The following is a 57,009-nucleotide window of genomic DNA, read 5'->3' on the forward strand; positions in this document are numbered from 1 at the left end:
AGACCGCCGTCGTCTACGCCATTTGCTACTTCGCCTACCTGCAGTTCGAGGCGTACTTCATCTCGCCGCGCATCATGCAGAAGGCAGTGGCCGTGCCGGGCGCCGTGGCTGTCATCTCGGTGATCGCCGGCGGCAGCCTGCTGGGAGTTCTCGGCGCCCTGATCGCCATTCCTACCGCTGCGGCCATCATGCTCCTCGTGAAGGAAATCTTCATCGTCCGCCAGGACAAGCACTAGGGAGCGACCCCGCGGCCTCCGGCGCGCCGGAGGCCGCGGCGGACCTACGGTGCGGCCGAGGCCACGGGTCCGTCCCATTCCTCCGGCAGGCCCTCGGGACCTGCGCCGCGCTCGGTGACCTCGTCGACGATTTCGTTGAGCACCCGGGCGGCGTACTTCTCCCCCACCCACAGGTGCTTGGCGCCGTCGACCCCCACCACATCGGCCTGCGGCACCAGGCCGAAGCGGTCAGCGGCGGCAGCCGGCTGCAGGTAATCGTCATGTTCGGGAACCAGGACCTTGAGCGGCTTTCCGGCGGCAGCCCATTCCAGCAGGTGCGCGTCGGTGGCACGGTGCAGCGGGGGTGACAGCAGCACGGCACCTTCCACCAGTGATGCCACCGGCTCCGTCGCGCCGTACATGAGGGCCAGCTCCGTTCCGAACGACCAGCCAACCAGCCACCGGTTGGGCAGATTCCTCGAGGCTGCGAACCGGACGGCCGCCTCGACGTCGAGCCGTTCACCGATGCCCTCCTCGAAACGGCCGTCGCTGGTGCCGCGGGGCGAGCTGGTCCCCCTGGTGTTGAACCTGAGGACGGCGACGCCGGCGAGTGCCGGCAGCCGGTAGGAGGCCTTGCGGTACACATGCGAGTCCATGAACCCGCCGTGGGTGGGCAGCGGATGCAGCGTGATGAGCGTGGCGGTGATATCGCCCGATTCCGGGACGGCCAGTTCGCCGACGAGGACGTGGCCATCCTCCGTGTGTATTTCCACATTTTCCCGGCGGGCCGGGAGAACTGTTGAAGCCCGGATGGCGGTTGCTTCGGAAGGCTGGCTGAATACGAACGACGCCGGGTCAAAAGTCATGACTAACAGCTTAGCGATAGCGGTACGTGCGTGACGTCCAGCAGTTGGAGTGCCAGTGACGGCGCTCGGCAAGGCCCGCCGCCGCGCCGAACAGGTGGTCCTCGGCCCAGACCACCAGGTGCTCCACACCGGGCAGGACCGCAGTTGAGCAGCCCGGGCAGATGTAGGCCTTTTCGGCACGTTTGGCCGTCATGGTGCGGACCATCCACTCGCCGTCGGGAGCGCTTTCACGCCGCGCTATCCCCGAGCGGGCGCGCTCCAGGTCGAGCTCCGGCACGGGGCCCGCGGCATGCTTGCGGCTGGCCTGTCCCAGCTTTCCGGACGCGGCACGGCGGGGGCGGTTGGAACGGGGCATGCCTCCATTCTGCCCCAGCCCGCGGCGCCCTGCTGTTCCTGAACTGTCGCTGCGCTGTTCCCGCCGCCGGCCCAGACGGTAGTGTTTACCGGGTGCGTTTAGTCATAGCCCGTTGTTCTGTTGATTATGTCGGCCGCCTCAAGGCCCATCTCCCCCTCGCCACCAGGCTGCTGCTGGTCAAGGCGGACGGGTCCGTGCTGGTCCACTCCGACGGCGGTTCCTACAAGCCGCTGAACTGGATGAGCCCGCCGGCCACCCTCCGCGTCTCCACTCCCGACGAAGTGGACCTGGAGCTGGGCGTCACCGAGCAGTGGACTGTCCAGTCCGCCAAGACCGATGACCGGCTCATCATCAACATCCACGAGCAGCTGCACGATACCTCCCATGAACTGGGCCAGGATCCGGGCCTCATCAAGGACGGCGTCGAGGCTGACCTGCAGCGGCTGCTGGCGGATCAGATCGAGCGGCTCGGCACCGGGTTTTCCCTGATCCGGCGCGAGTATTTCACCGCCATCGGTCCGGTGGACATCCTGGCCAGGGACGCCGACGGCGCCACGGTGGCGATTGAGCTTAAAAGGCGCGGCGACATCGACGGCGTCGAGCAGCTGACCCGCTACCTTGAGCTGCTCAACCGGGACCCGCTGCTTGCCCCCGTCCGCGGCATCTTCGCCGCGCAGCAGATCAAGCCGCAGGCCAAAGTCCTGGCGAATGATCGAGGCATTGACTGCGTCACCCTCGACTACGACGCCATGCGCGGCGTTGACGACAGCGAATCCCGGCTCTTCTAACGCGCCCTCCTAAATGGGCGGTCTGTCAATAGCCGTGCACAGTGCCATGGCGAAGGGGTTCATGAGGGCTTTACGCAAAATTTATCGAATTCCCCCTTTTGCCCGTTGACCTGAAGCAGACCACGTGAAATTCTTATATGAGTCTTTGTGTAGGTGTTTTTCATGCTCGCAAGACATGTTGCGAGCGCGAAGCTTCGTCAGCTAGTGTCCGGTTCCACCGGGCGGCAAGCCAGGATTCTTCTCGCGGAGTGACCAAGTGCGGCACGAAGTGTGCCGGACTTAAGCAAGTTCCATAATGAGGAGAAATAAATGGCACAGGGAACCGTCAAGTGGTTCAACGCTGAAAAGGGCTTCGGCTTCATTACCCCGGACGACTCCGATGGTGATGTCTTCGTTCACTACTCGGAGATCCAGACCGGCGGGTTCAAGACCCTCGACGAGAACCAGCGCGTTCAGTTCGAGATCGGTCAGGGCGCCAAGGGCCCCCAGGCTACCGGTGTAACGCTGGTCTAATCCCCCGTCGGATTGCCGCCAGCCGGTGGCGTCTTGCGAATCAATGATCCTCGGCATTCGTGCCGGGGATCATTTTTTAAGCATTTTCCGTCGGCTAATTGACGCTTTGTTGCTTGTCACAAATATTTTCGGAATCTGAAATCATCGGGCCGATAAACTTCACGCCGCTTTACGGAATTAACGGACCATCGTCCTGAGCAGCCGGGCGCTTTGCCGGACGGAAAGGCCCGGCAGGTAGGCGCGGCTCAGGGCCCGGCCAATGGCAGGCAGCTGCAGGGGGTCCTGGTAATAGAGGTAGAGCGTGCGGTAATCAGGCTTGAACCGTGATTTGAAGGTGGCCAGCGAGCGGAAGCCATACACCGGCTCAAGTGCCCGCCCCACCACATCAAGGATCGCAGTGAGGGCCTCCGGCTCCCGCCCCGGCTCCGGCCCGGACTCCTGGTCCTGTGGCGCGTCGGCCGTCTCCTCCGGTTCCTTGGCCAGAGGTGAGCCGGAGAGGGAAATTACTTCAACGGAGTTTCGCAGCTCAAGCACCGCGGAGGCAATCAGGAACTCCATGACTCCGGGTAATCCGTCTTCCCGCCGGCGCATGAAATCGAGCGTCCAGCTCACCACGCGTCCCTGCTCGAATACCGGCAGCCAGCTGGTGACGCCATGCACCAGGCCGTCGGTGTCAACGGCGAGGCAGCACAGGACGTCGTCGTCCATCAGTTCGTCCATGCCGCCAAGCGTAAATCCCATCTCCGGAACGGATTTCTGCGCAGCCCACTCTTCGGATACCTCCAGGAGTTGGGCGCGCAGCGCCGCAGGAAACCCGCTGTAGCGTCCCCAGACGGCCGTCACGCCGGTCTTTCGCGCACGGTTCAGCGCAGTGCGGACGTTTTGCCACTCCTTGCCTTTGAATTCGAGCTCCCTGACGGCCAATCGCGTCTCCTGCGCCACTGCCACCCTGCTGAATCCCCGGGATTGCAGCATGGGCCACAGTTGCTCGGTGCAGGAATAGAAGCACGGAACCAGCGCGTGCTCGGCGCAGTACTGAATGAATCCGGCAGCGGCTTCCTCACGCAGCGCCGGGTCACCGAAGGGACCGCCCAGCGTCAGGGCAACGCTGCCATGCTGCTGATAGGCCACACCAGCGTCCCCGGAGGCTGTGAACCAGTATTTGTTCGGTTCCCAGAGCGCCATCCAGGACAGCGAGTCGCCGCCACGGCGCACCAGCCGGCGCGCCACATCCCGCTCCTCAACACCCGCGCCGGCACCGTGGTTCCGCCCCAGCAACACCACCCACACACCGGCCAGGGCGACCGCCCAGAACGCGATGCCGGAATAGGCAAACAGGAAAGCCTCCACCGACTGCCGGTCCTGGAAGACCCGGCTGTAGAGGCTGGGGATGGGAACCGGCAGATATTGGCGTGCCAGCTCGGCCGCAAGCCCCGACAGGCCGCCGTCCCGCTCCATCCCGCCGGCTCCCAGCCACGCGATGGTGTAGGTTCCGGCGAGGGCAAGCCAGGTTCCTGCCAGCACGCGGGTCAGGTTGCGCCGTCCCCTTGCCGATGTTTCCACGCGGAACTGGCGCCGGTTGGCCCACAGCAGCACCATAAGGAGCAGCGGAACGGCCACGAGCGGGAGCACGTGGACGAATCCTGAGCCCATGACAGCCGTGTGGGGCCGTGACGGGTAGTGGGGTATCCGGGCAAACAGCGTGAGGTACACGGCAGACAACGCCGTGACGGCCAGCTGGACTCCGATGGTGATCCGCCAGGCGAGCCTGCGGCCGCGCCGCAGGCCGTCCGCACAGATCAGCAGGAGCAGGACGGGCACCACGGCAAGCGCAAGGCCCAGCGGCCCGGCAAACCCCGTCCGGCCGATTTCCAGGCAGCTCACGTCCACGGTGCCGCCGCAGTTCTGCTCCAGCTGGCTCAGGGTGGGCAACGGGTTAAGGACTACGTCACGCAGCAGCGCCAGCGGCCCCGTGGGGCTGCGGACCGCGGCGGTCAGGATGGGGCCGACGGCGAAAATTCCCACGATCAGGGCCAGCAGGTTACGCGTCTCGCGGCCGGTGGAGCGGTGCCGGTGGAGGGTTCCGTGGTCGCTCTGGATCCACCACCCGGCAGCGAGCCCAGCCAGGGCACCCAGGAACCCGACGACCGTCTCCGGATGCCCCACATAGAGGACAAGGAGCAGCGACGCTGACACAATGCCCGTGCGAAGGCGCCGTTGCCACAGGGTGGGCGCGAGGCCGCTGGCCCCCAGCACCGCAGCCAGCACGGCGGCGTAGGGGCCAATGAGCCGGGCGTCCACCATGAGGCCCATCCATCCGTCCCCGGCGAAGCGGGCGAGCTGGGTGAACAGCAGGAACAGCGAGACGGCCGCGAACTGTCCGCCGAAGAAAAACGCCGCTGTGCGCAGCGAGCCCAGCCTGCGCTCGGCCAGGCCCAGGAACAGCAGGATCATTACTGAGGCCGTGAGGTACGCCGCCGGGTTCGTGGCGAAGAAGAGCGAGGTAAACATCGACCACCAGCGCCCGTCCTTCAGGGCGGCCGCGTGCACCGAGGCAACGTCTAGGAGTGTTTCCGGAGGCCCGGAGAGGAAGCTGCTGGTTGCCGCACCCGTGCCAAGGAACAGGCCAAGGACAACCAAGGTAAACGGCACGGCCTTGAAATGTTCCTGCGTGCGGCGCCATAGCCGAAGCGCAACGCCAGCCCACCTGACGCCTCCGTCGGGCACGGAGCCCCTCCTGTCGATCACTTGAAGATCGTCCCGTCGTTTGTTCATGGCACGATCCCCCACCGTGATGCCATGAAATCCAGGGCGGCTGGAAGGCCCTTGGACGCGGCCTCCCAGGAATGGCCGGTGTTGGCCACCGGCTGGGCCTGAACGGCGAAGCCTGCCCGCCGGGCCGCTGCGGAAAGCTCATCCATATAGGCAAGGAATTCCGGGTCCTTTGAGCCCGCGGCGAAAAATACCGAGTGACCCTCAAACCGGGTTTTTTGCATGATGTTCAGGGGTGTCTGCGCCTCAAAGGCTGCCACATCGCCGCCGAACGCTGCGTCGATGGTTTTCTGCCGCTCCTTAGCCAGCGCCGGTTCCCGTTCACTCGAGAAAGCAAGGACCGCGGCGTAGGTATCGGGATGCCGGGTTCCCATCTGCAGCGCACAGGTGGCCCCAAAGGAGAATCCGCCTGCAGCCCACTGCCGGTGGTCCCGGTCGACGTCGAGGGTCTGCTCGATCCAGCGGGGCACATCCCGGGCAAGAAATGTGTCAGCCTTCGCAATGCGGCTGTCCATGCAGAGTGTGTTGGCCGACGCGGTACCGTTGGGATCCACCACTACCACCACCGGCGCCACGCCGTTGTGGTCCGCTGCGAAGCGGTCCATCCGGCTGCGCAAGGCCCCGCCTGTGAGCCAGTCGGACGGCCCGCCGGGCTGGCCGGAAAAGAGGACAAGGACGGGAAGCGCCGGTCGCGGTGTGGCCTGGTAGGCGGGCGGCAGGTAGATGTAGGCTTCCCTGCTGCTGAAGCCCGAAGCAGTGCCCGGGATTTCCGCTTTTCGTACGACGCCGTCTGCGGGCATTCCCTCCGGCGCCCGCCACGCGGCCAGGGCGGTCGGGGCGGCAGCCGCGGGGTGGCGTTCCAAATCGGTTTCCAGCAGCTGGATCCTTGCCACGGCGGTGCCCATGACGTCGCTGACCGTGTGGTTGAGGCCGAAGTAGGCGTTGATCTGGACGGCGCCTAGCAGCACGACCCCCAGGATGGCGGCCACGGCGGCGCCCCTCCCCCGCCACGCAGGCCGGTCCGACGGCGGAGCGGGGCCCGCAGGCGGAGAAGTGCGTCGGAGACCCCACAGACGGAGTACCCCCAGGAAAAGGGCGAAGACCATCGCCACAAACCACGCGAGCACTTCGCGCGGGAGACTCTCGGGCAGGGTCGAAAATACGTAGATCAGCAGCCAGTGCACCGCGGCGACCACGCCGGCGGCCAGCAGGAGGGCAGCGCAGGCGCTGAGGAGCCAGCGGCGTCCGCGGGCCCACAGCAGCCAGGCGAATCCGGCGGCACCGGCGGCCCAGGCGACCCAGAGTACGGGTCCATCGGTCAGATGGACGTCAGCGACAAAGTCCACCGGCGTTAACGCCAGGTGCCCACACCGATGACCGGCCCGGCTTCCAGCCACGAAGACAGTCCGGTGTAGGCGTCGAACTTCATTGCCAGCAGGACGTCCTGGCCTTCGTAGTGAAGTTCCACGATGACCGAGTCCGGCTGGACCTTGACGAGCTCCGCCTCCGTGGGCTGGCGGCGCCCCACGAGCTCCAGCGAGCTGCGGCGGAAAGTGTACTTGGGCCGGACACTGAGCGAGAGCAGCTTGAACCACTCAAGGTCGTTGTCCTGATAACGACAAACCCCCATCTGCCAGCTTTTTCCAGCCGTGCAAATGGAGGCGTCCACTGTGCCCAGGGCACGCCGCAGGTTAAAGCGGCGTACCCCGGACAGGCACAGTGCAAAAATCAGCAACGCAAAGACGGTTGCCAATGCGATGAACGGAAAACCAGGATCGTTCATCAAGGTCGTGCTAGCGGATCCCCGCAGTAGCTGCTTCACCCATTTGGGCGTTGTCAGCGACAATGACCACCCTGTTGTTGTCGACGGAGAAGAATCCGCCGTCGACAACTACAGCAATGCGTTCACCGGAAACCGGCTCAATGGCCAGCTCACCTTCGGCCAGAATCGCCAGCAGGGGCGAGTGGCCGGGCAGGATACCGATTTCACCATCGCTGGTGCGGGCCTTGACCATCTTGGCCGCTCCGGACCACACGAAGTGATCCGCTGCGACAATCTCAACCTCAAGCTCAGCCATATTACTTGGTCTGTTCCTGGATCTTGGCCCACTGGCGCTCAACGTCATCCAGGCCGCCGACGTTGAAGAACGCCTGCTCTGCAACGTGGTCGAGCTCGCCGTCGCAGATGGCGGTGAAGCCTTCAACGGTGTCCTTGATGGAGACCGTGGAGCCTTCGACGCCGGTGAACTGCTTGGCTGTGTAGGTGTTCTGGGAGAGGAACTGCTGGATGCGGCGTGCACGCGACACGACGATCTTGTCCTCTTCCGACAGTTCGTCAACACCGAGGATGGCGATGATGTCCTGGAGTTCCTTGTTCTTCTGCAGGATCTGCTTCACACGGACAGCCGTGTTGTAGTGGTCCTTGCCGATGTACTGGGGGTCCAGGATTCGGGAGGTGGACGTCAGCGGATCCACAGCCGGGTACAGACCACGGGAAGCGATTTCACGGGAAAGTTCCGTGGTCGCGTCGAGGTGTGCGAAGGTGGTGGCCGGTGCCGGGTCGGTGTAGTCATCCGCGGGAACGTAGATGGCCTGCATCGAGGTGATGGAGTGGCCCTTGGTGGACGTGATGCGCTCCTGGAGGAGACCCATCTCGTCAGCAAGGTTCGGCTGGTAACCCACGGCGGACGGCATGCGGCCGAGAAGGGTGGAAACCTCGGAACCTGCCTGCGTGAAGCGGAAGATGTTGTCGATGAAGAGCAGCACGTCCTGGTTCTGCACATCGCGGAAGTACTCCGCCATGGTCAGTGCGGACAGCGCCACGCGCAGACGCGTTCCCGGCGGCTCATCCATCTGGCCGAACACAAGGGCGGTGTCCTTGAGGACGCCTGCCTCTTCCATTTCAACCCAGAGGTCGTTACCTTCACGGGTACGCTCACCGACGCCGGCGAACACCGAGGTGCCGCCGAAGTTGCGGGCAACACGGGTGATCATTTCCTGGATCAGCACGGTCTTGCCGACACCGGCGCCACCGAACAGGCCGATCTTTCCACCCTTGATGTACGGGGTGAGGAGGTCGATCACCTTGATGCCGGTTTCCAGCATCTCGGTGGAGCCTTCGAGGGTCGCGAAGGCGGGAGCCTTGCGGTGGATGGCCCAGTGGTCCGACGCCTGGATCTCGGACTCGTCAACGTCCAGCGGCTTGCCGAGGACGTTGAAGATGTGGCCCTTGACGCCGTCGCCGACAGGCACCGTGATGGGCGAGCCGGTGTCCACAACGTTGGTGCCGCGGACGAGTCCGTCGGTAGCCTGCAGGGAGATGGCGCGAATGAGGTTGTCACCCAGGTGGAGGGCAACCTCGAACGTGATGGTCTTGGTCTCACCGTTGAGAGTAATCTCCGTGGTGAGTGCGTTGTAAATCGAGGGGATTGCGTCAGCCGGGAATTCGACGTCGACAACCGGGCCAATAACACGTGCAATACGGCCGGTAGCACCGGACGTTGCGGCTACGTGTTCGGTAGCGGTGGCAGTCATCTCTCTCACTTCACTCAGTAGATGGCGTGGGGGTTAAGTTTATCTGTTGGTGCAGGTACAGCTGGATCCGGAACCGTGCTGGCTAGGACGCGTTCAAGGCGTCGGCACCGGCCACGATTTCGGAAAGCTCCTGCGTAATTTCAGCCTGACGGGCAGTGTTGCGCAGACGCGTGTACTTCTTGATGAGGTCCGTGGCGTTGTCACCGGCGGACTTCATCGCCCGCTGACGGGCTGCGAGCTCGGAAGCTGCTGCCTGCAACATGGCGGCGAAGATACGTGATTCGATGTAGCGCGGCAGCAGAGCGTCGAGCACCTGCTCCGTTTCCGGCTCGAATTCGTAGAGGGGCAGCAGGTCCGATTCGGACGCAGCCTGCTCTTCGACGACCTCGAGGGGAAGCAGGCGGATGACCGTCGGTTCCTGCGTCACCATGGACTTGAAGCGGGTGTAAACAACGTGGATCTCGTCCACGCCTCCCTCTTCGTATGCGGCGGCAAAATCCTCCAGCAGCGCTGCGCCGATTTCCTGAGCGGTCGCAAACACCGGTGCGTCGGTGTTGCCGGTCCATACCTGTGCGTAGGGACGGTTGCGGAAGTCGAAGTATGCCTGGGCCTTACGGCCGACGACGTACGTCTTGACTTCCTTACCTTCCTCACGGAGCAGCTCGGTGAGGCCTTCCGCCTGCTTGAGCACGCTTGCCGAGTAGGAACCTGCGAGGCCACGGTCCGAAGTGATGACCAGGACGGCGGCGCGGCGGATCTGCTCGGGCTCGGTGACCAGCGGGTGGTCGATTTCACTCTGGCTTGCGACAGCAGAAACGGCACGCGTGATCGCGTTTGCGTAAGGCAGTGAAGCCGCTACGCGTGCGCGGGCCTTGCCGATGCGCGAGGTAGCGATCAGTTCCATCGCCTTGAAGATCTTGCGCATCGACGTCGTCGAGCTGATCTTCTGGCGGTAGACCCGAATCTGGGCTCCCATACTTATCCTTTCCTAAGATCCCGATGGCCGGGACTGCCGGAACCCGTCGGGGTCCCGGCAGTCCCTGCCAGCGAAACTAGCGCTTCTGCTTGACGATTTTTTCCTGGTCGACCTGCGCCTCGTCGATGGGGGCGTATTCCTCATGCCCCGCACCAACCAGGAGGCTGTCGCCCTCGCCGAAGAAGCCCTTCTTGAAGGCCACGATCGAGGTCTTCAGTGCTTCTGCGGTGTCATCGTCCATGACGTTGGTCTGTGCCAGCGTCGTCAGGATGGAGGACTTGTGCTTGAGGTGCTCCAGGAACTCGGTCTCGAAGCGGTTGATGTCCTCAACCGGAACGTCGTCCAGGTAGCCATTGGTACCGGCCCAGATGGACACAACCTGGTTCTCGACCGGGAACGGCGAGTACTGGCCCTGCTTGAGCAGTTCCATCAGGCGAGCACCACGGGTCAGCTGCTGGCGCGATGCGGCGTCGAGGTCCGACGCGAACATTGCGAACGCCTGCATGTCGCGGTACTGGGCCAGTTCCAGCTTCAAAGTACCGGAGACCTTCTTCATGGACTTCACCTGCGCTGCGCCACCCACGCGGGACACGGAGACACCCACGTCGACGGCCGGACGCTGGTTGGCGTTGAAGAGGTCCGACTGCAGGAAGATCTGGCCATCGGTAATGGAGATCACGTTGGTCGGGATGTAGGCGGAGACGTCGTTTGCCTTGGTCTCGATGAGCGGAAGACCGGTCATCGAGCCTGCGCCCAGCTCGTCGGAGAGCTTTGCACAACGCTCCAGCAGACGGGAGTGCAGGTAGAAGACGTCACCCGGGTAGGCTTCGCGTCCCGGCGGGCGGCGGAGCAGCAGTGAGACTGCACGGTAGGCCTCAGCCTGCTTGGACAGGTCATCAAACACGATGAGGACGTGCTTGCCGCCGTACATCCAGTGCTGGCCGATAGCCGAACCGGCGTAGGGGGCCAGGTACTTGAAGCCTGCGGGGTCGGACGCGGGGGAAGCCACGATGGTGGTGTATTCCAGTGCGCCGTTGTCCTCGAGCGTCTGGCGAACAGCCGCGATGGTGGACGCCTTCTGGCCGATGGCCACGTAGATGCAGCGCACCTGCTTGGTGACATCTCCGGAAGCCCAGTTGGCCTTCTGGTTGATGATGGTGTCGATCGCGATTGCCGACTTGCCGGTCTGGCGGTCGCCAATGATCAGCTGACGCTGGCCGCGGCCGATCGGGATCATGGCGTCGATAGCCTTCAGACCGGTCTGCATCGGTTCGTGAACCGACTTACGCTGGGTCACGCCGGGCGCCTGGAGTTCCAGTGCACGGGTGGCTTCAGCTTTGATTTCGCCGAGGTCGTCGATCGGCTGGCCCAGCGGGTCAACCACGCGGCCGAGGAAGGCGTCGCCGACCGGCACGGACAGAACCTGACCGGTGCGGTGAACTTCCTGGCCTTCTTCGATTCCGGTGAAGTCACCGAGGACGATGACGCCGATTTCGCGGACGTCGAGGTTCTGGGCCAGGCCCAGCGTGCCGTCTTCGAAACGAAGCAACTCGTTCGCCATGACCGAGGGAAGGCCCTCAACACGGGCGATGCCGTCACCTGCGGTGGTCACACGGCCGACCTCTACGCGCTCTGCGTTTCCGGGTTCGTAGGACGCCGCGAACTCGTTCAACGCAATACGGACGTCGTCGGCGTTGATGGTCAATTCGGCCATCTGCAGTCCCTGCTCTCCTGTTTTCGTGATCATCGTTGTCACGATGACCGGGGTTTCTATCAGTTAAGTTGTGCTTGTCCGGTTAGCCGGCAAGCTGACGCTGGAGCTGGCCCAGGCGGGTAAGCAACGAAGCGTCAACCACTTCATCACCAACCTGGATCCGGATGCCACCGATCAGTGCCGGGTCAACGTTCATGTTGATCTTGAGCTCGCGCCCGTACAGGGCGTTCAGCCCTGCCTGCAGTCGGCTGGTCTGTGTCTCCGTCAGCGGACGGGTGACGTCGACCGTTGCGATCCAGCGCTGCTGGCGCTTGGCTGCAAGTTCAGCGAAACGACGCACAAGGCTGGTTGCCTTGAGGCCACGGGGCTGCGAAACTGCCTGTCCGATAAGGACTTTCGCTTCCTCGTTTGCATGGGGAACGAGCTTCTCGGCGAGGGCAGTCTTGGCAGCCGGGCTCGCCTGCGGCTCGGACAGAGCACGCTGTACCTCGTGGCTGGAATCAACGGCGTGGTTGAAGGCGAACAGATCGTTCTCCAGCGTTTCCAGTCCGGTGATTCCTGAGGCAGAGACGGCCGACTTGTTCTCAGCAACGGCAATTACCACCGAAGCGGCAAGAGTCTCGAGTGCATCGCCGATATCCCGAGCCGACGCCCAGCGTGAACCGGCCAGTCCGCTCGCAATTTCCGCAGCGTCGGTGGAGACTTTTCCACCGAAGAGCTGCTTGACCAGTGCCGACTTTTCGTCGCTGCTGCGGGACGGATCAGTCAGGGCACGGCGCAGGCCGGCCGAACTGTCCACTGTTCCCAGGATTCCGAAGAGTTCCTTTGCCAACTGCAGCGAAGCGAAGGGAAGCTTGGCTTCCAACGCAACCAGCGCCGCGGTCAGCGATTCGCTCGATACACCTGCCATTACTTAGCTGCACCTGCGTTCTGGTTCTCCAGATCTGCCAGGAAACGGTCAACCACACGGGCTGCACGTGCATCATCGCTCAGTGACTCGCCGACGATGCGGCTTGCCAGGGTGGTGGCCAGCGTGCCGACTTCGGCGCGCAGCGACACAACGGCCGCCTGGCGCTCGGACTCGATCTGCGCGTGGGCGTGCGCGGTGATGCGGGCAGACTCTGCAGCTGCCTTTTCCTTCAGGTCCGCCAGGATCTGGGCGCCTTCTGCACGGGCTTCCTCGCGGATGCGGTTGGCTTCTGCACGGGCGTCGGTGAGCTGCTGCTTGTACTCTTCGAGTGCAGCAGAAGCCTCTGCCTGGGCCTTCTCGGCCTTGGCAATGCCACCTTCAATAGCCTCGGCACGCTCTGCGAACGTCTTCTCGAACATCGGGACAACGAACTTGACCACGATGTAAAAGAGGACAGCAAAGCCGGCCAGGACTACGCCCATTTCCCAAGGGTTGGGAACGAGCGGATTAGTGCCTTCGGTGGCGGCTGAGATGATCGTCTGATTCATATTTCACCCGTCCTTATCTACTCGGTTCTGGATGTTCGCTAGGTTCTAACGCTTAGGAGAGAACGAAAGCGAAGACCAGGCCGAGGATGGCGAGTGCTTCAGTCAGCGCGAGGCCGAGGAATGCGATCGGCTGCAGGACGCGCTGGGCTTCCGGCTGACGTGCCACACCATTGATGTAAGCCGCGAACACGAGACCCACACCGATACCACCGCCGATAGCGGAGAGGCCGTAGCCGATGAGGTTGAGGGAGCCGTTGATGGAGCCTTCCATTTTTCTTCCTTTCAAGATGCCACCCGTGTGGCAGGTTGTTTGGGTTGCTTCATCCCCGCGAAGGGGAAGTATGTGGGTGCCTAGTGGCTGTCCGCGTGCAGGGCGCCTTCGATGTAGATGGCAGTCAGCAGCGTGAAGACGTAAGCCTGCAGCGCCATGATCAGCGCTTCCAGCATGTACATGGCGATGGCGCCGACGAGTACCAGGACGGAGGTGCCCTTGAGGAGGACATTCTCCTGCATCACGAGGTACTCGATGCCGGATCCGGCAATCATCACGATCAGGTGTCCGGCCAGCATGGTGGCGAACAGACGGAGGCTGTGCGTGACGGGGCGGACCAGGAAGTTGGAGATGATCTCGATCGGAATAACGATCGGGAGAATGTAGACCGGCACGCCCGTGGGAACGGTGGCCAGCTTGAAGTACTTGATCCCGTTCTTCTTCACGCCGATGGCGATCCAGGTCAGGTAGACAATGGCCGCCAGCACATAGGCGCCGCCGACGTGCGAGAAGCTCGGCAGCTGGATCAGCGGGATGGCGCCGTAGATGTTGTTCACCAGGATGAAGAAGAAGAGGCTGAACAACAGCGGGACGTACTTCATGAAGTCCTTGCCGCCAATGATGTCCTTGGCGATGCTGTTGCGGACGAAGCCGTAAGCGGCCTCACCTGCAAACTGCAGTTTGCCGGGAACAAGCTGCTGCTTCCGCGCAGCTAGCAGAAAGAATGTAGCGATAATGACGACCGACAGGATTACCAGCAGCATCTGCTTGGAGAATCCGTCTGCCGCACCCCACGGCAGGATTGCCGGCAGGTGCATTTCTTCAATTCCAGGAGGATTGAACTCTCCTGAATCTTGGGCCGGGAGCGCAAGCGCGATCAACGCGTTTCCTCTCTGCAGTGTCCATCATTGGGCGTTGGTGAGGGTCCGGCGATCATCGTGTCCGCCCTTCCCCTTGTGAAATTGTTAGGCATTACTGTTCCTCGTCCTTGGACGGGCCGCTGGCTGCACTGTCTTCACCAGTTGACGTTCTGTTACTGGTGAGGCCGTGCATATGAGAAAGATAGAACCCTCCCGCAGCTCCAAGCAGAGCGCCTGCGAGCACAATCCAGCGGGTTCCCCACAGATAATCCAGACCCCACCCTATCAAACTCCAGACGATGATTCCGCCAATTATGTAGCTGAAGACGGCGATGCCGGCGTTGTATCCGCCGTCCCCGCCGTCGGAGGATACGCCGGCTGAACCTTGGGTGGTTTTGGGGATTTCCCGCATGTTTTTCCGCTTCGAATTACGGCTGGTCATCATTGCCGTCTTTCACGGGTTGGGGGTCGTTATAGATCCGGAGGCGCGCTTTGCTGAATCCATAGATCTCTGCTGCCTGCCAAAATACGACAGCCGTCACGGCGCCGATCAGGAACCAGCGGCCATGAAGCCAGTCGGGTGCGCCGATAACGAAGAGCACCAGGGCAAAACCCACAACTTTGACGAAGTAAGTGACGACGAAAACCCCGATGGCACCCGACGGATTGTTCCGCCCGACGAAATGGCCAACCAGGAGGCTGATTCCGAAGAAGGCCATCACCAGGAGGCCGCCGAAAGTGCTGGAGAGCACTCCCCGGGTCCCGTTGAGTAGTGCGGCCGGTATGCCGGCGAGCACCAGGCCGGCCGAGGCCGCAGCTGCGCTCAGCTTCAGAAGCCCCAGCCACAGTGACTTTGTGGGGCCGGAGACACCAACGGGTCCGTTGCCGGATCTGTGTCCGGGTTCGGCGTTGGAGGTCATGAGATCCCAATCGTCGTGTATTGCGGGCTGGCAAGGGAGGGTGCGGCGAAGAGCTGCACTGAAATTCTACATGAGATAGAAATTATTCGGAAAAGGGTGTCCAAAGGTCACTCCTGCCCCGCCGCTTCCGCTTCCGCTTCTGCTTCTGCTTCCGACCTTGGCCCCGCGCCGGGCGCCTTGTCGCGGAGGTACGGCCATGCGGTCACCACGGCCATGATGGCGGCCGCCACCGCGTCCACGGCCAGCACCGTCTGCCACGGGAAGATTGCGAAGGCGAGTCCGCCGAATGCCAGGACGCAGGTCCAGGCATACATCAGGAGGACGGAGGCCCGGTGGGAGTAGCCGATGTCCATCAGCTTGTGGTGCAGGTGTCCGCGGTCGGCTGACCAGGGCGACCGGCCCACCGCTGTGCGGCGAACGACAGCCAGGGAAAGGTCCAGCAGCGGCAGGAACAGTACTGCGAAGGGCAGCAGGATGGGGATGATCGTGGGAATACCGTTGGCGCGGTCGTAGAGGCCCGAGGTGATCTGTCCGGTGGACACAATGCCTGCGGAGGCCAGCAGGAGTCCGATCAGCATGGCGCCGGAGTCGCCCATGAAGATCTTTGAGGGGAACCAGTTATGCGGCAGGAAGCCCACGCAACTGCCCACCACCACCGCGGTCAGGAGCGTCGCCAGATCCGAATAGTCGAGCAGCACGGCCGACCTGTGCACCCAGTACGCGGTGAGGAAAAACGCCGCCCCGCCGATGATGGCGACGCCTGCGGCCAGCCCGTCCAGCCCGTCGATGAAGTTGAAGGCGTTCATGGTGGTCACGATCAGCCCGGCGGTAAGGACGATGCGGACAATCTCGTTCTCGAGGAGGATTGGCTCCGGCACAAAGGGAACGATGGTCATCCGGACGCCCCAGATCGCCACCACCATGGCTGCCGCGCTTTGGCCGATCAGCTTCACCCACCACCGCAGGTCCAGCAGGTCGTCGGCGAGGCCCACGATGACGATCAGCGTGGCGCCGGCAAGGACCCCCCATGGGGAAGCGTTGCCGCGGAAGATGTCCTTGACGAAGAATGACTGGCTCGCCACGACCAGCGCCACCAGGAATCCGGCATATATCCCCAGGCCTCCCAGCCTGGAGACCTTGTGCGAGTGGGTGTCGCGGCTGCGGATCGGCGAGAAGAGTTCGAGCCTGTTGCCCAGCAGCCGGGCGCCCCAGGTTGCGGCGAACGAGACGCCAGCCGCGGTCAGCATCATGAGCAGGTACATGATCATGGGGAAACCACCTTCCCCGCACCGGCAGCGGAACCAACCCCGGGCAGCGTGTATCCCCGCGGCCCGGTCAGTGCCGGGTGGCAGGGATGGTTAGGGTGCGATTGCTGTGAAACTGACTTTCGATAAATGAAACTTCTCCGTCGCCGTGCGCGCGGCAGGCAGTGCGTAGTGCCTGACAGGGCTGTATTACAGTGGACTCTAGTCAAGATACTAATGCCAACGGCTTGCTGGCTTCGCGTCACACGGCCCACTGCCGGCGGGAAAACCACCGGCCGCCGTGTTGAAAGGAACCAGCAATGTCCCTGTCGGTTGCAGTTGCCGCCGTGACGTTCGACCGTCCCCGTGAGCTCGCTGTTCTGCTTGATGCCATCAATAGGCAGACCGCTCCGGTCCGTTCCATTTGCCTGGTGGACAGCGGCACCGTGCCTGCCAAAGACGTGGCGGACCAGCACTCCAACGTGGACTACGTCCGGTCGGAAGCGAACCTTGGCGGCGCCGGCGGCTTCTCCCTGGCTATTCTCAAGGCGGTGGCCAGCGGCGCTGACTGGATCTGGATGATGGACGACGACGCCGAGCCCGGCGACCCGGAGTGCCTCGCCACGCTGCTCCGCGAGGCCGAGGCACGCGGCCTGGATGCCGTGGTTCCGCTCGTTGCCGCGCCGGGCCACCCGGACCGGCTGTCCTTTTTCTTCCGCCTCGACGGGAAAGTAACCCACGACCGCGCGGAAGTGGAGAAGCTCGGTTTCCTGCCCGACGACGGCCACTTCTTCAACGGCGCGCTGATCCGGTCGGACGTCTTCTTCAAGGTGGGATTGCCCGACATGCGGCTCTTCATCCGCGGAGACGAGGTGGACTTCACCATCAGGCTCCGGAAGGCGGGCATCCGCTTTGGCACGGTGACCACCACGGCCATTACGCACCCCCACGCTTTTGCCGAGACACAACACGTATTCGGTGCCCGGTGGCACGTCATTGTTCCCGAGACCGCTTTCAAGCGCTATTACTACTACAGGAACCGCGGATACCTGATCCGCCGCCATTTCCGGGTGAAGTCGCTCGTGGCGGACGTGGGAGGCTACCTCGGCTACTTCCTGCGCCGCGGCGACTTCCGCGGCCTTGCTGATTGGTTCCGGGCATTTTCCACCGGGCTCCGGGGCAAGGGCTTCGCTCCCCTGAAGGACCAGAAGTTCTAGCCGGGCGGCGGGCCCTAGCGGTTTGACCTGAGGCGCCGGCGGACCAGAAGCGCAAGGAGCACCCAGGGCTCGCCGAAAACGCGATAGGCAACCCTGCGCGGATGGAGCATGAGCCGCCAGGCCCATTCCAGTCCCAGGCGGCCCAGCCAGCGCGGAGCCAGCTTCTGGATTCCGGCAATCTGTTCGATCGCACCGCCCACAGCGCAGTACACGGCGGGGGGAAGGGCGGGAAGGCTCCGGCGGAGGACCATTTCCTGCAGCGGCATGCCCAGCCCGAGGAGTACCAGCTGCGGACGCAGCTCCTGCAGCCAGGCCACAGCTTCGCTCTCCAGGGCACTGTTCCAGCCTTCGCCGGGCATGCCGGACACCTTGGCGTTGGGCACGATCCCGGCCAGGCGTGCCACGGCCCTGGCATTCGCCTCTGCTCCGGCGCCGATCACGGCAATTCGTTCAAGCCCGTCGACATTGCCGAGGGCTGGGATCCAGTCAGTGGAGCCCAGCCGGTAGTCCATCACGGGACCGTCGGCTTCCCCCGATCTTCCCCAGAGCCACAGGACGGGTGCGCCGTCGAGCAGCACCACGTCACTGTCTTCGTACAGGGCACGGAATTCCGGATCCGAATGGAAGAGCGTCACGCTGTGCAGGTTGTGGCCCACCACCGTCCGGGTGCCGCCGTCGGCCACAAAGCGGTTGAGCATGGCCGTCATCCCGGAGACGGTCAGTGGCGTTGCATCAACGCCGAGGACAGGAATGTGCTGCCGGGTGAGGATCATTCGGCGCCGGGCTCCGTCACGGCGCCGGCTTCGGCTGGCCTCTCGGCCGCCGGGGAACCAGCCGCCGGGACGTCGGACGCATTACCGTCAATGTCCAGGAGTTCCGGAACGACCTGTCGAAGCCTTTCCAGGGTAATGGCGCCTTGGCGGACCACCCTGAGGGGCAGGGCGGTGGCGTCAACGATGGTGGACGGAAGGGCATCCGCGTTCTCCTCGCCTTCCGGGCGCAGTCCCCCTTCGAGGTAGACCTCCACGGATTCGGCGAGCTGGGTCATGGCGTCGGCGGCAGTGCGGGCTGCCGGCTGGCCGGTGCGGTTCGCTGAGGAAACCGCCAGGGGCCCGGTCAGCGTCAGCAGGTCCTGCGCGACGTCGTCGGCCGGCATGCGCAACGCAACAGTGCCCTTGGTCTCGCCCAGGTCCCAGTCCAGCGACGGCTGCGCATGGAAAATCATGGTGAGTCCGCCCGGCCAGAATGCTTCGGCAAGCTTGCGGGCCTCTGCCGGAACGTCCGTTGCCAGCCCGTCCAGGGCATTGAGCCGCGGAATCAGGACGGGCGGCGGCATCTTCCGGCTGCGGCCCTTGGACGCGAGCAGCATGGTGACAGCCTGGGGCGAGAAAGCGTCAGCACCGATGCCATAAACCGTGTCTGTAGGGAACACCACGCATTTGTGTTGGCGGATGGCCCGTTGGGCTTTCTCCAGCCCTTCAGCCCGCTGGTCAGCTGCCGTGCAGTCGTAGGTTGTGGTCACTGGCCTATTCTTTCATCACTTCATGCACTGATCCGCATCCACCGATCCGTGCCGTTTACTGGACTCTGCCGACTATCGGTCCGACGGGGCGGCCAGGACGGCACTGGTGGCGCGTTCCCTGCCGTTGAGGTCCCGGTGCGTTGCCACGTCGGACCATAGGCCGGAATTCTTCAGCATGGCAGCAATCCACGTTGCCTGGACTTCGGCGTGTTCCATCACGAAGTAGCCGCCGGGAACCAGCAGTCGGGCTGCAGACGCTGCCGCCGCCGTCGGGAGCTCCATGCCGTCCGCTCCCCCGCCATACAGGGCTTCGGGGGGATCGTGCAGCGCCACTTCGGGTTCATTGGGGATTGCTTCCGCGGGAATGTACGGCGGGTTGGAGACGACGACGTCGAACGTTCCGTCGTGTTCAGGCAGTGCGTCACGCAGGTCCCCCCTGAGGAGCGTGACGCCGAGCGGCCGCAGGTTCCGTTCGGCCCAAGCGTGCGCAAACTCGCTGAACTCGACGGCGTAGACGTCCGCGCCGGGGACTTCGAGGGCGATGGAGCCGGCGATGGCACCCGAGCCGGTGCCCAGATCCACCACTTTCAGGCGTTTGCCGCCGGGCCCGTCCCGGTCCCTGTCCTTGAGCCAATCGATGACCAGCTGGACCACGGACTCGGTTTCCGGCCGGGGAATGAAGACCCCCGGGCCCACGGCAAGCTGCAGGTAGCGGAAGTGGGCCACGCCGGTGATGTGCTGCAGAGGCACCCGCCGCGCGCGTTCGGCCACCAGTTCGGCGTAGCCCTCGGGCGCAGGGGAATCGCCCAGGAGCATGGCGCGGAGCCTGCCGAGGCCGACGCCCAGGAGGTGGTCCGCCAGGAGTTCCGCGTCTACGCGCGGGCTGGGTACTCCGGCGTCGGCCAGGAGGGAGGTTGCCTCGCGGACGGCCTCGGCCAGGCTCAGTCCTGTTCCTCGTGTCATCAAGCGACCTGCCGGGGCTATTCGCCGATGGCGTCCAGGCGGGCCTGTTCGTCCATCTCGATGGCCGACTGGATGACCGGCTCCAGGTCGCCGTTCATGACCTGGTCCAGGTTGTAGGCCTTGTAGCCGGTGCGGTGGTCCGCGATCCGGTTCTCCGGGTAGTTGTAGGTGCGGATGCGCTCTGAGCGGTCCATGGTGCGGATCTGCGATTTGCGCTGGGCCGAGTTTTCCGCGTCGATCTGTTCCTGCTGGTGAGCGAGGATGCGGGCACGGAGCACGCGCATGCCGGCTTCACGGTTCTGCAGCTGGGACTTCTCGTTCTGCATGGCCACCACGATTCCGGTGGGAAGGTGGGTGATGCGGACCGCGGAGTCGGTGGTGTTGACGGACTGTCCGCCCGGGCCCGAAGACCGGTAGACGTCGATCTTGAGGTCGTTCTGGTTGATCTCCAGTTCCTCGGGCTCGTCCACTTCGGGAAGAACCAGCACGCCGGCGGCCGAGGTGTGGATGCGCCCCTGGGATTCCGTCACGGGGACGCGCTGCACGCGGTGCACGCCGCCCTCGAACTTGAGCCTGGCGTAGACGCCTTCGGCCGGATCGTTGGAGTTGCCCTTGACGGCCATCTGGACATCCTTGTAGCCGCCAAGGTCCGATTCGGTGGCGGAGATGAGTTCGGTCTTCCAGCCGCGGGACTCCGCATAGCGGGAGTACATCCGCAGCAGGTCCGCAGCGAACAGTGCAGCTTCGTCGCCGCCCTCGCCGCCCTTGACCTCGAGGATCACGTTGCGGGCATCGTCCGGATCCCGAGGGATCAGCAGGCGCCGCAGCTTGGCCGAAGCAATCTCCAGCGCAGCCTCCAGCTCCGGCACCTCCGCGGCAAACTCAGGGTCCTCGTCCGCCATTTCCTTGGCAGCCGCCAGGTCGTCGCGAATGCCTTCCCAACGGTGGTAGGCCTCCACGATGCCGTTCAACTGCGCAGAACGCCGCCCCAGTTTCCGGGCAAGCTTCTGGTCTGCATAAACAGCAGGATCCCCCAGCTGCGCCTGGATAGCATCATGCTCATCCAACAGGCCCTGTACGGACTCAAACATTTCAAAACCTCTTTCGACTCTTACAAGTCTAGTTTCCCGGGACTTAACGACGAACCGCCCAAAGTGTGCCGACCACAGGTCGGCACACTTTGAGCGGTGTACGTAGCTACTTGTCGTTATCCGACTTCGCACCAAGCGTCGTCTTCTGGACCTGCATGAGGAACTCGACGTTGCTCTGGGTCTCCCGGATCTTGTTGGTCAGCAGCTCAAGGCTCTGCTGCGTTTCGAGTCCGGAGAGGACGCGGCGCAGCTTCCACATGATCTTGACTTCCTCGGGGGAAAGCAGGTTCTCTTCGCGGCGGGTACCGGACGCGTTGACGTCCACTGCCGGGAAGATGCGCTTGTCCGCGAGCTGGCGGGACAGACGCAGTTCCATGTTGCCGGTTCCCTTGAACTCTTCGAAGATGACTTCGTCCATCTTGGAGCCGGTCTCGACAAGCGCGGTGGCCAGGATGGTCAGCGAGCCGCCGTTTTCGATGTTGCGGGCTGCACCGAAGAAGCGCTTCGGCGGGTACAGCGCTGCGGAGTCGACGCCACCGGACAGGATGCGGCCGGAGGCCGGAGCTGCCAGGTTGTAGGCGCGGCCAAGGCGGGTCATGGAGTCGAGGAGCACCACAACGTCCATGCCCATTTCCACGAGGCGCTTGGCGCGTTCGATGGAGAGTTCGGCCACGGTGGTGTGGTCGTCGGCGGGGCGGTCGAAGGTGGAGGCAATGACCTCGCCCTTCACGGTGCGCTGCATGTCCGTGACTTCTTCGGGGCGTTCGTCAACGAGCACCATCATGAGGTGGACCTCAGGATTGTTGGTGGTGATCGCGTTGGCGATGGACTGCAGGATGAGCGTCTTGCCGGCCTTCGGCGGGGAGACGATCAGACCGCGCTGGCCCTTGCCGATCGGGGCGACCAGGTCGATGACGCGGGGGCCGATCTTCTTGGGGTCCGTCTCGAGGCGCAGGCGCTCGGAGGGGTACAGCGGAACCAGCTTCGCGAATTCGACGCGGTCCTTGAGTTCCTCGGGGGTCTTGCCGTTGACCGAGGTGACGCGGACCAGGGCGTTGAACTTCTGGCGGGCGGACTGCTGGCTGCGGTCTTCGCCTTCACGAGGTGCACGGATGGCTCCCACCACGGCGTCGCCCTTGCGCAGGTTGTACTTCTTGACCTGGGCGAGGGACACGTAGACGTCGTTCGGGCCCGGCAGGTAGCCGGAGGTGCGGATGAACGCGTAGTTCTCCAGCACGTCCAGGATTCCGGCCACGGGCAGCAGGACGTCGTCCTCGGTGACCTCGACGTCGTCGACGTCCGGCCCCTGGGCGCGTCCCCGGCGGCGGTCGTTCCGGTCGCGGAAGCGGTCGTTGCGCGAGTTGTCGCGGGTGTCCTGGCCGCCGGAGCGGTCATTGCGATCGTTGCGGTCACGACGGTTGCGGCGGTTGCGGCGGCTTCCGCCGTCCGAATCGTCGTTGTCGCGGGTGTTGTCACGGGTGTCGTCGCGGCGCGTTTCGCGGGCACCGGAGGTGTCTCCGCCGTCGCGGCCGCCACGGGTGCGGGTTGCCTGGCGTTCGTTGCGCTGACCGGCGTCGGCTGTTTCGCCGCCCTGGTCCGCGCCGCGCTGTTCGCGCTGTTCGCCGGCGCGCTGTTCGGTGCGCTGCTCGGCACCGCGCTGCTCGGCAGGCGCTTCGGCCTGCGCTTCGCCTTCGGCAGCCGGGGCCTGGGCTGCCGCTTCACCGCGGCGGCGGTTGCGGGTGCGGGGCTGGCGGCGCTCGGCAGCTTCCGGTGCGGCTTCGGCCACGGCGGCGTGGCCGGCCTCGGGAGCGGACGGAGCCGCGGGGGCCTCGCCGGGTGCGGTTTCCGGGGCCGGAGCCTCGGTGGCGGGAGGGGTGATGACGCCGTCGCTGCCTGCGCGGCGGCTGCGTCCGCGCCGGGCCCGGGTGCCTTCCTGGGCGGGTGCCTCGGCGGCTTCAGCTGCAGGGGCGGCCGCTGCAGGTGCAGCTGCTGCCGGAGCGGTTGCCCGTGCCGAGATGTTTTCGCCGGACTTCTCGGCGCCCTTGGCCGGAGCCTTGGTGGCTGGAGTTCCCGCACGATGGGCGGAAATGGCGGTCACCAGATCGCCCTTGCGCATGCGGGATCCGCCGGAGATACCCAGCTGGCTGGCGAGAGCCTGCAGCTGGGCGAGCTTAAGGCCGGCAAGGCCGCTGCTCTTGGCGGGTGCTGCCGACAACTCGGTAGCAGAAGATGTGTCCACAGCTGGAGACAGCTCAGTGGTTTCGGTCACGAAGGATCCTTCCCCCTCGACGGCGTCCAGACTGGGAGCTGGACGCGATGATTTGATCTGGGCTGCAGTTCAGATCTGCAGCCGGATTTCGGCCTTGCCGGATGGAATTTCGGCCAGCAGGGCCGGATACTGATACGCCTCGAACACTCCAACAGAGACCGGAATGGCGGACTGACGGTTCAGGGGTGCAGAGAGATTCTGCAGATTCCTGCGACAGACCAAGCAGGCGGCACCGGAGACTATTGCGCAGTTGAAGATCAGAGCAGCAAACGACCAGACAGGCGCCGTGGCCAACATCGGGTTCTTTTGACTGCGTGTTCTGGTACTTGTAACTAACTGCCTGCGGGATTACCGCCGGTGCACTCCCACTTTAGCACCTTCGACGTCCACCGCCAGCTTCATCACGCGCCATCCCACGTCCGGCGTGTTGGCCCGGGTATAGGCCTCGATGAAGTCCACCACGGCCGCTGCCTCCGTTTCGCCGTTGGCGAGCACCAGCACGGTCGGCCCGGCGCCGGAAACGACGGCAGCGCGTCCTGCGTAGCGCAGTGCGCGGATCAGGTCCGCGCTGGGGCGCATGGCCTCCGCGCGGTAGCTCTGGTGGAGGTAGTCTTCCGTGCCGGCCAGCAGGAATTCCGGTTTGCTGGTGAGTGCATGGATGAGCAGGGCCGCCCGGCCGGAGTTCATCGCAGCCGCATGATGGCCCACCGACGCCGGCAGGAGCGCGCGCGCTGCTTCGGTGGACAGCTCGTAGTCAGGAACTGCTACGACGGGAATCACGGAATCCGCGACGGTGGCGCAGGTGCTGCTGTACTGGTCACTGTCCTGCCATGACAGCGCCAGCCCGCCGAAAATGGCCGGTGCGACGTTGTCAGGATGGCCTTCCATTTCACTGGTGAGCTGCAGGATCCAGTCCTTTCCGCGGCGCGAGGGCTCCGGAACCAGGGCATTCGCCGCCGTCACGGCTGCCACCACGGCCGAAGCCGAGGAACCCAGGCCGCGGCCGTGCGGGTTGACGTTGTCGGCAGTGATCCTCAGGCCCTCGTGCCGGAAACCGAGCCGGTGCAGCGCCTCGGTGATGGCCCTGACCACCAGGTGGCTCGCATCGCGCGGGAGCGTTTCCGCACCTTCGCCGCGGAGTTCGAACTCCAGCTCCCCGCTGCCAAGGGTTTCCACGGTCAAGGTGTCGTGCAGCGAAAGGGCCAGGCCCAGGCTGTCGTAGCCGGGTCCGAGGTTGGCGCTGGTGGCTGGCACGCGGACGGTCACCAGCTGCCCGGCCTGGACTGCCGGCGCGCCTGCCGCAGACTCGGCCGGGACGGTAAGGGTGGTTTCCAAGGCTATTTTTCTTCCAGGCCCAGCTCGGCAGCCACGGTGACCACATCGTTGGACACCTTGACGGGCTGGACATCGCTGCCGTCCTCGGTGCGCAGCGCCCACTGCGGGTCCTTCAGGCCATGTCCGGTCACGGTGATCACGATGGTCTTGCCGGTAGGCACCTGCCCTGCGGCATGCTTCTTGATCAGGCCGGCAACGCCGGCGGCAGAGCCGGGTTCAACGAAGACGCCTTCCTTGGCGGACAGCCAGCGGTGCGCTGCCAGGATTTCGTCGTCGGTAACGGCTTCGATCAGGCCGCCCGATTCGTCACGGGCGGCGATGGCACCGTCCCAGGACGCGGGGTTCCCGATCCGGATGGCCGTGGCGATGGTGTCCGGCTCGGTGATGGGGTGGCCGGCGACGAAGGGTGCGGCCCCGGCGGCCTGGAAGCCCCACATCTGAGGCGTCCTGGTGGACACGGCAGGAAGGGTTCCGGCAGTGTCGGATTCGAACGGCGCCGAGTATTCCTTGTAGCCCTTCCAGTACGCGGTGATGTTGCCGGCATTCCCTACCGGAAGGACGTGGATGTCCGGGGCGTCACCGAGGGCATCCACAACTTCGAAGGCGCCGGTCTTCTGCCCCTGGATCCGGGCCGGGTTGACGGAGTTCACCAGGAACACGGGGTAGGACTCCCCCAGCTTCCGGGCGATGTCGAGGCAGTTGTCAAAGTTGCCGTCCACCTGCAGGAGGGTGGCGCCGTGGGCGATCGCCTGGCTCAGCTTGCCCATGGAAATCTTGCCCTCGGGGACCAGGACGGCGCATTTGAGGCCGGCTGCCGTTGCGTAGGCCGCCGCGGACGCGGAAGTGTTGCCGGTGGAGGCGCACACCACGGCTTCGGCGCCGGAGGCCACCGCGGCCGTCATCGCCATGGTCATGCCCCGGTCCTTGAAGGAACCGGTGGGGTTCATGCCTTCCACCTTGAGGTACACGGTGGAGCCGGTGAGCTCGGAGAGCTTCTGCGCGTGGACGAGCGGCGTGCCGCCCTCACCGAGGGTAATGACCTTGGTGCTTTCCGTTACGGGCAAACGATCAGCGTATTCGCGGATGACACCGCGCCATTGGTGAGCCACTTAGACTCCTTCTACCCGCAGTACGGATGTAACGGAATTGATGACGTCGAGGCCCTTCACGGCCTGGACGGTTGCTGCCAGTGCAGCTTCGGTTGCGCGGTGGGTGACGATCCGCAGTTCGGCCGATTCCACGTTGGAGTCGGCATCACGGTGGATGGTCTGGCGCATGATTTCGATGGACACGCCGTGCTCCGCGAACAGTTGTGCGATCTTTGCGAGCACGCCCGGCTGGTCGGCAACGTCGAGCCCGATGTAGTAGCTCGTGTTGACGGCGTCGATGGGCAGCGCGGGAACCTTGCCGATGGTGGTCTCGGTCTGCGCGGGTCCGCCCAGGACAATCCGGCGCGCTGCGGAGACGAGGTCGCCCAGCACGGCCGACGCCGTGGGAGTACCGCCGGCACCCTGGCCGTAGAACATCAGTTCGCCGGCGTTCTCGGCCTCAACGAACACGGCATTGAAGGCGCCGTGGACGGCGGCCAGCGGGTGCTCGCGCGGCAGCAGGGTGGGGTGTACGCGGACCGACACGCCTTCGCTGCCGTCTGCAGCGGTCAGTTTCTCGGCGATGGCCAGCAGCTTGATGACGAACCCGGCGTCCTTGGCCGCGGCGATGTCCGCCGCGGTGACGCCGGTGATGCCTTCGCAGTGGACGTTTTCGAGGTCAAACCGGGTGTGGAAGGACAGCGAGGCGAGGATGGCGGCCTTGGCCGCTGCATCAAGGCCGCCGACGTCGGCCGTGGGGTCAGCCTCGGCGTAGCCAAGGCGCTGCGCCTCGGCCAGGGCATCGGAGAACTGGGCGCCCGTGGTGTCCATCTGGTCAAGGATGAAATTGGTGGTGCCGTTCACGATGCCCAGCACCCGGGTGATGCGGTCGCCGGACAGGCTGTCGCGGATGGGGCGCAGGATGGGGATGGCGCCGGCCACCGCTGCCTCGTAGGACAGCTGGACGCCTGCCTTGTCCGCCGCTTCGTAGAGCGTGGGGCCGTCCTGGGCCAGGAGCGCCTTGTTGCCGGTGACCACGCAGGCGCCGTTCTGGATGGCGGCGAGGATCAGGGAGCGGGCAGGTTCGATGCCGCCCATCAGTTCGATGACGAGGTCGGCGTCCTTGACCAGGGTGTCTGCATCCGTGGTGAACAGTTCCCGCGGCAGCTCGACGTCGCGGGGCGCGTCGAGCGTGCGAACGGCGATGCCGGTCAGCTCCAGGCGGGCTCCGGTGCGGGCGGCCAGCGCGTCGGCGTCATTAATCAGAATCCGCGCCACCTGGGCCCCCACGTTGCCACAGCCCAGCAGGGCTACTTTCAGGGTTCGCAATTCAGTCATTCAGACTCCCATGTCGCGGTTCAGCAGATCTTGTTCGGTTTCCCCGCGGACAATCAGCCGGGCTGATCCGTCGCGCACAGCGACAACGCCCGGCCGGGCCAGATAGTTGTAGTTGCTGGACAGGGCCCAGCAGTAGGCGCCGGTCCCCGGTACAGCGAGCAGATCACCGGCTGCCACGTCCTCGGGCAGATATACATCTCTAACAACTATGTCGCCGCTCTCGCAATGTTTGCCCACTACGCGGGACAGCTGCGGGGCCGCGTCGGAGGTCCGCGACGCCACGATTGCCGAATAATCCGCGTCGTAGAGCACCGGGCGGGCGTTGTCGCTCATCCCGCCGTCCACCGACACATAGCGGCGCGGGTACGTAACGTTTTTTTCCGCCTTTCCGGCGTCGGCAGCCGCAGCAGCGGCCGGCGCGTCCACGCGGACGGTCTTGAGCGTCCCCACCTCATAAAGGGTGAAGGTGGTGCTTCCCACGATGGCGCGTCCCGGTTCGATCGAGATCCGTGGGGCCGTGATGCCCAGTTCCGCACAGGTGGAACGCACGACGGCGGCCATCGCCTGTGCGATCTCCGCGGGGGGCCTGGGGGTGTCCACCGGCGTGTAGGCAATGCCGTAGCCGCCGCCGAGGTCCAGTTCAGGCAGGACGACCGAGTACTTTTCCTGCATTGCAGCCAGGAAACGGAGCAGTTTCACCGCGGCCAGCGCGAAGCCGTCCGGTTCGAAGATCTGCGAGCCGATGTGGCAGTGCAGGCCGAGGAGCTCGATGCTTTGGTAGCCCGTCGCCGCGGCCACCGCTTCTTCCGCCGCAGACAGGCCGGCCTGGTCCGTGGAGTCCTCTGCCATGGAGAGGCCGAATTTCTGGTCCTCATGGGCGGTGGCAATGAACTCGTGCGTGTGCGCGTGCACCCCGGGGGTGAGCCGCAGCATCACCTTGGCGGTTTCGCCGCGGGCGGACGCGATCTTGGCGACGCGTTCCAGCTCGGCAAGGCTGTCCACCACGATCCGGCCCAGCTTCATGTCCAAGGCACGGTGGATCTCGGCGTCGGACTTGTTGTTGCCGTGCAGGGCGACGTCGGCTCCGGGGATGCCGGCGCGGGCGGCGACGGCGAGTTCCCCGCCGGAGGCGGTGTCCAGCCGCAGGCCTTCCTCCTCCACCCAGCGGACCACGGCCGTGCACAGGAACGACTTCCCGGCGTAGTAGACGTCCACACCCCCGCAAATATCGGCGAACGCATCGTTGAAGGCGTCGCTGAAGGCGCGGGCCCGGGCCCGGAAGTCGGTCTCACTCATCACGAACAGCGGCGTGCCGAACTCGCGTTGCAGCTCGCTGACCGGAATGCCGCCGATGGCAAGTTCGCCGGAGTCGTTCCGGGCGACGTCGGCGGCCCACATGGGTTCGTGCAGCGCGTTGAGGTCGGCCGGGACGGCGAGCCATTCGGGGGCGAGGGGGGACGCGTGGTTCAGGGAATTCCCGGTCATGGCGGTCACATCCGTTCCGGCGCCGAAACGCCCAGCAGTTCCAGTCCGTTTGCCAGCACCTGGCTGGTGGCGTCATTGAGCCACAGCCGTGTGCGGTTGACATCGGTAATGGGCTCATCGCCCTGCGGCGCCACGCGGCAGGCGTCATACCAGCGGTGGTACGCGCCGGCAATGACCTCCAGGTGCCGGGCCACGCGGTGCGGTTCACGCAGCTCGGCGGCCTTGGCCACAATGGAGGGGTAGCTGCCCAGGTAGGACAGCAGCTCGTTCTCGGTGGCGTGGTCCAGGAGCGAGGCGTCGAACGCGTCTTTTCCATCAACACTGCGGTCCACGCCGGCGGCGACGGCGTTGCGGGCTGCGCCGCGGGACCGTGCGTGCGCGTACTGGACGTAGAACACCGGGTTCTCGTTGCTGTGCTTCTTCAGGAGCTCGGGGTCCAGGGTGAGCGGGGAATCCGCCGGGAAGCGCGCCAGCGAGTAACGGACGGCGTCCTTGCCGAGCCAGGAGATGAGGTCCTTGAGCTCGATGATGTTGCCCGCGCGCTTGGACAGCTTGGCGCCGTTCACTGACACGAGCTGGCCGATCAGCACCTCGATGTTGGCCTCGGGATCGTCCCCGGCGGCAGCGGCGATTGCCTTCAGCCGGTTGATGTAGCCGTGGTGGTCCGCTCCCAGCAGGTAGATCTTCTGGTCGTAGCCGCGGTCCTTCTTGGAGAGGTAGTAGGCGGCATCCGCGGCGAAGTAGGTCGGTTCGCCGTTCGCGCGGATCATCACGCGGTCCTTGTCGTCACCGAAGTCCGTGGTGCGCAGCCAGACGGCGCCGCCGTCGTCGAACACGTGGCCCTGCTCGCGAAGGCGGGCAACGGCACTTTCGATGGCGCCGGCGTCGTGCAGTTCCTGCTCCGAGAAGTAGACGTCGAAGGCGACCCCGAAGTCGGCGAGAGTGTCCTTGATGTCCTTCATCTGCGCCTTGTACGCGGCTCCGCGGATCACCGGCAGCGCCGCGACGTCGGTCAGTTCCCGGATGTCCGGGTGCTCCGTCAGGACGTGGTGGCCCAGCTCGGAAATGTACTCGCCCGGGTAGCCGCCCTCGGGGACGCCGCGTCCGTGCAGGCGGGACAGCACGGAATGGGCGAAGACGTTCATCTGCGATCCGGCGTCATTGATGTAGTACTCGGCGGTGACTTTCGCGCCGGAGGCCCGAAGGACCCGGGCGATGGAGTCGCCCAGCGCCGCCCAGCGGGTGTGGCCGATGTGCAGCGGGCCGGTGGGGTTGGCGGAGACGAACTCCATGTTGACCACGTGGCCGGCGAGCGCCGAGTTGGTGCCGTACTCCGGTCCGGCTTCAACGATTGCCTTGGCGAGTGCCCCCGCGGCCGCGGCGTCCACCGTGATGTTCAGGAAGCCCGGACCGGCGATGTCCACGGCCGAAACGCCGTCGATGCCCTTGAGTCGCGCGCTGAGGATGGTGGCGAATTCCCGGGGATTGACGCCGGCCTGCTTGGACAGCTGGAGGGCGATGTTGGTGGCCCAGTCTCCGTGGTCCCGGTTCTTGGGCCGCTCCACGCGCACCTCGTCCGGCACGGCTGATGCGGAAAGAGTGATTTCGCCGGCGGCGACGGCGTCTTTCAGGCAGGCGGATATGGCGAGGGAGAGTTCTTCGGGAGTCACGCTTCTAGCCTACCGGTGGCCCGCAAAAGCCGCGGAATCGGGGCACGCCATGACGGGGATAAAGCGCCCGGGAGGGCATGGGCTTGGTCACAGGCTGAACCATTACGCTGATTCCAGCGTTGTCCATCCTGTAACGGCCCGACGGTTTCCTGCCCTGTCCCCTCCCCCGCGGCGCCGGAACTCCGTCGGCACACTTCCCACCCGCGACTACACGAATCGAGTCCCTGCATGAGCTTCCCGGTACGCAAGAGCCTCTTCGTCGGCATCGCCGGCATGTCCCTGATCGGCACCGTGTCCGGCTGCGCGCCGTCGGCCCAGCCCCCCGCAGCCCAGCAAGCTGCCACATCCGGTGCGGCGGCAAGCAGCACCCCCGTCGCCGGGGCGGCCGGCTACAAGGACGGCACGTACAGCGCCGACGGTAACTATGTCTCCCCCAACGGCACGGAAACCGTAGGGGTCGAGCTGACGCTTTCAGGCGGTACGGTGTCCGGCGTCAACATCACCCAGCATCCTTCCAACCCCAACACCCGGAAGTTCCAGGGTGAATTCGCCGGCGGTATTGCGGCGCAGATCGTGGGCAAGAAGCTGGATGAACTGAATGTCTCCAAGGTTGCCGGTTCCTCGCTCACCAGTGGGGGCTTCAACCAGGCTGTGGAGAAGATCAGGTCCGAGGCCCAGTAGCCAAGTACGGCCCACCACCACCAGTTCACCGCGTCAAGAGGAGATAACGTGCCGCACCCGGGCTGGGCAGCGTTCAGTTTCAACGGGATCGGAACCAGCTGGGAGATTTCAACGCCCGGCACCCTGGACGGCGGCCAGCGCCGCCGGTTGCTCGACGTGGTGGAGGAGTACGACGCCGCGTGGTCCCGTTTCAGGACTGACTCGACCGTGGCGCAGGCGGCCAGGGAGCCCGGCCGCTTCCGCATGCCGGAGGGCGCAGGCGCGCTGGGCCGCCTGTACCGGGTCCTGTACCGGCTGACGGGCGGCGCCATGACGCCGCTGATTGGCGGCAGCCTGGAACAGCTGGGCTACGGCCTGGGGTATTCGCTCCGGTCCCGCGGAATCCCGCTGGCCGCACCGCCGTGGGACGACGTGCTGGACTGGCAGGACGCCGCGCTGACCACCACCGCTCCCGTGGTGCTGGACGTCGGTGCTGCCGGCAAGGGGCAGCTCGCAGACCTGCTTGCCGCGGAACTCCGGTCGCAGGGCGTCAGCGAACACTTCATCGACGCCAGCGGCGACCTCCTCAACTCCGGCCCCGCGCCGGTATCCGTCGGCCTGGAGCATCCGTATGATCCAGGCCGTGCCATTGGCATGATCAGCCTGGGCGAGGGAGCCCTGTGCGCCTCGGCAGCCAACCGCCGGGCCTGGGGCGACGGACTTCACCATGTGCTGGACGGCACCACGGGGACTCCGGTCAGGACAGTGGTTGCCACGTGGGCGCTGGCCGGGAATGCCATGACGGCCGACGCCTTGGCCACGGCGTTGTTCTTCGTTTCGGGTAAGGCGCTTGAGCAGGATTTTGAGTTTTCCTGGCTTACGGTTTTTTCGGATGGAAGTGCCGCCTACTCGGCAGGTTTCGAAGGAGTGCTGTTCGAATGAGTTCCATGATCCAGCGCGTGGACACGTCGCTGAACCGCTTCACCATGTACCGGCTGGTGTTGTGGGTGCTCGCCGCGCTCGCCGCGTACAGCCTGCTGCTTAATATTTTGGGCTGGCTGACGTTCGGCATCCCCGAAATGCTGACGCACCTGGCGCTCTGCCTGGGGCTGACCTACGCCTCGAACCGCGGGCTTGCTGCGCTGTTCCATGTCCGGCCGCACTCGGAATCATCCCTGATCACCGGCCTGCTGCTGTATTTCCTGTTCTGGCCCAGTTTCAAGGTGCTCGATATTGCAGGGGTGGCCCTCGCCTGCGTCCTGGCATCGGCCTCTAAATACGCCCTGGCCTGGCGCGGGCGGCACATTTTCAACCCGGCCGCCGCGGGTGCTTTCGTGGCCGGCCTGACCGGCCTTAACATCGCCACGTGGTGGGCCGCCACTCCCGCGATGCTCCTCCTCCTGGTTCCCGGCATCCTGCTGGTTCTGTACCGCACGGGCAAGATGCTCATGGCGGCCGTGTTCACAGTGGTTTCCGTATCCATCGTGGCCGCGGAACTCCTCAGGGCCGGGATGTCACTCGGCCCGGCACTGTGGCAGCCCCTCGCGCAGCGCCCCGTGCTGTTCTTCGTGGGCTTCATGCTGACCGAACCGCTGACCCTTCCGCCCCGGCGCTGGCAGCAACTCGCCCTCGCCGCCGTCGTCGGCGTGGTCTTTGCCGTCCCGTACAACCTGGGTTTCGTGGCGAACTCGCCCGAACTGGCGCTGCTGGCGGGGAACCTGATTGCGTTCCTGGCGGGGCAGCGCGGCGGTATCCGGCTGAACTTCCAGGAATCGCGGCCCCTGACGCCGACGACGACGGAATTCAGTTTCCGGCCCGAACGCGCGGTCCGGTTCGCCCCCGGACAGTACATGGAACTGCACCTGCCCCATGGCAAATCCGACGGCAAAGGCCTGCGGAGGGTCTTCAGCCTGACCAGCGCCCCGGACGCACGGGACCTGACCATCGGAGTGGGAACAGCCGAACCCGTTTCCGCCGCCAAACGCGCCCTGCTCGCACTGCGGCCCGGGGACGCCGTGACGGCCACTGCGGTGGGCGGCGACTTCGTCCTCCCCCGCGGCCAGGCCGGGCCGCTCCTGCTGGTGGCGGCCGGCATCGGCATTACGCCCTACCTTGCCCAGCTCGCGGCAGGCGCGGCAAAGAACCGGGACGTGGTCCTGCTGTACCTGGCGAAGTCAGCGGCTGAACTCGCCTACGCGGATGCGCTGGAACAGTCCGGCGCCCGGGTCATTGCCCGGCTCTCCGACGGTTCCGCCCCGCCGTCGTTCATGGAAGACGCCGGCACGGTTTCCCGGCCGCCGGAGCGGATCGACGGCGCGGCCCTCAAGGAACTGGTTCCGGACATTGCCGCGCGCGAAGTGTTCATCTCCGGCTCCACGGCCAGCGTCCGCTCGCTCCGGGCCGCCACCCGCAGCGCGGGTGCGCGGCGGGTCCGAACCGACTCGTTTGCCGGATACTGACCGCCGATTTTCCTTTGAAGGCCACCTTCCTGCTAAGCTCTAGGACGTCCCGCCGGAAACGGCAGGAAACCCTGATTGCCCTCGTAGCTCAGGGGATAGAGCGTCTGCCTCCGGAGCAGAAGGTCGTAGGTTCGAATCCTATCGAGGGCACAGACAAACCCCGCCAGCCCAGCTGGCGGGGTTTCCTGCTTAAGGCGTGCATCAGTCCTTAAAGCGTGTCCCGCCGCAATGTCGGCACCCCCTCGTAGGCTGTTTCCATCGCCGACGAGTAAAGGGGACATTCATGTACTGCTCCATCATCCCGCCCTACATGCTGCGACGCCTTGCAGCTCGGGACGAGCCCCGGCTCAACGCGGTGGCCCGTGCGGCAAAGGAAGCCCTGCTCCATATCAGGTCCATCCAGGCCAGCCGCGCGCTCCCCCTGCCGGCGGTCCCGTCCGGCATCCGGCAGCTGAAGCCCGGGCCGCCGAACCGCACGGTGTATGACGCCGGGACCTCCGAGTCCCTTCCCGGTCAGTTGGTCCGCAAGGAGGGTGAACCCGCCACGGGAGACTCCTCGGCGGATGAGGCCTATGACGGCCTGGGCCACACCCACCGACTGTACGCAGAGACCTTCGGCCGGAACTCGATCGACGGCCGGGGGCTCGCCCTGGATGCCAGCGTGCACTTTGGCAAGCTCTACGACAACGCCTTCTGGGACGGACACCAGATGGTGTTCGGCGACGGCGACGGCGAAATCTTCCAGGGTTTCACCCGGTCCCTGAGCGTCATCGGCCACGAACTGGCGCACGGCGTGACGCAGTATTCCGCCGGACTCGTCTACCGGAACCAGGCCGGTGCCATCAACGAATCACTGTCGGACGTATTCGGCGCGCTTGTGGAACAGTACCTCGCGCAGCAGCCGGCATCGGAGGCCAGCTGGCTGATCGGCGAAAACCTGTTCACAGACAAGGTGCAAGGCTCAGCCCTGAGGTCGCTGAAGGCTCCCGGCACCGCGTACGACGACGACGTGCTGGGCAAGGACCCCCAGCCGGACTCCATGGATTCCTACGTCCGGACCAGCGCGGATAACGGCGGCGTGCACATCAATTCCGGCATCCCCAACCGCGCGTTCTACCTTGTGGCGTCGGCACTTGGCGGCAACGCCTGGGAAACCCCGGGCCGGATCTGGTACGACACCCTCACTGGAGGTTCCCTGCCTGCCAACGCAACGTTCACCAAGTTCGCCAAGGCCACCGCCGCCTCGGCCGCCGAATTGTTCGGCGCCGATTCTTCGGAGCATGACGCCGTCCGGAAGGCGTGGGAAACTGTGAAGGTAAAGCTGTAACCGGGATAGCCGCCGGAGCGGTCAGCCGGCGGCCAGCGAGAAGCGGAAAAACAGGAACCAGGCCATGAAGATTACTGTTCAGCGCAGCGGCGGGATTGCTGCGCTGAAGCGGGTGTGGAGTATCCAGGCCACCACCCCCACGGACAAGAGCCACTGGGAGCCGCTGGTTGAGGCCTGCCCCTGGGACGCCGTGCCGCGCGCAGCGGAGGCCGGCGGCCAGCCGGACCGGTTCATGTATTCCATCAAAGCCGGCCAGCACCGCGCCACCCTCCCGGAGCAGGCTGTCACCGGTCCGTGGCGGATCCTCGTGGACAACACCCGCGCAGCGGCCGAAGCCGCAAGGAACGGCGGGCACCTCCCGGGCCAGGGAAGTCCTGAACCCGGGTGACGGGGCTGCCCGCGTGTCGCGGAGGCCCGGGTGCGGCGGCGCTAGACGGCAGGTTCGAGGTGGCCGCGGAACGCCCGCCGGTAGGATTGCGGACTCGTTGCCAGCACTTTGCCGAAATGGTGCCGGAGCAGCACGGAATGGCCGAATCCCGACTCACGGGCAATCTCGTCGATGTTCAGCTCGGTGGATTCCAGCAGCTCCTGTGCCCGCAGCACCCGCTGGGAGTTGAGCCAGGCAGCGGGAGTGGCCCCCGTTTCGGCCCGGAAACGGCGCGCAAACGTCCGCGGCGACATGTGGACGCGCGCCGCGAGCTCATTGACAGTGTGGTCGTGCTCGAGGTTCCGGACCATCCATTGCAGCAGTTCCTCCATGGGTTGAGAGCCGCAGGCAGGAATGGGCCGGTCAATGAACTGGGCCTGCCCGCCGTCGCGGTGGGGCGGGACCACCATGTCGCGGGCAATACTCGCCGCAACGCCGGCCCCGAGTTCCACCCTCACCAGGTGAAGGCAGGCATCAATGCCGGCCGCGGTCCCGGCACTGCTGATGATCCGGCCGTCCTGGACGTACAGGACGTTCTCGTCCACGAGCGCCGCCGGGTAGCGGCTGGCCAGCTCCCGGGAATAGTGCCAGTGCGTTGTGCAGCGGCGGCCGTCGAGCAGGCCGGCACGTGCCAAGGCAAAAGCGCCTGAACAGATGGACATGACCCAGGCGCCGCGTTCATGGGCTGCGCGCAGGGCGTCCAGAACCGCTTCCGGAACGTCCTGGTCGTGGCCGTAGGGCGCCATGATCACCAGGTCGGCATCGGCCGCCGCTTCCAGTCCCAACTCGACGTGCATGGTCAGCCCGGACTTGAGCCGGATATCGCCCGGTTTCGGCGTGCAGACACGGAAATCGAACGCCGGCACACCGTTTCCCCGCGCCGAACGGTCGATCCCGAACACCTCGAACGCGGTCCCGAATTCGAAGATGGAGAAGTTGGGAACAACGATCACTGCCACCGATTTGAGCATGCTTCCATTGTGGCAGAAATTATAGCTTTTTGGGCATTTCTGCCACTGTTTTGTTGCCGGGCACGGGAGAAACATAGAGGCATGGAAACCATCGGAGTTGCACTCATCGTCCTGTTGCTCATCATCCTTCCGGCCACCATCGCCGCGCTCCTCAAGGACGGACGGGGCCACAACCCGCCCGAACGCTCGGAGCAGGACTGGTCCGCACTGGACCTGCCAAGCATCAGCTACACCCTGCGGAACTACTGACCGCCGCGACGCCCGGTTCCCGGTTCATGCCGGGCACCTGCCCGCCAACACAGAAGGACCCGGCCCACCAATAAGCCGGGTCCTTCGCCGTCGGACAACATAGCCCGGCGGCCGGCCGCGGCCACAGTAGACTGTGTCCAGCCATGACTTTTCATATTTCCTACCCCGCCGAGCTGCCGGTTTCCGAGCGCCGCGAGGACCTGATGGCCGCCATCGCGGCCAACCAGGTGACGATCATCGCCGGCGAGACCGGTTCCGGCAAGACCACCCAGATACCGAAGATGTGCCTGGAACTGGGCCTGGGCGACGACGGACTGATCGGCCACACCCAGCCGCGCCGGCTGGCTGCACGCACGGTGGCCGAGCGCATTGCGGAGGAACTCGGCGTCGAGATCGGCCAGGAAGTGGGCTTCCAGGTCCGCTTCACCGGCGAGGTCAGCCGGTCCACCAAGGTCAAGCTCATGACCGACGGCATCCTGCTGGCGGAGATCCAGCGCGACAAGCTGCTGCGCAAGTACAACGCCATCATCATTGACGAGGCCCACGAGCGCAGCCTCAACATCGACTTCATCCTCGGATACCTCAAGCGGATCCTGCCGCAGCGCCCCGACCTGAAAATCATCATCACCTCGGCCACCATCGATCCCGAACGGTTCGCCAAGCACTTCGGCACCGAGGAGGATCCCTCCCCCATCATCGAGGTCTCCGGCCGGACGTTCCCGGTGGAAATCAGGTACCGGCCGCTGTCCCAGCCGGCTGGCGGGGCCGCGCCTGGCGACGAGGAAGACAACACCTCCGACGACGAACTCGAGGAAGACCGCGACCCGCTCGACGCCGTTTGCGACGCCGTCGACGAACTGGCCCTCGAAGCTCCCGGCGACATCCTGATCTTCTTCTCCGGCGAGCGCGAAATCCGCGACGCCGCAGAGGCCATCAACGCCCGGATCCAGTCCAACCGGCGGCTGGCCGGAACCGAGGTGCTCCCCCTCTTCGCCCGGCTGAGCCTGCAGGAGCAGCACAAGGTCTTCTATCCCGGCAGCAAACGGCGGATCGTGCTGGCCACCAACGTCGCCGAAACGTCGCTGACCGTCCCCGGCATCAAGTACGTCATCGACACCGGCACCGCCCGCATCTCGCGCTACTCGCACCGGACCAAGGTCCAGCGGCTGCCGATCGAACGTGTTTCCCAAGCCTCGGCAAACCAGCGCTCGGGCCGCTGCGGCCGCGTGTCCGACGGCATCGCCATCCGGCTGTATTCGGAAGAGGACTTTGAGTCCCGGCCGCAGTTCACCGACCCGGAGATCCTGCGTACCAACCTCGCGGCCGTCATCCTGCAGATGACCGCCATGGGCGTCGCCCGCGGACCCAAGGACGTGGAGAACTTCCCCTTCGTCGAGCCGCCGGATTCACGCGCGATCAACGACGGCGTTACGCTCCTGCGCGAACTCGGCGCCTTGAGCGCCGCCCGTCCACAAGGCGCCCCAGGCGCTGCTGCGGGCAGGAACGGCGGAGGCGGACTGACCGCCGTCGGGCAGAAGCTTGCCCAGCTGCCGGTGGACCCGCGGCTCGGCCGGATGATCGTGGAGGCAGGGAAACGCGGCTGCGTCCGCGAAGTCATGATCCTCGCTGCGGCCCTCACGATCCAGGACCCGCGCGAGCGTCCGACCGACAAGCAGCAGCTCGCCGCGGAAAAGCACGCCCGCTTCCGGGACGAGAACTCGGACTTCACCGGATTCCTCAACCTCTGGAACTACCTCCAGGAGAAGCAGCAGGAACTGTCCTCCACACAGTTCCGCCGCTTGTGCCGGACCGAGTTCATCAACTACCTGCGGGTGCGGGAATGGCAGGACCTCTTCGCCCAACTCCGCCAGCTCGCCCGCCCGCTGGGCATCAGCCTGGACAACAAGCGCCTTGCCGACCCCGTGGGAAACCATGAGGGCATCCACATCAGCCTCCTCTCCGGCCTGCTGAGCCACATCGGCATCCTCGACGAGCGCAAGCGCGAATACGCGGGCGCCCGCGGCAGCCGCTTCGCGATCTTCCCGGGCTCGGCTTTGTTCAAGAAGTCCCCCACGTTCGTGATGGCCGCCGAACTGGTGGAAACGAGCCGGCTGTGGGCTCGGGTCGCGGCCAGGTTCGATCCGCTCTGGGCCGAACAGGTGGCTCCCGATCTGGTGAAGCACAGCTACAGCGAGCCCCACTGGTCCAAGAAAATGGGCTCGGTGATGGCCCATGAGAAGGTCACCCTCTACGGAGTGCCCATCATCCCGAGCCGCCGGATCAACTACGGCAAGGTGGATCCGGAGCTGTGCCGGGAACTCTTCATCCGGCATGCCCTCGTCGAGGGCGACTGGCAGACCCATCACAAGTTCTTCCACCGCAACCGTGCCCTGCTCCAGGAGATCGAGGAGCTCGAGGCGCGGATGCGGCGCCGGGACATCCTGGTGAACGACGAGACGCTCTTCGAGTTCTACGACGCCCGGATCGGCAAGGACGTGGTGTCCGAGCGGCACTTCGACAAGTGGTGGAAGGAAGCACGCCAGCAGGACCCCGCGCTGCTGGACTTCGACCAGTCCCTGCTAATCAGCGAGGACGCCGATGCGCTGGATGATTCGGCCTACCCGAAAACCTGGCTGCACAAGGGCTTCGAGCTTCCGCTGAGCTATGAGTTCCATCCGGTGGCGCCCGGCTCGCCGCCCAATCCGTCCGACGGCGTCACCGCCGAGGTTCCGGTGCTCTTCCTGAACCAGCTCGACGACACCGCCTTCCGCTGGCTCATCCCCGGCCAGCGCGTGGAGCTGGTGACGGCCCTGATCAAGTCCCTGCCCAAACAGATACGCAAGAACTTCGTACCCGCCCCTGACGTTGCCCGGCAGGCGGTGGCGGCCCTCGAAGCGGACTTCGATCCCGCCACCGACGAACTCGAACCCTCCCTGGAACTGGTCCTGCGCCGTATCCGCGGCCAGGTCATTCCGCCGGGATCATGGAACTGGGACGCGGTGCCTTCCCACCTCCGGGTGAGCTTCCGCGTGGTCGATTCCAAGGGCAAGGTGCTGGACGAGGGCAAGGACCTCGCGGAGTTGCAGGAAAGACTTGCCCCGGCCACCCGGCGGGCGATTGCCGAGTCGTTGGGGGCCACCCCCGTGACCACGGCCCCCAAAGGCCCGAAGGGCGCCCAGCGCGGGCAGTCCGAACAGGCCCCGAAGAACGCCGGAGGCATCACACCGTCCACGGACGGTGCCGCAACACCCGGTTTCTCGGAGAAGTCGGGACTGACGGACTGGACCTTCGGAACCGTGCAGCGCCAGGTCCAGGGCATGGTGAAAGGACACACCGTCACCGGCTACCCCGCGTTGGTGGATGAGGGCACGTCCGTTGCCCTCCGGCTGTTCCAGACCCCCTCGGAACAGGAACAGGCGATGCGCGCGGGCGTCATCCGCCTCCTCGCGCTGAAGGTCCCGGCGCCGGACCGCTATGTCCTGGAACACCTGAACAACACGGAGAAGCTGACCTTCAGCCAGAATCCGCATGGTTCGGTGTCGGCCTTGATCGCGGACTGCGCGCTGGCCGCGATCGACAAGCTCACGCCGGCCGAACTGCCCTGGGACGAGGCGTCCTTCAAGGCCCTGTATGAGCAGGTCCGGGCCGAGCTCATCGACACGGTGTTCACGGTCACCGCGGTCGTCGAGCGAATCCTTGCCAGCACGCGCCGGATCGAGAAGCAGCTGAAGGGGACCACGAGCCTGGCCCTGATCAGCGCCCTCAACGATGTGAAGAGCCAGCTCGAACAACTCGTCTTTCCGGGCTTTGTGGCACGCACGGGCTACGCCCAGCTCAGCCAGCTGCCGCGCTACCTGACCGCCATCGAGAAGCGGCTGGAAAAGCTGCCCGGCAACGTCCAGCGGGACGCCCTGCACATGGCCGCGGTGCAGGCATTGGAAGACGACTACGACGACGCCGTGTCGGCGCTGCTGCCCGGACGCCGTGCCGGTGCTGAGTTAACCCAGGTGCGCTGGATGATCGAAGAGCTGCGGGTGAGCCTCTTCGCCGTCGAACTCGGAACAGCCTATTCCGTCTCCGAGAAGCGGATCCGGACGGTGCTCAACAAAGCGCTGGCTCCGGCGTAGCGCCCGCCAGGGAGCTACGCCGGGGCCGGCCGCAGGAGCGTCAGGACATGACCATCAGGACGCGGGAACGTGGCCTCCGTGGCCGGCCCGGCGGAGCCCCTCACGGAGCTTTTCGGCGTTGGTGTCCAGCTGCGCGGGGTCAGGGTGGTGGTCCACCGAGCCGAAGTCGTAGTCAGCCATGGAGTTGGACGGCCACACATGGACGTGGAGGTGGTTGACCTCATAGCCGGCCACGATGAGCCCTGCCCGTGCGGCATCGAACACGTCCACCTGGACGGCGCCGATCTTCTGCGCGACGTCCATCACGCGGGCCAGGAGTGTGGGCGGGGCGTCCGTCCAGCGGTCCACTTCTTCCGTGGGAACCACCAGCGTGTGTCCGTCGGCAAGCGGGCCCATGGTCAGGAACGCCACCACGTCCTGGTCACGCCAGACGAAGCGTCCGGGGATCTCGCCGTTGATGATCTTGGTGAAAACGGTGCTCATGCGTCTGCCTTTTCCGAAGGGGTCCCGAGGGTACTGGTGTCCAGGACAAAACGATACTTGACGTCGCCTGCCACCATGCGGTCGTAGGCCTCGTTCAACTGCCCGGCGGCCACCACCTCGATGTCGGAGACAACACCGTGTTCGGCGCAGAAGTCCAGCATCTCCTGAGTCTCTGCGATGCCTCCGATGAGTGAGCCCGCGTAGGCGATCCGGCGACGGATCAGCGCCCCCGGGTTGACTGGCGGCATGGCGCCTGAGGGCAGGCCCAGCTGGAAGAGCGCTCCGTCCCTGCGCAGGGTCCGGAAGTACGGGTTGAGGTCATGCGGCGCCGCAACGGTGTCGATGATGACGTCGATGCTGCGGTCGGCGGCCGCCATGGAGGTTTCGTCGCGGGACAGAATGACGCCGTCGGCGCCCAGCTCCCGGGCCGCGGCGACCTTCGAATCCGAGGTGGTGAACACTTTCACGTCGGCACCCATGGCCTTGGCAAGCTTCACGGCCATGTGGCCCAGTCCGCCGAGCCCCACCACCCCCACAACGTCCCCGGCTTCGACGCCGAAGTGCCGCAGCGGGGAATAGGTGGTGATGCCGGCGCAGAGGAGCGGCGCGACGGCGGCGGGGTCAAGGTTTTCCGGAACCCGCAGCAAGTAACGGCGGTCCACCACCACGGACGTGGCGTAACCGCCCTGGGTGACGGCGTCTCCATTACGGGAGTCCACTGCCCCGTAGGTGCCGGTCATGCCGTTTTCGCAGTACTGCTCCAGGCCGTCCAGGCAGCTGTCGCATTCACGGCAGGAATCCACCATGCATCCCACGCCCACGAGGTCGCCCGGCGCGAAGTCGTCCACGCCGGCGCCCACGCGGCTGACGCGGCCCACAATTTCGTGGCCCGGCACCAGCGGGTAGTTCTGCGTGCCCCACTCGCCGCGCGTTGCGTGCACGTCCGAGTGGCAGAGGCCGCAGAACTCGATGGCGACCTCAACGTCGTCGTCCTTCGGGGCGCGGCGGGCGACGGTCAGCGGCACCAGGCCGCTGTTGCTGGCCGTGGCGCCGTAGGCCGCGGCGGGCCGCGCGGTTGCCGACGGTGCGTGCTGCGTTGAGCCGTGCGGATCTAAGCGTGGCGGATTGCCGGGGAGCGGCTTGGCGAGGGGCGGCGGTACGGGGCGTCCGGGAGTCATCCCCTGACGCTACCCCCGTGCCCGGCCGGTGTTCCAATCAGGGCCGGGCTTGCGGCGCCAGCCTTAGGGAGCCGCCCCCGTTGCCACCTCGTTGGCGGGGTTGTTGGACCATTGCGAAAACGAGCCGGGATACAGTGCCGCCGGAAAACCGGCGATTTCCAGGGCAGCGATTTCGTGCGCAGCAGTGACGCCGGAGCCGCAGTACACAGCGGTGGGCACGTCCGGCCTGACGCCCAGGGCAGTGAAACGCTGCCGCAGCTCCTCCGCCGGCAGGAACCGTCCGTCGCTTCCAATGTTCCCGGCCGTGGGGGCGCTCACGGCGCCTGGAATGTGTCCCGCCCGCGGATCCACCGGCTCAATTTCGCCGCGGTAGCGCTCGCCCGCCCGCGCGTCCAGCAGGACCCCCCGCCAGGGCCACTGCGCAGCCTGGGTTGCGTCGATGACGGGCATCGCGCCGTCGGTCAGCGTGACGTTGCCTAGCGTGGCCTGCTCAAGGCCGCCTTCCACGGGGTATCCGGCCGCCCGCCAGGCGGACAGGCCGCCGTCGAGCAGGAACACAGTGGATACACCGGCATTGCGCAGCATCCACCACAGCCGGGCGGCGGCCGTGCTGCCTGTGTCATCATAGGCAACCACGAGGTCGTTGTCCCGGATGCCCCAGCACCGCGCCGATTCCTGGAACTGCTGCAGCGGCGGCAACGGATGCCTGCCTTGGCCCGGGTCCGCCGGCCCTGCGAGCGCGGTGGGCAGGTCCACGTAGACCGCGCCCGGAATATGCGCCTCAAGATAGTGTTCGCGGCCGTGGGGATCGCCCAGCGCCCAGCGGACATCCAGCAGAACGGTGCGCCCACCGGAGGTCATCCGGTGGTTCAGCGCGGACACGTCCATCAGGGGGTTCATCAAATCTCCTTTGGTTCGGATGACAGGCCGTCCGGCCCGGCGCGCAGCGCGGGCGGGCAGCCGGTACCCACTGTAGCCGTGGACGCCTGCTGTCCCGGGTAGGCTGAATCGGTGAACAGAATGGTCAACCGTGCCGGCAAACAGGACCGGGCGTGGGCGGATGAAGCCGTCCGCAGGATCAACGCCGAGAACAACAGGTCCGCGGACACGCACCTCTACTCCGTTCCGCTTCCGGAGCACTGGGGCGTCCAGCTCTACCTGAAGGACGAATCCACGCACCGCTCCGGCAGCCTCAAGCACCGGCTGGCGCGCTCGCTGTTCCTGTTCGGCCTGGTCAACGGCTGGATCAGGCAAGACACCACCATCGTGGAGGCCTCCAGCGGCAGCACGGCCGTCTCCGAGGCCTACTTTGCCCAGCTCCTCGGTTTGCCGTTCATCGCCGTCATGACCCGCACCACCAGCCCTGAGAAGATCGCCCTGATCGAGCAGTTCGGCGGGGCCTGCCTCCTGGTGGAGCATGCGTCCGAGGTCTATGCGGCCGCAGAGGAAGTAGCGCGCACCGCAGGCGGGCATTACATGGACCAGTTCACGTACGCCGAGCGGGCCACGGACTGGCGGGGCAACAACAACATCGCCGAGTCCATCTTCCAGCAGCTGGCCCTCGAAGAGCATCCGGTCCCACGCTGGATCGTGGTGGGCGCCGGTACCGGCGGCACCAGCGCCACCATCGGCCGGTACCTCCGCTACCACCGCCATGCCACCGAGCTCGCCGTCGTGGACCCGGAGAACTCGGCCTTCTACCCCGGCTGGCGGGACGGCGTCGCCGGCTTCAGCACGGGAATGCCGTCCCGCATCGAGGGCATCGGAAGGCCGCGGATGGAGCCCAGCTTCGTGCCCGCCGTCATCGACCACATGATCCAGGTCCCGGATGCGGCCTCGGTGGCCGCCATGCGGCACCTGCGCGACCTCGCCGGGCTGCATGCGGGCCCGTCCACCGGAACCAATCTCTGGGGCGTGTGGCAGCTGATCGCCGGAATGGTCGCGGAGGGACGCCGGGGCAGCGTGGTCTCGCTGATGTGCGACGGCGGCGACCGGTACGCCGGGAGCTACTACAACGAGGAATGGCTGCAGGCGCGAGGACTCGACCCCAGGCCGTATGAGGCCCGCATCAGGGACTTTTTCGACACCGGGACCTGGCGCGCCTAGACCTCCACGGAATCACCGCTGGAGAGGTGCGCGTACTCCGTGCCGTACTTCGCTCCGAGCCGCTTCACGTGCCCTTCGATGAGGCCGAGCCCGGTCTCATTGAGCAGGGCGTCGTGGATGGGGAACGCCTTGGCAGCGCGGACACCGATGACGAAATCCACCACCTCCCCCACTTTGTTCCACGGCGCGTGCACCGGGACCAGGAGGGTCCCGACCCCGATGCCGTCCGGAATCACGAACGAGTCCCCGGGGTGGTAGAGGTTGGAGTCGATCAGGTACCCGATGTTGGCCACCACCGGGATCTGGGGGTGGATCAGCGCATGCTGGCCGCCGAACGCCTTAACTTCGAAGCCGGCGGCGGTGAACGCCTGGCCCGGCTCAACCCCCGTGATCCGGGAGCCAGCAAAAGACGCCTCGGACCGCAGGGTTGCCGCCACTCCCCCCGGAGCAAAGACCCGGAGCGACTCATTGTCCCGCAGCGCTGACACCACGGCCGGTACGTCAATATGGTCCCCGTGCTCGTGGGTGACCAGGACGGCCCCTGCCCCCTCCAGGGCCACTCCGGTTTCGGAGAACGTGCCGGGATCTATCACCAGCACGTGGCCGTCCTTTTCGAGCCGGACACAGGCGTGGGTGTATTTAGTCAGCTTCATGGAGCCAGCCTAGGGCGGCCTGCGCGGCAGTGTCCACGAACCCGTCGGCGAACCCGTCCGTGAACTCCCGGCTGGTAATCTTGGACATTGCCAACACCCCGCAGGGAAGCGAGTCAATCCATGGCCCACGGCGCCAATGCCGACGGCACAAAGCTATCCGCACCGCCTTCCGCCGGCGGCCGTGAGCAGCGTGTCACCAAGCAGCGACTGGCGGTGAGTGCCGCCCTGGACGAGCTGGACGACTTCGTCAGCACCCAGGAGCTCTACCGGATGTTGCAGAACCAGGGCACTTCGGTGTCATTGGCCACTGCCTACCGGATCCTCCAGTCGCTCGCCGACGACGGGCTGGTGGATGTCCTGCGCAACGGCGAGGGCGAGGCCGTCTACCGGAGGTGCGCCGTCACCGGCCACCACCATCACCTGCTGTGCCGCAACTGCGGGAAGGCCGTGGAAGTGGAAGCTCCCGCCGTGGAGACCTGGGCTGCGCGGACCGCCGCGGAGCACGGCTACACCGAAGTGGCCCACACCGTGGAGATCTACGGCCTGTGCCCGGACTGCACCGCCCGAAAGGCCGCCGGAGCCTGAAGGCGCCGAAACCTAGGAGGCGCCCGCTCCGGCCGGGAGGACGCGTCCGTTGAGGCCGCGCCCGGCCCTTACTCCGCCGACGATCCGGCACACAACGTAGATCAGGAATGACAGCGTGGTCACGTACGGGCTGATGGGGATCCGCCCGCCCAGCGCCAGCATGATGCCGCCCACGGTGGCTGTCACCGCGAAGGCCACGCTGAGGATCACCACCAGCGGTGGCGATGACGTCACCCGAAGCGCTGCGGCGGCCGGAGTGATCAGCAGGGCGAGCACCAGCAGCGCCCCCACCACCTGGATGGACAGTGCCACGCTGATTCCCAGCAGCACCATAAAGCCGATGCCCAGCGTCCGCACAGGCACGCCCCGCGCTTCCGCCACTTCCGGGTCCACGCTGGCGAACGTGAGCGGGCGCCAGATGGCCACCAGCGCAATCATCACCACCAGCGCCGCGGTGGCCAGCACCTGCAGTTGCACGGTATCCACGGACACGATCTGCCCCGTCAGGAGGCCGAACTTGTTGGAGGCGCGTCCCTCATACAGCGAAAGAAACAGGATGCCCAGGCCCAGGCCGAACGGCATGATCACGCCAATGATGGAATTCTTGTCCCGGGCACGGACACCCATCACGCCCAGGAGCAGCGCCGCGAGCACCGAACCGACGAGGGACCCGAACACGACGTCGGCTCCGATCAGCAGCGCGAAGGCCGCACCCGCGAAGGAAAGCTCGGATATTCCGTGGACCGCGAAGGCGAGGTCCCGTTTCATCACGAAGGTACCCATGAGCCCGCCCAGCAGGCCGAGCAGCGCTCCTGCCCAGAGGGAGTTCTGGACCAGGGCCAGGAGTTCGCCGTAATTATCAAAATTGAAAATGGAAGGCAGGATGCTGTCGAAATCCATTTAGCCCACCTCCCCTGCCACTGAATGTGCATCCTCATGGTGGTGGGTGGCACCCTCCGGCAGCCCCACCACAATCATCCGGCCGTTGGCGCGGATCACTTCGACCCGGCTGCCATACAGCCCGGAGAGCACCTCGGTTGTCATCACTTCTGCGGGCTTGCCCACCCGGAACCGCCCGCCGGCCAGGTAGAGGACGCGGTCAACATAATCGATGATCGGATTGATCTCGTGCGTCACGAACACCACGGCACTGTCCCGGCTGCGGCATTGTTCGTTGATCAGTGCGCTGACCGCCTGCTGGTGCTGAAGGTCCAGGGACAGCAGCGGTTCGTCGCACAGCAGGACCCGCGGATCGGCGGCGAGCGACTGGGCGACCCTCAGCCGCTGCTGTTCGCCGCCGGAGAGCTGGCCCACCGGGACCTTGGCGTAATCAGCGGCACCCACGAGATCCAGCAGCTCATCGATCCTGCGGTTGGCTTTGGCGGTGCCCAGCCGTAGTCCCCAGCGGTGGCCGTCCACGCCAAGTCCCACAAGGTCGCGTGCCCGGAGGGGTGTCTCCGGCGCAAATGATTTCTGCTGCGGGATGTAGCCGATCAGGTTGCTGCCCCGTTCCACCGGGCGGCCACCGAGCGTTGCCGTCCCTGAGTGGAGTTCCTGCAGTCCCAGAAGGACTTTCAGGAATGTGGTCTTGCCGCTGCCGTTCGGGCCGAGGACCGCAAAGAACTCGCCGGGATTGATATCGAGGTCCAGGTCCTCCCACAATGTCCGTTTCCCGAACTTCAGGGTGGCTCCGCGGAGGCTCACTACCGGTTTCAACGTTCTTTTTCCTCGATTCATTCGGGGCGAAGCGCCCCCATCATCCTAGTGACGCCGGGGCTACTTTTTCAGGGCCTGCGTGATGCTGTCCACATTGCTGCTCATCCACTGCACGTAAGTCTTCCCCTCGGGAAGGGTCTCACTGAAGTCCAGCACCGGTACGCCGGCGGCCTCGGCTGCCTTCCTGAGGGCCTGCGTCTGCGGACCTTCCGTCTGAGTGTTGTACGCCAGGAACTTGATGTCCTTTGATCCGGCCAGTTCCGTGGCTTCCTTGAGCGCAGCGGGCGGAACATCGGCATCTTCCTCGATGGCGGCCGTGTAGTCGGCAGGAGTTTTGTTCACCAGGCCGGCGGCCTCGATCAGGTAGAGCGGCACCGGTTCGGTCACCGCAACGGGAGCCCCGGCTGCCGTGGCGGCGAGACCGGCCACCGTTGCGTTCAGCCCGGCGATCTCCTTTTTGAAGGTTGCGGCATTGGCCTTGAAGGTCGTTGCCGACGCCGGCTCCAACGCTGCGAGTTTGGCTTCGACGGCATCGGCCAGCTTGGTCATGGCATCGAAGCTGTACCAGACGTGCTCATTGAACGCTCCGTGGTCGTGGGCATGCCCGTGGTCGTCGGCCCCGGCCGTCGACCCGGCAGCCGGCCCTTCTTCGGGGGCAAGACCCGAAACCTCGACGGCGCTGATGATGTTGTCGTGGCCCAGGTTGCTGTCGTCCGCCAGCTTGTGAATGAAGTCGTCATAGCCGCCGCCGTTTTCAACCACCAGCCGGGCCTTTGAGACGGCGAGTTTGTCCTGGGTGGTGGCCTCGTAGGAGTGCGGATCCTGGCTGGCCTTGGTGATCAGTGCCTTGACGTTCACCTTGTCGCCGCCAATCTCCCGGACGATGTCACCGTAAACGTTCGTGGAGGTGACCACCTCGATGGTGCCGGACGCCGCCTGCTGGCCGCCCGTCGTCGTACTGCACGCTGACAACACGAGGCTCAGGCCGGCAAGGGCGGTGACGGGGAAGACTGCGGAACGGCGCACGGAAGGACCTCGGATCTGGTTGTCTGAACTAGCTACATGAGAATCAGGAGCATTAGCAACAAGATGAGTGTAGCCCTAAATAGGAATCATTCCTATTTAGGGCTACCGCAGCGCCGGACGCTATCCGCCGTTCCCCTGGCCGAGGCGGCGGATGCCCTTCGCCTGGGTGGCGTCCCGGATCTCGCCCACCAGTTGCTCAATCACGTCCTCCAGGAACAGCACACCCCTGGTGTTGCCATCGGGTCCGATGACGCGCGCCAGGTGTGAGCCCGTGCGTTGCATGACGGACATCGCCTTCTCGATCTCGTCATCCATGGACAGGTTCGCCAGGGACCTGATCCGGCTCTCGGCAATCGGGTGCCCGTATCCGGCATCCGGGATGGACAACACATCCTTGATGTGGAGGTACCCCGAAAGCATGCCGTCCTCGTCCATCATCGGGAAGCGGGAGAATCCAGTCCGGCTGACGGCTTTCTCAAACTCAACCGGAGTGGTGGGCGACTTCATCATGACGAGCTTGTCGAGCGGAACCATGATGCGGGAGGCCGTGTGCTCGGAGAATTCCAGTGCACCGGTGATCAGGCCGGCGTCGTCGTCCACCAGGCCGTGCCGGGTTGACTCCTGCACGATGGACTGGACCTCCTCCAGGGTGAACGAGGAGTTGACCTCGTCCTTGGGCTCGATCCGCAGGAGGCGCAGGATGTGGTTGGCAGACCAGTTGAGGGCCACGATCACCGGATTAACCAGGCGCGCGATGAACATCAGCGGCGGCGCCAGCAGCAGCGCCGCTTTGTCCGCGACGGACACCGAGATGTTCTTGGGCACCATCTCGCCGAAGGTCACATGCAGGAAGGTCACCGCCAGGAGGGCCACGGCGAACGCCACGACGTCCGCGAGTTCCGTCGGCACGCCCGCGGCTTCCAGCGGCACGGCCATCAGATGGTGGATGGCCGGCTCAGCCACCTGCAGGATCAGCAGGGAACAGACCGTAATGCCCAGCTGGGCACACGCCAGCATGAGGGACACGCTTTCCATGGCCCGCAACGTTGTCTGCGCCCGCAGCGACCCTGCTTCCGCCAGCGGCTCGATCTGGCTCCGCCGGGCGGACATCACAGCGAATTCCGCGGCCACGAAGAAGGCATTGCCGATCAGCAGGATCACCAGCCAGAGAATTCCAACCCAGTCGCTCATGCCGTCCCTCCCTGGCCGGCCGCGTGTTCTTCGCCGCGGACCGGGGCAGGCTTGAAGCAGATCCGGTCGATCCGGCGTCCGTCCATCCGGGTCACGCTTAGCGTGCCTCCGCCGACGTCCACCGTGTCTCCCACTGCGGCGATCCGGCCGAGCTGGCTCATGACGTAGCCGCCCACGGTTTCATAGGCCGATTCATCGGGCACCGTCAGTCCGGGGATCTGCTCGGAGAGCTCGTCCGGACGCAGCAGGCCGGGGAAGTACCAGTCCCCCGAGGCGCTCTGGAGCAGTCCCGGCCGCACCTTGTCGTGTTCGTCCGCGACTTCCCCCACGATTTCCTCCACGAGGTCCTCCAGCGTGGCGATGCCTGCGGTCCCGCCGTATTCGTCCAGCACTACGGCCAGCTGCATGTTTCCCTCGCGCAGTTCGGCCAGCAGGGCATCAAGGTGGATGGTTTCGGGAACCCTCAGGACGTCCGTCATGATGGCGCCGGCTTCGAGGTTGGCGCGCCGGTCCGAGGGGACGGCGATTGCCTTCTTGACGTGCACCAGGCCGCGGATGTCGTCGGCGGACTCACCGATGACCGGGAAGCGCGAATACCCTGTCCGCCGCGCGGCGTCGATAATATCGGACACCGGCTGCCCGGCACCGATGGTCTCCAGCCGGATCCTGGGCGTCATCACGTCGGCGGCGGTCCGGCCGGAGAACTTCAGCGTCCGGGCGATAAAGTTTGCGGTTCCGGGGTCAAGGGTTCCCATGGCGGCTGAGCGCCGCACCAGCGATGCGAGTTCGGCCGGCGTCCGCGCCCCGGAGATCTCCTCCTTGGCTTCAAGTCCGAAAACATTCAGCACCTTGTTGGAGAAGCCGTTGAGCACAATGATCGCCGGTTTGAAGACGGCGGTGAAGACCAGCTGCGGCCGGGCGACGGCCTTGCCGATCGGCAGGGACAAGGCAATGGCCATGTTTTTGGGCACGAGCTCGCCGATCAGCATGGACAGCAGCGTGGCGATGGTCATGGCCATCACCAGGGAAACCGACGCCGCTGCCGCTGCCGGTACACCGGCCAGGGTCAGCGGACCCTCCAGCAGCTTGCCCACGGACGGCTCCATGACATAGCCGGTCAGAAGGGTCGTCAGGGTAATCCCGAGCTGGCAGCTGGACAGCTGGGTGGACAGCGATTTGAGACACTTAAGCAGGGGCACGGCCGCGGCGTCGCCGTTGTCCACGGCCCGCTGGACAGTTGCCTGGTCAAGGGCGACGAGGGAGAACTCAACGGCGACGAAAAAGCCCGTGCCGAGGATGAGCAGGATGCCTGCTCCTAGAAGTAGCCATTCCATCAGCGGCCTGCCTCCGGCCGGCCCGGGAACGGAATACGCGTCCGGGGGTCAGTAGGCGCCGGAGCCCAAGTCGAGGGGGAGGTTATCTTGCCGGCTACACAGCCCGGCGGAGGATGGTCGGCCGGTGCCGACCCTGTTTCCTGGAGGGCTGCGGCGTGGGCTGCTGCAGAGTGATGGGCGCGTGAACGGGGTTTGCCGGCTCTGTGGGTGGGCTGCGGGGAGCTGGTATTCGTGCTCCGCTGACAGCCCCCAGGCCGGCACCTAGATTTACTGTCCATAAGAATTTCAGTCTACAGGAGCGGCCCCGGCGCCCAGGAGCGGTCAGGCGGGGCCCAACCGCTCCCCGGCACCCGTCGGTCACCAGCTCTGCGGGACGGGCCGGCCCTCCTCGTAGCCGGCGGCCGACTGGATGCCGGCCACGGCACGCTCGCGGAAACCGGGAAGGTCCGCGGCGCCGGCATAGCTCATGGAACTGCGGAGCCCGGCAGTGATCATGTCCACCAGGTCCTCCACGCCCGGCCGGGCGGGGTCCAGGTACATGCGTGACGTGGAGATGCCTTCTTCGAAGAGCGCCTTGCGGTCCTTTTCGAAAGCGCCTTCCCGCTGGTTCCGGTTCTGCACGGCCCTGGCTGAGGCCATGCCGAAGCTCTCCTTATAAAGGCGGCCGTTCGCGTCCGCCTGCAGGTCCCCCGGGCTTTCATGGGTCCCCGCGAACCATGAGCCGATCATGACCTGGCTTGCCCCGGCCGCCAGTGCCAGGGCGACGTCCCGCGGGTACCGCACGCCGCCGTCGGCCCAAATGCGCCCTCCCACGGCGCGCGCCGCAGCGGCGCACTCCAGCACGGCGGACAGCTGGGGGCGGCCCACCGCCGTCATCATGCGCGTGGTGCACATGGCCCCGGGACCAACGCCCACCTTGACGATGTTCGCCCCGGCGTAGATCAGCTCACGGGTGGCATCCGCCGTCACCACGTTGCCGGCAACGATCGGAATGTCGGGGTCCAGGCCGCGGACCGCTGCCAGGGCGTCGAACATTTTTTGCTGGTGCCCGTGCGCGGTGTCGATAACCAGGACATCGACGCCGGCGGCCAGCAGTTCCGATGCGCGGCCCGCCACATCACCGTTAATTCCGACGGCGGCAGCCACCTTAAGTTTCCCGGCCGCGTCCAGCAGGGGCCGGTAGATGGTGGAGCGAAGGGCACCCCTGCGGGTGAGGACCCCGGCCAGGGAGCCGCCGAGCTGGACGGGGGCGAAGTCCGTCCCGGCAGCGTCCATGGCGTCGAATGCCCTCCGCAGGGAAGCGCCACGGTCATCAGAGCCCGCGTCCCCCGCGACCGGCTCCGCGCCGAAGGCGGAGGCATCCAGCACCAGCGCCTGCCGCATGACCGAGGCGAGGGAGGCGAAACGGTCCTGCCCCTCGCAGTCCGCCGCGCGGACCACCCCGGCAACCTTGCCGGCGTCGTCCATGACGGCCACTGCACCGTGCGGCCGTTTTCCCATCAGGTGGAGGGCGTCGATAACTGTTTCCGAAGCGAGCAGGCTCACCGGAGTTTCCAACACGGTGTGCCGTGATTTGATCCAGGCGGTGACGTCCCGGAGCACATCGAGCGGAACATCCTGCGGGAGCACTGCCAGTCCCCCGCGGCGGGCCATGGTCTCGGCCATGCGCTTGCCGGTCACGGCCGTCATGTTCGCCACCACCAGCGGGATGGAGGAGCCGGTGCCGTCGTCGGCCGTCAGGTCAACATCCAGGCGCGACGTGACGTCGGAACGCGACGGCACCAGGAAGGCATCCGAGTACGTCAGGTCGGTGGGCGGTTCACTTAAAAAACGCACGGCTTCTCCTCGTCGAAAATGGGGTTCCCAGTGCGAGTCTAGGCCCTCGGCGGAGCCCCCGGCGGGACAGCGCCAAGGGCCGCTCCGGACGCTGATTCGCGCAATAGTTTCGCCGCTACATGATTTGGGTCACCCTTATTGGCAGTTAACCAAGGATCGTCACTAGACTGGCAAAGGTCTGGGTTCACAGGACGCAGAGACTGGTTCGATTGTTGTGCTGAGGCACCGAAGGCGACCAGAGGGAAATCAAACTCATGGAAGAGGCGTATTTCAAGTGCCAGAGCAGCCTAGCCACCGTCTACCAGAGGAATTTGGCGGAAACGAGTGGCTCGTTGACGAACTGTACGAGCGTTACCAGCAGGACAAGAACACGGTAGATGCCAAGTGGTGGCCCCTGTTCGAATCCTTCGACGCCGGTGACAGCTCGTCTTCCAACGGGACCTCGGGTGCACCGGCGCCCGCAGACCCCGCAACCCGCGAACTTCCAGTTGTATCTCCCGCTCCGGCCGCACCGGCACCGTCGCCGGCAGCACCGGCCACACCCGCAGCGGCTGCAGCTGCGCAGCCGGCTTCCCCCCGGACGGCTTCCGCCCAGGCGCCGGCAGCTCCGGCTGCCGCCCCGGCGAAGAAGGCACCTGCCACTGTTGCCCGCGACGGCGCAAAGAAGCCCGAAACCGCAGGCACCCCGCCCATCCCCGCCCAGCTGCCCAAGAACATCAAGGCCCCCACCGCTCCGGAAGAGGACGTCGTCTCCGTCCTCCGCGGACCGGCGAAGGCCATCGCTTCCAACATGGTCACCAGCCTGGAAGTTCCCACGGCCACCAGCGTCCGCGCCATCCCGGCCAAGCTGCTGATCGACAACCGCGTGGTCATCAACTCCAACCTGGCCCGCGCCCGTGGCGGCAAGGTCTCCTTCACGCACCTGATCGGCTACGCCGTCATCCGCGCGCTCTCCCAGTTCCCCTCCATGAACGTCTACTACGACGAAGTGGACGGCAAGCCCGTTGCGGTCCAGCCCGCGCACGTGAACTTCGGCATCGCCATCGACATGCCCAAGCCGGACGGCACCCGCCTGCTCATGGTGCCGAACATCAAGAAGGCGGAGACCCTCAACTTCTCCGAGTTCTGGCACACCTATGAGGACCTCATCAAGCGCGCCCGCAACGGCAAGCTGACCGCCGATGACCACTCCGGCACCACGGTCTCCCTCACCAACCCGGGCGGCATCGGCACCGTGCACTCCGTGCCCCGCCTCTCCAAGGGCCAGGCCGCCATCATCGGCGTCGGCGCGCTGGATTACCCGGCCGAGTTCCAGGGCGCCAGCGAGAAGATCATCGCGCAGAACGCCATCAGCAAGGTCCTCACGCTGACGTCCACGTATGACCACCGCGTCATCCAGGGCGCCGGCAGCGGCGAGTTCCTGAAGCTCGTGCACCAGCTCCTGCTGGGTGCCCAGAACTTCTACGACGAAATCTTCGAGTCCCTGCGCATCCCGTACGAGCCCGTGCGCTGGAGCCCGGACCTGCAGGTCGACCCGGCCGACCAGATCAACAAGGTCGCCCGGATCCAGCAGCTGATCCACTCCTACCGCGTGCGTGGCCACCTCATGGCGGACACTGATCCGCTGGAATACGTCCAGCGGAAGCACCCGGACCTGGACGTCCTCACGTACGGCCTGACGCTGTGGGACCTTGACCGCGAGTGGCCCACCGGCGGCTTCGGCGGCAAGCCCATGCTCGCGTTCCGCGACATCCTCGGCGTGCTCCGTGACGCCTACTGCCGCACCACCGGCATCGAATACATGCACATCCAGGACCCGGCCGAGCGCAAGTGGTTCCAGGACCAGCTGGAGCACGAGTACTCCAAGCCGAGCCGCGAAGAGCAGCTGCGCATCGTGTCCAAGCTCAATGCCGCGGAAGCCTTCGAAACCTTCCTGCAGACCAAGTTCGTGGGCCAGAAGCGGTTTTCGCTGGAGGGCGGCGAATCGCTGATCCCGCTGCTGGACGCCATCATCTCCGACGCAGCGGACGACGGACTCGACGAAGTGGCCATCGGCATGGCCCACCGCGGCCGCCTGAACGTGCTCACCAACATTGCCGGCAAGACCTACGCCCAGGTCTTCCGCGAATTCGAAGGCACCCAGGACCCGCGCTCCGTGCAGGGCTCCGGTGACGTCAAGTACCACCTCGGCACCGAGGGCACCTTCACCTCGGACAGCGGCAAGGAGACCAAGGTCTACCTGGCCGCCAACCCCTCGCACCTCGAGGCCGTGGACTCCGTCCTTGAAGGCATCGTCCGCGCAAAGCAGGACCGCCTGGACCAGGGCGAAGCCTTCCCCGTGCTCCCCATCATGGTGCACGGTGACGCGGCCTTCGCCGGCCAGGGCGTGGTGGCGGAGACGCTCAACCTCTCCCAGCTGCGCGGCTACCGCACCGGCGGCACCATCCACGTGGTGGTCAACAACCAGGTGGGCTTCACGACGGCACCGTCCTCGTCCCGTTCCTCCACCTACTCCACGGACGTCGCCAAGATGATCCAGGCCCCGGTGTTCCACGTGAACGGCGATGACCCGGAGGCAGTGGTCCGCATCGGCCAGCTCGCGTACGAGTTCCGCCAGCGCTTCCACAAGGACGTTGTCATCGACATGGTCTGCTACCGGCGACGCGGGCACAACGAGGGCGATGACCCCTCGATGACCCAGCCGCTGATGTACAACCTGATCGAAGCCAAGCGTTCGGTCCGCAAGCTGTACACCGAATCCCTGATCGGCCGCGGTGACATCACCGAGGAAGAAGCCGAGCAGCTGCTCCGCGACTACCAGGAACGGCTGGAGCGGGTCTTCGCCGAGACCCACGCCGCCCAGACCTCGCCGATCCCGATCATCACGGCGGATTCAGCCGCTGTGTCCGATATCGAACGGCCCAGCGCGCAGCAGTCCGACTCCGGCATCAGCGCTCCGGCGTCGACCGCGATCTCGGCGGAGACCCTGGCACGCATCGGCAAGGCCCACATCGAAATCCCCGAGGGCTTCACCGTCCACGCCAAGCTCAAGCAGCTGCTGGAGAAGCGCGAACAGATGTCCCGCGAAGGCGGCATCGACTGGGGCTTCGGCGAGATCGCAGCCTTTGGCTCGCTCATCATGGAAGGCGTTCCGGTCCGGCTCGCCGGCCAGGACTCCCGCCGCGGAACCTTCGTGCAGCGCCATGCCGTGTTCCACGACCGCGCCAACGGCAATGAGTGGCTGCCCCTGGGCAACCTCTCCGACGACCAGGCCAAGCTGTGGATCTACGACTCCCTGCTGTCCGAATACGCGGCGATGGGTTTCGAATACGGCTACTCGGTGGAGCGCCCCGACGCCCTGGTGCTGTGGGAAGCGCAGTTCGGTGACTTCGTCAACGGCGCGCAGACGATCATCGATGAGTTCATCTCCTCTGCCGAGCAGAAGTGGGGCCAGCGCTCCTCCCTGGTGCTCATGCTGCCCCACGGCTACGAAGGCCAGGGTCCGGACCACTCGTCCGCACGCATCGAGCGCTTCCTCCAGCTCTGTGCCGAAGAGAACATGATCGTGGCCAACCCCACGACGTCGGCTTCACACTTCCACCTGCTGCGCCGCCAGGCGTACAGCCGGCCGCGGAAGCCGCTCATCATCTTCACCCCCAAGCAGCTGCTGCGCCTGAAGGCCGCCGCCTCTTCCGTGGAGGACTTCACTACCGGCACGTTCAAGCCTGTCATTGGAGAGCACGAACACCTGCAGGCGGACGCCGTCGAGCGCGTCCTCCTGGTGTCCGGCCGCCTGTACTACGATCTCCTGTCCACGCGGCAGAAGACCGGCGACAAGACGACGGCGATCGTCCGCGTCGAGCAGCTCTACCCGCTGCCCGCCGCTGAAATCGCTGCCGAGCTCGCCAAATACCCCAACGCCGACGTGGTGTGGGCACAGGACGAGCCGGCCAACCAGGGGCCGTGGCCGTTTATGGGCCTGAACCTGCCCGAGGCACTGGACCGCAGGGTGAAGCTGGTTTCCCGTCCGGCTTCCGCCTCCACGGCCGCCGGTTCCATGAAGCGGCACGCTGCGGAGCAGGACGCCCTCCTCAAGCAGGCATTCGCACGGAAGTAGCGTGAACGCTGCCCGGCCGGAACTCGAACTACACGACTCCGGCCGGGCAGCGCTGCTTAATGCAGGCGGCGGCGCCGATTACTGGAAGATTCCGCCCGCC

General features: G+C 65.6%; 52 protein-coding genes and 1 tRNA gene (1 of these 53 cut by a window edge). 15 read left to right on the forward strand and 38 right to left on the reverse strand.

Going from position 1 to position 57,009, the window contains the following annotated elements; genetic code table 11:
- Positions 1-236 carry the 3' end of an AI-2E family transporter gene (locus tag AC1MDG_RS13100; protein ID WP_479804322.1) on the forward strand. The gene continues 1,063 nt to the left of window position 1, outside the view, so the window shows 236 of its 1,299 coding nt (coding positions 1,064-1,299); the start codon falls outside the window, past its left edge; the stop codon is at positions 234-236.
- Positions 237-280: 44 nt separating this feature from the next.
- On the opposite strand, the gene AC1MDG_RS13105 is transcribed toward AC1MDG_RS13100, so the two are convergent.
- Both AC1MDG_RS13105 and AC1MDG_RS13110 read right to left on the reverse strand, forming a co-directional pair.
- On the reverse strand, positions 281-1,081 hold the full coding sequence (locus AC1MDG_RS13105; RefSeq protein ID WP_479804324.1) for an alpha/beta hydrolase: 801 nt from the start codon (positions 1,079-1,081) through the stop codon (positions 281-283).
- A 10-nt stretch (positions 1,082-1,091) separates the two neighbouring features.
- A complete protein-coding gene (locus AC1MDG_RS13110; RefSeq protein WP_043482553.1) occupies positions 1,092-1,436 on the reverse strand; it encodes a hypothetical protein in 345 nt (114 codons plus the stop codon).
- Positions 1,437-1,528: 92 nt separating this feature from the next.
- On the opposite strand from AC1MDG_RS13110, the gene nucS reads away from it, so the two are divergent.
- Positions 1,529-2,224, forward strand: coding sequence for an endonuclease NucS (nucS, locus tag AC1MDG_RS13115; protein WP_043482554.1), 696 nt, complete (start codon positions 1,529-1,531; stop codon positions 2,222-2,224).
- A 309-nt stretch (positions 2,225-2,533) separates the two neighbouring features.
- Positions 2,534-2,737, forward strand: a complete 204-nt coding sequence (locus AC1MDG_RS13120) for a cold-shock protein (protein ID WP_011692441.1) — start codon at positions 2,534-2,536, stop codon at positions 2,735-2,737.
- 177 nt (positions 2,738-2,914) lie between these two features.
- Here the strand turns inward: AC1MDG_RS13120 and AC1MDG_RS13125 are convergent, their stop codons facing one another.
- The 14 genes from AC1MDG_RS13125 to AC1MDG_RS13190 all read right to left on the reverse strand — a co-directional run bounded on the left by AC1MDG_RS13125 (position 2,915) and on the right by AC1MDG_RS13190 (position 16,510).
- Positions 2,915-5,512: a phosphatidylglycerol lysyltransferase domain-containing protein gene (locus tag AC1MDG_RS13125; RefSeq protein WP_479804326.1), complete on the reverse strand. Its 2,598-nt coding sequence runs from the start codon at positions 5,510-5,512 to the stop codon at positions 2,915-2,917.
- Entirely contained in the window at positions 5,509-6,855 is a 1,347-nt protein-coding gene (locus tag AC1MDG_RS13130) for an alpha/beta hydrolase (protein ID WP_479804328.1), read from the reverse strand. Before AC1MDG_RS13130 ends, AC1MDG_RS13125 begins: the two co-directional genes overlap by 4 nt.
- A gap of 5 nt (positions 6,856-6,860) precedes the next feature.
- The gene (locus AC1MDG_RS13135; protein WP_390245746.1) at positions 6,861-7,292 is read right to left on the reverse strand and encodes a DUF2550 domain-containing protein; all 432 of its coding nucleotides are present in this window, start codon (positions 7,290-7,292) and stop codon (positions 6,861-6,863) included.
- A gap of 10 nt (positions 7,293-7,302) precedes the next feature.
- Positions 7,303-7,587, reverse strand: coding sequence for a F0F1 ATP synthase subunit epsilon (locus tag AC1MDG_RS13140; RefSeq protein ID WP_011692445.1), 285 nt, complete (start codon positions 7,585-7,587; stop codon positions 7,303-7,305).
- Between the two features lies 1 nt (position 7,588).
- Positions 7,589-9,043: a F0F1 ATP synthase subunit beta gene (gene atpD, locus AC1MDG_RS13145; RefSeq protein ID WP_011692446.1), complete on the reverse strand. Its 1,455-nt coding sequence runs from the start codon at positions 9,041-9,043 to the stop codon at positions 7,589-7,591.
- Positions 9,044-9,125: 82 nt separating this feature from the next.
- The gene (locus AC1MDG_RS13150; protein WP_479804330.1) at positions 9,126-10,019 is read right to left on the reverse strand and encodes a F0F1 ATP synthase subunit gamma; all 894 of its coding nucleotides are present in this window, start codon (positions 10,017-10,019) and stop codon (positions 9,126-9,128) included.
- A 76-nt stretch (positions 10,020-10,095) separates the two neighbouring features.
- Positions 10,096-11,733 (reverse strand): F0F1 ATP synthase subunit alpha, encoded by a 1,638-nt coding sequence (gene atpA / locus AC1MDG_RS13155; protein WP_043482677.1) that lies wholly within the window; start codon positions 11,731-11,733, stop codon positions 10,096-10,098.
- A gap of 82 nt (positions 11,734-11,815) precedes the next feature.
- On the reverse strand, positions 11,816-12,643 hold the full coding sequence (locus AC1MDG_RS13160) for a F0F1 ATP synthase subunit delta (protein WP_479804332.1): 828 nt from the start codon (positions 12,641-12,643) through the stop codon (positions 11,816-11,818).
- The gene (locus AC1MDG_RS13165; protein WP_011692450.1) at positions 12,643-13,191 is read right to left on the reverse strand and encodes a F0F1 ATP synthase subunit B; all 549 of its coding nucleotides are present in this window, start codon (positions 13,189-13,191) and stop codon (positions 12,643-12,645) included. Before AC1MDG_RS13165 ends, AC1MDG_RS13160 begins: the two co-directional genes overlap by 1 nt.
- Before the next feature lie 52 nt (positions 13,192-13,243).
- A complete protein-coding gene (atpE, locus tag AC1MDG_RS13170) occupies positions 13,244-13,462 on the reverse strand; it encodes an ATP synthase F0 subunit C (protein WP_011692451.1) in 219 nt (72 codons plus the stop codon).
- Positions 13,463-13,542: 80 nt separating this feature from the next.
- On the reverse strand, positions 13,543-14,343 hold the full coding sequence (gene atpB / locus AC1MDG_RS13175) for a F0F1 ATP synthase subunit A (protein ID WP_043482560.1): 801 nt from the start codon (positions 14,341-14,343) through the stop codon (positions 13,543-13,545).
- A 91-nt stretch (positions 14,344-14,434) separates the two neighbouring features.
- Entirely contained in the window at positions 14,435-14,734 is a 300-nt protein-coding gene (locus AC1MDG_RS13180) for a hypothetical protein (RefSeq protein WP_043482561.1), read from the reverse strand.
- Between the two features lie 16 nt (positions 14,735-14,750).
- The gene (locus AC1MDG_RS13185) at positions 14,751-15,242 is read right to left on the reverse strand and encodes a Cg1360 family ATP-synthase-associated protein (RefSeq protein WP_479804335.1); all 492 of its coding nucleotides are present in this window, start codon (positions 15,240-15,242) and stop codon (positions 14,751-14,753) included.
- A 107-nt stretch (positions 15,243-15,349) separates the two neighbouring features.
- The gene (locus tag AC1MDG_RS13190; protein WP_043482563.1) at positions 15,350-16,510 is read right to left on the reverse strand and encodes an MraY family glycosyltransferase; all 1,161 of its coding nucleotides are present in this window, start codon (positions 16,508-16,510) and stop codon (positions 15,350-15,352) included.
- Positions 16,511-16,806: 296 nt separating this feature from the next.
- Here AC1MDG_RS13190 and AC1MDG_RS13195 point away from each other — a divergent pair, with 296 nt between their 5' ends.
- Positions 16,807-17,703 (forward strand): glycosyltransferase, encoded by an 897-nt coding sequence (locus tag AC1MDG_RS13195; RefSeq protein ID WP_043482564.1) that lies wholly within the window; start codon positions 16,807-16,809, stop codon positions 17,701-17,703.
- A 14-nt stretch (positions 17,704-17,717) separates the two neighbouring features.
- On the opposite strand, the gene AC1MDG_RS13200 is transcribed toward AC1MDG_RS13195, so the two are convergent.
- The 11 genes from AC1MDG_RS13200 to argS all read right to left on the reverse strand — a co-directional run bounded on the left by AC1MDG_RS13200 (position 17,718) and on the right by argS (position 30,464).
- Complete coding sequence (locus AC1MDG_RS13200) at positions 17,718-18,476, reverse strand: WecB/TagA/CpsF family glycosyltransferase (RefSeq protein ID WP_479804337.1); 759 nt, start codon at positions 18,474-18,476, stop codon at positions 17,718-17,720.
- Positions 18,473-19,225, reverse strand: a complete 753-nt coding sequence (locus AC1MDG_RS13205) for an L-threonylcarbamoyladenylate synthase (protein WP_479804339.1) — start codon at positions 19,223-19,225, stop codon at positions 18,473-18,475. The genes AC1MDG_RS13200 and AC1MDG_RS13205 overlap by 4 nt, the downstream gene beginning before the upstream one ends.
- 72 nt (positions 19,226-19,297) lie before the next feature.
- Positions 19,298-20,188, reverse strand: a complete 891-nt coding sequence (prmC, locus tag AC1MDG_RS13210; protein WP_479804341.1) for a peptide chain release factor N(5)-glutamine methyltransferase — start codon at positions 20,186-20,188, stop codon at positions 19,298-19,300.
- Positions 20,189-20,205: 17 nt separating this feature from the next.
- Positions 20,206-21,279 carry a peptide chain release factor 1 gene (prfA, locus tag AC1MDG_RS13215; RefSeq protein ID WP_479804343.1) on the reverse strand — a complete coding sequence of 358 codons (1,074 nt, stop codon included), beginning with the start codon at positions 21,277-21,279 and terminating at the stop codon, positions 20,206-20,208.
- A 106-nt stretch (positions 21,280-21,385) separates the two neighbouring features.
- Positions 21,386-23,548, reverse strand: a complete 2,163-nt coding sequence (rho, locus tag AC1MDG_RS13220) for a transcription termination factor Rho (protein WP_479804345.1) — start codon at positions 23,546-23,548, stop codon at positions 21,386-21,388.
- Between the two features lie 69 nt (positions 23,549-23,617).
- Positions 23,618-23,842, reverse strand: coding sequence for a hypothetical protein (locus tag AC1MDG_RS13225; RefSeq protein WP_144406420.1), 225 nt, complete (start codon positions 23,840-23,842; stop codon positions 23,618-23,620).
- Positions 23,843-23,896: 54 nt separating this feature from the next.
- Entirely contained in the window at positions 23,897-24,883 is a 987-nt protein-coding gene (gene thrB, locus AC1MDG_RS13230) for a homoserine kinase (RefSeq protein WP_479804347.1), read from the reverse strand.
- A gap of 2 nt (positions 24,884-24,885) precedes the next feature.
- Positions 24,886-25,992, reverse strand: a complete 1,107-nt coding sequence (gene thrC, locus AC1MDG_RS13235) for a threonine synthase (protein ID WP_043482572.1) — start codon at positions 25,990-25,992, stop codon at positions 24,886-24,888.
- The gene (locus tag AC1MDG_RS13240) at positions 25,993-27,309 is read right to left on the reverse strand and encodes a homoserine dehydrogenase (RefSeq protein ID WP_479804349.1); all 1,317 of its coding nucleotides are present in this window, start codon (positions 27,307-27,309) and stop codon (positions 25,993-25,995) included.
- Complete coding sequence (gene lysA, locus AC1MDG_RS13245) at positions 27,310-28,794, reverse strand: diaminopimelate decarboxylase (protein ID WP_479804351.1); 1,485 nt, start codon at positions 28,792-28,794, stop codon at positions 27,310-27,312.
- Between the two features lie 5 nt (positions 28,795-28,799).
- The gene (argS, locus tag AC1MDG_RS13250; protein ID WP_479804353.1) at positions 28,800-30,464 is read right to left on the reverse strand and encodes an arginine--tRNA ligase; all 1,665 of its coding nucleotides are present in this window, start codon (positions 30,462-30,464) and stop codon (positions 28,800-28,802) included.
- 228 nt (positions 30,465-30,692) lie between these two features.
- Between argS and AC1MDG_RS13255 the strand changes: the two genes are divergently transcribed.
- The 6 genes from AC1MDG_RS13255 (at position 30,693) to AC1MDG_RS13280 (ending at position 35,298) form a co-directional block, all read left to right on the forward strand.
- Positions 30,693-31,145, forward strand: coding sequence for an FMN-binding protein (locus tag AC1MDG_RS13255; protein ID WP_479804354.1), 453 nt, complete (start codon positions 30,693-30,695; stop codon positions 31,143-31,145).
- Between the two features lie 48 nt (positions 31,146-31,193).
- Complete coding sequence (locus AC1MDG_RS13260; RefSeq protein WP_479804356.1) at positions 31,194-32,066, forward strand: FAD:protein FMN transferase; 873 nt, start codon at positions 31,194-31,196, stop codon at positions 32,064-32,066.
- Positions 32,067-32,071: 5 nt separating this feature from the next.
- Complete coding sequence (locus tag AC1MDG_RS13265) at positions 32,072-33,583, forward strand: FAD-dependent oxidoreductase (RefSeq protein WP_479809099.1); 1,512 nt, start codon at positions 32,072-32,074, stop codon at positions 33,581-33,583.
- Between the two features lie 77 nt (positions 33,584-33,660).
- Positions 33,661-33,733, forward strand: a tRNA-Arg gene (locus tag AC1MDG_RS13270).
- 133 nt (positions 33,734-33,866) lie between these two features.
- Positions 33,867-34,910 (forward strand): M4 family metallopeptidase, encoded by a 1,044-nt coding sequence (locus AC1MDG_RS13275; protein ID WP_479804358.1) that lies wholly within the window; start codon positions 33,867-33,869, stop codon positions 34,908-34,910.
- 64 nt (positions 34,911-34,974) lie between these two features.
- Positions 34,975-35,298 (forward strand): protealysin inhibitor emfourin, encoded by a 324-nt coding sequence (locus tag AC1MDG_RS13280; protein WP_479804360.1) that lies wholly within the window; start codon positions 34,975-34,977, stop codon positions 35,296-35,298.
- A gap of 41 nt (positions 35,299-35,339) precedes the next feature.
- Here the strand turns inward: AC1MDG_RS13280 and AC1MDG_RS13285 are convergent, their stop codons facing one another.
- Positions 35,340-36,308, reverse strand: coding sequence for a GlxA family transcriptional regulator (locus tag AC1MDG_RS13285; RefSeq protein WP_479804362.1), 969 nt, complete (start codon positions 36,306-36,308; stop codon positions 35,340-35,342).
- An 81-nt stretch (positions 36,309-36,389) separates the two neighbouring features.
- On the opposite strand from AC1MDG_RS13285, the gene AC1MDG_RS13290 reads away from it, so the two are divergent.
- Positions 36,390-36,557, forward strand: a complete 168-nt coding sequence (locus AC1MDG_RS13290) for a hypothetical protein (protein WP_200891022.1) — start codon at positions 36,390-36,392, stop codon at positions 36,555-36,557.
- A gap of 143 nt (positions 36,558-36,700) precedes the next feature.
- On the forward strand, positions 36,701-40,684 hold the full coding sequence (gene hrpA / locus AC1MDG_RS13295; RefSeq protein WP_479804364.1) for an ATP-dependent RNA helicase HrpA: 3,984 nt from the start codon (positions 36,701-36,703) through the stop codon (positions 40,682-40,684).
- A 54-nt stretch (positions 40,685-40,738) separates the two neighbouring features.
- Here the strand turns inward: hrpA and AC1MDG_RS13300 are convergent, their stop codons facing one another.
- From AC1MDG_RS13300 to AC1MDG_RS13310, 3 genes are all read right to left on the reverse strand, one after another.
- Complete coding sequence (locus AC1MDG_RS13300) at positions 40,739-41,167, reverse strand: HIT family protein (RefSeq protein WP_479804366.1); 429 nt, start codon at positions 41,165-41,167, stop codon at positions 40,739-40,741.
- Positions 41,164-42,345 carry an NAD(P)-dependent alcohol dehydrogenase gene (locus tag AC1MDG_RS13305; protein ID WP_479804368.1) on the reverse strand — a complete coding sequence of 394 codons (1,182 nt, stop codon included), beginning with the start codon at positions 42,343-42,345 and terminating at the stop codon, positions 41,164-41,166. The genes AC1MDG_RS13300 and AC1MDG_RS13305 overlap by 4 nt, the downstream gene beginning before the upstream one ends.
- Positions 42,346-42,408: 63 nt before the next feature.
- Positions 42,409-43,245, reverse strand: coding sequence for a sulfurtransferase (locus AC1MDG_RS13310; protein WP_479804370.1), 837 nt, complete (start codon positions 43,243-43,245; stop codon positions 42,409-42,411).
- Positions 43,246-43,365: 120 nt separating this feature from the next.
- On the opposite strand from AC1MDG_RS13310, the gene AC1MDG_RS13315 reads away from it, so the two are divergent.
- On the forward strand, positions 43,366-44,451 hold the full coding sequence (locus AC1MDG_RS13315) for a PLP-dependent cysteine synthase family protein (protein ID WP_479809100.1): 1,086 nt from the start codon (positions 43,366-43,368) through the stop codon (positions 44,449-44,451).
- Here the strand turns inward: AC1MDG_RS13315 and AC1MDG_RS13320 are convergent.
- Entirely contained in the window at positions 44,448-45,104 is a 657-nt protein-coding gene (locus tag AC1MDG_RS13320) for an MBL fold metallo-hydrolase (protein WP_479804372.1), read from the reverse strand. The two genes, AC1MDG_RS13315 and AC1MDG_RS13320, sit on opposite strands and share 4 nt — an antisense overlap.
- A gap of 120 nt (positions 45,105-45,224) precedes the next feature.
- On the opposite strand from AC1MDG_RS13320, the gene AC1MDG_RS13325 reads away from it, so the two are divergent.
- Positions 45,225-45,689 carry a Fur family transcriptional regulator gene (locus tag AC1MDG_RS13325; RefSeq protein WP_043482586.1) on the forward strand — a complete coding sequence of 155 codons (465 nt, stop codon included), beginning with the start codon at positions 45,225-45,227 and terminating at the stop codon, positions 45,687-45,689.
- A 12-nt stretch (positions 45,690-45,701) separates the two neighbouring features.
- Here AC1MDG_RS13325 and AC1MDG_RS13330 read toward each other — a convergent pair whose 3' ends face one another.
- The 6 genes from AC1MDG_RS13330 to AC1MDG_RS13355 all read right to left on the reverse strand — a co-directional run bounded on the left by AC1MDG_RS13330 (position 45,702) and on the right by AC1MDG_RS13355 (position 52,792).
- Entirely contained in the window at positions 45,702-46,589 is an 888-nt protein-coding gene (locus AC1MDG_RS13330) for a metal ABC transporter permease (protein WP_479804374.1), read from the reverse strand.
- On the reverse strand, positions 46,590-47,426 hold the full coding sequence (locus AC1MDG_RS13335; protein ID WP_200891023.1) for a metal ABC transporter ATP-binding protein: 837 nt from the start codon (positions 47,424-47,426) through the stop codon (positions 46,590-46,592). It abuts the gene before it with no gap.
- Positions 47,427-47,465: 39 nt separating this feature from the next.
- The gene (locus AC1MDG_RS13340; protein WP_479804376.1) at positions 47,466-48,431 is read right to left on the reverse strand and encodes a metal ABC transporter solute-binding protein, Zn/Mn family; all 966 of its coding nucleotides are present in this window, start codon (positions 48,429-48,431) and stop codon (positions 47,466-47,468) included.
- 120 nt (positions 48,432-48,551) lie between these two features.
- Positions 48,552-49,622: a hemolysin family protein gene (locus AC1MDG_RS13345; protein ID WP_479804378.1), complete on the reverse strand. Its 1,071-nt coding sequence runs from the start codon at positions 49,620-49,622 to the stop codon at positions 48,552-48,554.
- Positions 49,619-50,956 carry a hemolysin family protein gene (locus AC1MDG_RS13350; protein WP_479804379.1) on the reverse strand — a complete coding sequence of 446 codons (1,338 nt, stop codon included), beginning with the start codon at positions 50,954-50,956 and terminating at the stop codon, positions 49,619-49,621. The genes AC1MDG_RS13345 and AC1MDG_RS13350 overlap by 4 nt, the downstream gene beginning before the upstream one ends.
- Before the next feature lie 357 nt (positions 50,957-51,313).
- Positions 51,314-52,792, reverse strand: coding sequence for a GuaB1 family IMP dehydrogenase-related protein (locus AC1MDG_RS13355; RefSeq protein ID WP_479804380.1), 1,479 nt, complete (start codon positions 52,790-52,792; stop codon positions 51,314-51,316).
- A 274-nt stretch (positions 52,793-53,066) separates the two neighbouring features.
- Between AC1MDG_RS13355 and AC1MDG_RS13360 the strand changes: the two genes are divergently transcribed.
- The gene (locus tag AC1MDG_RS13360) at positions 53,067-56,909 is read left to right on the forward strand and encodes a multifunctional oxoglutarate decarboxylase/oxoglutarate dehydrogenase thiamine pyrophosphate-binding subunit/dihydrolipoyllysine-residue succinyltransferase subunit (protein ID WP_479804381.1); all 3,843 of its coding nucleotides are present in this window, start codon (positions 53,067-53,069) and stop codon (positions 56,907-56,909) included.
- The last annotated feature ends 100 nt before the right edge of the window (positions 56,910-57,009 follow it).

The sequence above is a fragment of the Arthrobacter sp. AIWTK1 genome (assembly GCF_056680535.1).

Bases quoted from the DNA above. Each gene is read 5' to 3' on its own strand.
- AC1MDG_RS13305 (WP_479804368.1), bottom strand. From the start codon at position 42,345: ATGACTCCCGGACGCCCCGTACCGCCGCCCCTCGCCAAGCCGCTCCCC.
- AC1MDG_RS13190 (WP_043482563.1), bottom strand. From the start codon at position 16,510: ATGATCATGTACCTGCTCATGATGCTGACCGCGGCTGGCGTCTCGTTC.
- lysA (WP_479804351.1), bottom strand. From the start codon at position 28,794: ATGACCGGGAATTCCCTGAACCACGCGTCCCCCCTCGCCCCCGAATGG.
- atpD (WP_011692446.1), bottom strand. From the start codon at position 9,043: ATGACTGCCACCGCTACCGAACACGTAGCCGCAACGTCCGGTGCTACC.
- AC1MDG_RS13345 (WP_479804378.1), bottom strand. From the start codon at position 49,622: ATGAGCGACTGGGTTGGAATTCTCTGGCTGGTGATCCTGCTGATCGGC.
- prfA (WP_479804343.1), bottom strand. From the start codon at position 21,279: ATGTTTGAGTCCGTACAGGGCCTGTTGGATGAGCATGATGCTATCCAG.
- AC1MDG_RS13125 (WP_479804326.1), bottom strand. From the start codon at position 5,512: ATGAACAAACGACGGGACGATCTTCAAGTGATCGACAGGAGGGGCTCC.
- AC1MDG_RS13120 (WP_011692441.1), top strand. From the start codon at position 2,534: ATGGCACAGGGAACCGTCAAGTGGTTCAACGCTGAAAAGGGCTTCGGC.
- AC1MDG_RS13335 (WP_200891023.1), bottom strand. From the start codon at position 47,426: ATGAATCGAGGAAAAAGAACGTTGAAACCGGTAGTGAGCCTCCGCGGA.
- hrpA (WP_479804364.1), top strand. From the start codon at position 36,701: ATGACTTTTCATATTTCCTACCCCGCCGAGCTGCCGGTTTCCGAGCGC.
- AC1MDG_RS13275 (WP_479804358.1), top strand. From the start codon at position 33,867: ATGTACTGCTCCATCATCCCGCCCTACATGCTGCGACGCCTTGCAGCT.
- AC1MDG_RS13285 (WP_479804362.1), bottom strand. From the start codon at position 36,308: ATGCTCAAATCGGTGGCAGTGATCGTTGTTCCCAACTTCTCCATCTTC.
- AC1MDG_RS13290 (WP_200891022.1), top strand. From the start codon at position 36,390: ATGGAAACCATCGGAGTTGCACTCATCGTCCTGTTGCTCATCATCCTT.
- AC1MDG_RS13105 (WP_479804324.1), bottom strand. From the start codon at position 1,081: ATGACTTTTGACCCGGCGTCGTTCGTATTCAGCCAGCCTTCCGAAGCA.
- AC1MDG_RS13265 (WP_479809099.1), top strand. From the start codon at position 32,072: ATGATCCAGCGCGTGGACACGTCGCTGAACCGCTTCACCATGTACCGG.
- atpA (WP_043482677.1), bottom strand. From the start codon at position 11,733: ATGGCCGAATTGACCATCAACGCCGACGACGTCCGTATTGCGTTGAAC.
- AC1MDG_RS13180 (WP_043482561.1), bottom strand. From the start codon at position 14,734: ATGCGGGAAATCCCCAAAACCACCCAAGGTTCAGCCGGCGTATCCTCC.
- AC1MDG_RS13200 (WP_479804337.1), bottom strand. From the start codon at position 18,476: ATGATCCTCACCCGGCAGCACATTCCTGTCCTCGGCGTTGATGCAACG.
- AC1MDG_RS13320 (WP_479804372.1), bottom strand. From the start codon at position 45,104: ATGAAGCTGACTAAATACACCCACGCCTGTGTCCGGCTCGAAAAGGAC.
- AC1MDG_RS13280 (WP_479804360.1), top strand. From the start codon at position 34,975: ATGAAGATTACTGTTCAGCGCAGCGGCGGGATTGCTGCGCTGAAGCGG.
- AC1MDG_RS13310 (WP_479804370.1), bottom strand. From the start codon at position 43,245: ATGAACCCCCTGATGGACGTGTCCGCGCTGAACCACCGGATGACCTCC.
- AC1MDG_RS13350 (WP_479804379.1), bottom strand. From the start codon at position 50,956: ATGGAATGGCTACTTCTAGGAGCAGGCATCCTGCTCATCCTCGGCACG.
- AC1MDG_RS13195 (WP_043482564.1), top strand. From the start codon at position 16,807: ATGTCCCTGTCGGTTGCAGTTGCCGCCGTGACGTTCGACCGTCCCCGT.
- AC1MDG_RS13325 (WP_043482586.1), top strand. From the start codon at position 45,225: ATGGCCCACGGCGCCAATGCCGACGGCACAAAGCTATCCGCACCGCCT.
- AC1MDG_RS13300 (WP_479804366.1), bottom strand. From the start codon at position 41,167: ATGAGCACCGTTTTCACCAAGATCATCAACGGCGAGATCCCCGGACGC.
- AC1MDG_RS13240 (WP_479804349.1), bottom strand. From the start codon at position 27,309: ATGACTGAATTGCGAACCCTGAAAGTAGCCCTGCTGGGCTGTGGCAAC.
- AC1MDG_RS13135 (WP_390245746.1), bottom strand. From the start codon at position 7,292: ATGAACGATCCTGGTTTTCCGTTCATCGCATTGGCAACCGTCTTTGCG.
- AC1MDG_RS13315 (WP_479809100.1), top strand. From the start codon at position 43,366: ATGGTCAACCGTGCCGGCAAACAGGACCGGGCGTGGGCGGATGAAGCC.
- AC1MDG_RS13255 (WP_479804354.1), top strand. From the start codon at position 30,693: ATGAGCTTCCCGGTACGCAAGAGCCTCTTCGTCGGCATCGCCGGCATG.
- AC1MDG_RS13165 (WP_011692450.1), bottom strand. From the start codon at position 13,191: ATGAATCAGACGATCATCTCAGCCGCCACCGAAGGCACTAATCCGCTC.
- prmC (WP_479804341.1), bottom strand. From the start codon at position 20,188: ATGACACGAGGAACAGGACTGAGCCTGGCCGAGGCCGTCCGCGAGGCA.
- AC1MDG_RS13140 (WP_011692445.1), bottom strand. From the start codon at position 7,587: ATGGCTGAGCTTGAGGTTGAGATTGTCGCAGCGGATCACTTCGTGTGG.
- AC1MDG_RS13110 (WP_043482553.1), bottom strand. From the start codon at position 1,436: ATGCCCCGTTCCAACCGCCCCCGCCGTGCCGCGTCCGGAAAGCTGGGA.
- AC1MDG_RS13150 (WP_479804330.1), bottom strand. From the start codon at position 10,019: ATGGGAGCCCAGATTCGGGTCTACCGCCAGAAGATCAGCTCGACGACG.
- atpE (WP_011692451.1), bottom strand. From the start codon at position 13,462: ATGGAAGGCTCCATCAACGGCTCCCTCAACCTCATCGGCTACGGCCTC.
- AC1MDG_RS13330 (WP_479804374.1), bottom strand. From the start codon at position 46,589: ATGGATTTCGACAGCATCCTGCCTTCCATTTTCAATTTTGATAATTAC.
- AC1MDG_RS13160 (WP_479804332.1), bottom strand. From the start codon at position 12,643: ATGGCAGGTGTATCGAGCGAATCGCTGACCGCGGCGCTGGTTGCGTTG.
- AC1MDG_RS13185 (WP_479804335.1), bottom strand. From the start codon at position 15,242: ATGACCTCCAACGCCGAACCCGGACACAGATCCGGCAACGGACCCGTT.